Source organism: Bacillus sp. AFS077874, assembly GCF_002566505.1.
Taxonomy (GTDB): Bacteria; Bacillota; Bacilli; order Bacillales; family Bacillaceae_G; genus Gottfriedia.
Window position 1 is genome coordinate 447,851 of sequence record NZ_NUYF01000005.1, and the last position, 57,671, is coordinate 505,521.

Below are 57,671 nucleotides of genomic sequence, written 5' to 3' on the forward strand. Positions count from 1 at the left end.
GCTCGACTCCTATGGGATAAGCGGGAAAGCTGAGACCCCGCAGGCTTGCCGAGGAGGCCAAAGAATCTCGTCCCATGGAAAGCGAGCATCATGTAATGGAAATCAACAGCACTCTACTCCTTTTACGAAAATTTGGTAATTTAATTGACAATGTTGTTTTTCAACAGCATGAAACATTCCATAATTAAAAATGGAATGTTTCTTAAATTCACCACTTGTTGTCCAGTCAATCCTAAATTGATTGCCACTGTTTTACATATTAAATAGACTGTCTTCTATGAAATCACATCGCTAGACTCAACTTTGTTGTCTACTTCAATAATCGACCAATTATTTCCATATATTTTTAATAGTTTTAACAGATTTATTTGTCCCTGCATGTTTTAATCCGTAAATATCCTTTATTGTATGTAAAAGATCAAAATGGTTTAAATTTTCGTTAAATTGTCCTTTTTTTACCATGGGTCCGACAAAAAAGGTGGGAATTTTGTTATTATGTGAAAGGTCATCTTCATCCCATGTTACAATTAACAAACTATTATTCGTTTTTGCCCATTTGACATAAGCACCAATTTGTTTTTTTAACCACTGATCTCCTTGTTTAATTGTTCCATCGTGCATGTCATTTTGGAGATTTGGGATTATAAACGAAACAGTTGGAAGTTTACTAAAATTTGTTGGGAAATTTTCTAATGGCTGATTTGCTTTTTTAGGGACATTTGTAAAATTAGCCCAAGGATTGTGCCTACGTGCATAATTTTTGTAGTATTCTCCATTAAAACCAATTGAAGGCAAATCTTCTGAATAACCGGCAAATGTTAATTTTTTTTCAATAAGCTCACTTGCTAAATTATCTGTTGAGAATTTTGTTTTTGGTAAAGCATCGTCTGTGACACCTTGATTTGATCCAGAGAACAGGTCCAAATAATTTGGTTGGCTAGGATGTTCAATTGCATGATAGTTAATTAAGTTGGCCCCTTGGTTCATTAGTGAATTAATATAAGGTGCAGAATGATTCCCCATAATCTGCTGTTTCGCATGATTCTCCTCAATTACTATTACAATGTGATCAATTTTTGGAATTCCCGATTCTGTTTGCGAATTGAAATTAAATAATTTAAACGTATTCAGATTTTTTTTATTAATCTGTATACAAGCAATTAAACCAAAACAGATTAAAAAAAGTACTATAACCCATTTTCTCAATATAACACTACCTTTAATTAATTATTTTCTTATTTCAGTGAAATTAAAGATTTAACATAATCTAGTTATTTCTTCTGTAGTTTACCTTAAAACATTAATTCTCTTTGTATATGTAATTACCCTTCTTTGATTTATTTCTTTCATTTAATAAATAATGATGATTTTCTTTTTGTTGTTAAGTTTTTCGGGCGCACAATAAAAAAACATCCCATTTGATAAATGGAATGTTTTTCAACAAAATTATTCTTTTAAACCCATTGCTTGTTTAATAGCCTCATAGATATAAGTGTTTTCATATGTTCCTGATAATAGCTCTGCTCCAGCACCAATTGCTGTTAATGGAACAGATACGCCACCGTGTCCACTTGTTGTCCAGTCAATCATGAATTGATTGCTACTGTTTGCCACATTAAATGGTCCGTCTTCTTTAGAAATTCCATCGCCTGACTCATCTTTGCTGTCCACATCTTCAATTGATAAGCCACCACATTCATGGTCTGCTACTACTAGAACAAGAGTGTCAGGGTGGTTCTTGGCATATTCCTTAGCTACAGATACTGATTTATCTAGTTCTTGACCAGCCTTGATCATTTTTTCAGCATTGTTCTCATGAGACATTTCGTCTGTGCCCTCTTCTTCTACCATTAAGAAGAAACCTTTTTTATTATCTGATAAAGTATCGATTGCTTTTTTAGTCATGTCAGGAAGAGATACTACCGGATCATAAAGATCACCTTTTCCCTCTTCTCTTTGTTCGAACATTTCTTCATTTGCAAAAAGACCTAACAACTTACCATTTTTCGCTTTTTGTAGCTCATTAGCATTCGTTACGTAATTGTAGCCAAGCTTTTTCGCTTCATCTACAAGATTTCCTTGTGTACCTTTACTTTGTTCAGAAGGGTCCTTTACTGGGTGGTCTTCGTAGCTTCCAGCATTTCCTGCAGGATACCAAAAGTCCTCTCCTCCACCTAGTAGAACATCGACTTTGCTGTTTTCAAGATACTGCTTAGCAATGTCACTTTGTTTAGAACGATCTGTCACATGGGCACCAAATGCTGCTGGAGTTGCATCCGTAATCTGGCTAGTTGTAACTAAACCAGTTGATTTTCCAGCTTCTTTTGCCATTTCCAAGACTGTTTTTACCGAATTCTTGTTTGCATCAACACCAATTGCCCCATTATACGTTTTGACCCCTGACGCCATAGCAGTAGCCGCAGCAGCCGAATCTGTTATAGCAGTAGTAGAGCTAGTATGTACTAATCCAGCATAAGGCATATCATCCATTGCTAGTTTACCAGTTTGTCCAACAGTAGCCAGTCGGATCGCCTCACGGTGTGCAGCCCCCATTCCGTCTCCAACAAAAACAATCACATTTTTAGCCTTTCCTTGTTTGTGACTATTATCGGATTCTTTTGCATCTACGAAATGATTAAATCCCAATGTTGTTGCAGTTGCAATTGTTAAAGCAGCACTAATAATCGTTTTCTTGTTCCCCATGAAAAACACTCCCTACCTGAATATTTTCTTACTTTCAATATAAAGGAAGAGTATTTAGGAACTGTATAGATACTGTAAATATGATATAAATTTGTATGAATATTTTGTAACTTTTGTCAATGTGGTCCATTTAAATTTCGTTTTTATTTACTGTTATGTTAAATGACCTATTTATTTTAAAAAAACTAGCTCTTGATAGGAATTAATTATCAAATATTTATATATTTTGAGTTAGGAAGGTGAACTATATGAAGATTATTTTTTTAGATATCGACGGAGTTTTAAATACTGATCGGCAAATTAGAATAAATAATTTAAGCCAAATTGATTGTATAAAGTTTGACCAAGAGGCAATGGAAAATTTGAAAAAGATTACCGAAAAGACGCAAGCTGCAATTGTAATCACCTCGACTTGGCGAATCCATCAAAGTAAAAATGGTTACCTTTGGAGAGAACTTATTAGAAATTTTCAGGATTATGATATAAACCCCGGTTTAATAATTGATATTACACCTATAATTGATCTGAAAATGAAACCTGAAATAAGAGAATTGGAAATATCAAAATGGTTAAGGACAAAAGACGTTGAAAAGTTTGTAATCTTAGATGACCAATGGAATATGTGGAAATTAAATGATCACTTTATTCGCTGTCTTCCCTTTAACGGAATAACGAATAAAATTGTTGAAGAAGTTATTAAAAAGCTGAGTTAGCCAAATAAAAAAAGAATCAAATTGTAGATTCTTTTCCCTCTCAATCTATGATCATTTAGATTTCTTAACGATTCTATTTAATAGTACAAATAATGCAATTAAAATAATTAAGACTAAACCAGGAAAAACGAAATTAAGCATTTTTGACCAGCCTTTCAGGTAGTATTTTTAATTGTTTCGCTTTCGTTCTACTATTTACCTTTATTTCTATTTTCAATATTTGTTCACATATGATATTAATTTTCTTTTATATTTATCCGATTTAATTATTGAAGGACTTTGTCATTACTAAATTTAAGGGGATAAAATGAAATGTATAGGTTAAAAATGAAAATATCTTGGAAATACTAACATGATCGGCTTTTCTGTAACATTAGATCCTGTTGAATTTTTATTTGTATTTTTGTTAGGATTAATTGCATATTTTGTGAAGATAAACTGGATTAGTAAAACATTTTCAAGGCAAAGTTTCTATCAATTTACAATATGTTTTTTTTACTTCTTATCTTTAGTAAAAGTTGTTTTCTTTCCAATTACGTATTTTTATACAAAAAATCCCGAATTAACTAGTAAACTCTTTTATCAATTTTCACCTTTTAAGACAATTCTCAATTCGATTGAACATGATCTATGGATACAAGTAATAGGTAACATTCTTTTATTGTGTCCAATACCAGTTCTCTATGTAGTACTAAAAAGAAAAATTCTGCGGTTTCATAGAATTTTTTTAATTGGGCTTTTTCTGTCTGTGTCAATTGAAATAATTCAGCTTGGAATCAATTATATAACAGGATATCCAAATAAGGTGATGGATATCGATGATGTAGTCTTAAACGTTATTGGTATATTATTAGGTTGGATTATTTCTAGAGTATACTTGTGTTGGCATTTAAGTTGAATTTTATAATTAGGGGAATTCAGCGTTTTTTAGGATGTTTTTATAATTTTTTTGTATGAATTATTACGAAGTAAATTAAATTTTTGTGCTTTGAAATAGAGATTAATCATATATTTATTATCGTGGTAATTTCATTTATTATCACTAAACATTTATTGAAACTAAGCAAATAATTACAAAGCGACTAAAGAGATTCCTCTTAGTCGTTTTTTTAATAAATATAGACAATCCAACGGACTTTCCTACACCCCACCCTATCCCATTCTTTCCTACAAAAAAAATGCATTTTTTCTTAAAGTCAACATTAGAATAATTTTAGCTATTAAAAAGGGAGTGAGACAATTTGGCTTACTGTACTAAATGCGGTGGAAACTTAGAGCAAAACGCAAAATTTTGTACAAATTGTGGAGAAAAATCTAGTAATCCAGAAGTGACTAATCAGGTCGAAACTCGTTCGGAAAATCGAAATTTGCAGGAAAGTAATTATAAAAATAAGTATAATAGAATGAAAGATATATTGATTTCAATTGCCGTATTAATTATATTGACTGTCGCAATTTATTTAATTTATCCAAAACTTACAAATAAAAATCAGCACTCACAACATGTATCGAATCAGGTAGAAAATAATGATAATGAGCAAGATGAAGTTAGTGACTCTGCAAATAATCCACCTAATACTCAAACGATCCCTTTTTATAAAGCTCAATTAGAACAATTAAAAATTTACGATGGTAGTAGAAGTCTATCTGTCGGAAGTTGGGACATAACACAAAGTGATGGTGTCATTAATTTAACAGCTAATAATATTTCTCCTCAAAATCTTCAATTAATATTTAATTTATACGACAGTGGAGATATTTCTCCAATAAGGGATTGGGCTATTAAAGTAGCAAATATTGCAGATGAAATAGCAATGTCTAAAAATACATCATGGTATATTTATGTAGGTGATCAATGTGTTGCACAGTATCCACATACGTTATCTAACGATGATTTAGCGTATTATTCAGGTTCTTGCGGTGTTTCAATACCTGTATTGGAAGGAAATTCGAAAGATGACTTAGCTATCGTAATCCATACAATGGTATATGGTGACGTGTCTACTGCAAATCATTTTATATTGCCAATGAGTAATATAAGAAAACTAACTCAAGATGATATAGATTATTTGACGAAAGATGAGTTAAGCAAAGCAAGAAACGAAATTTATGCACGTCATGGATACATTTTTAAAACGGTTAAAATGCGCAACTATTTTTTAGCTCAATCATGGTATAGTCCAAATGTGAATTATAATGGTACTTTAAGTGAGATTGAAACTTATAATGTAAACCTAATCAAAGCTAGGGAGGAGTTCCTTAATTGAAGTTGGTAGTTAATAAAAAGAGCATTATTTTTTTTATAATCTTTACAATCTGTATTTTAAGTTATTTATTTTATCCAAAAGATCATTCTGGTATTAAACCACACAAAACATCACTAAGTCAGCAGCCTAAAATAGAAACCGTTAAAGAAAAACCTAATAAAGTCATTCAAACATATGAAAAAAAGAAATCCACAAAACCACTTGTAATCTGTATTGATCCAGGTCACCAAAGCAAAGCAAATACAGCGCTTGAACCATTAGGTCCGGGCTCAAGTGAAATGAAGATAAAGGTGGCTGGTGGTACAACTGGAATAGTGACAAAGAAGCCCGAGTATGTTTTAAGCTTAGAGGCATCACTTAAATTAGGTGAAATCCTTAAAAAAAGGGGTTACAATGTCATATTCACTCGTACAACAAATAATGTAAACTTAAGCAATAAAGAAAGAGCAGAAATAGCAAACAAAAACAATGCTGATTTATTTATAAGAATCCATGCCGACGGGTCGAATGATCATTCAACAAAAGGATTTTCTGTTTTAACTCCGTCTAAAGAAAATCCATATATTCCATCACTTTATAAGGATAGTTTACTAATCTCACAGAACATTGTTGAAGAAGTAAAAAAAGAGCAATCTACAATAGTAAAAGGAATTTCCTATCGTGACGATCTCTCAGGATTTAATTGGTCAAAGGTTCCTGTTACTTTAATTGAACTTGGATTTATGACAAATCCCGAAGAAGATCAAAAACTATCAGATCCACAATATTTAACAAATTTGATGATGAAGATTGCAGATGGCATAGATCAATATAGTTCCGATGTTAATGATGATGGGTCAAATGTACAGGTAGGTAAATAACATATTTTAAAATCTATTAAACCGAACTTCTTTTTTTTTCTAAACGTGTATGGATATCCTTGGATTCCTTACACGTTTTTTTATTGATAGGTCCATTTCTTTACATTATATCGTTAGATCTTTATAGGGTTAAATACGAATTAATAATCTTTAGTATGTTTATTTCAACTTCTCACCCCATTTTTATACATGGCTAAACTAACAGAATATAAAGTTCCATATCTCGCAATAACTTCTTTTAATTGAAGATTTGATTTTTTACCTTTTAAAAAAATGTAAGATGTTATGACAGTTACCAAATGAACAATTAATATCAAAACAAATGGGCTAATAACCAAGGCACTAAAGCTTAATTGGCTACTGAAGTTAGTGTAATCTCCTAGAACACTCTCTGTTGATTTAATACCAATTTTTAGTACATTATAGAAAGTTACTGGAATTAAAAGCGAAAATAAAATTAAAATAATAATCCCTTTTAAAAAATATTTTTCAGTAACTCCCTGTGCAACACCATAAGGGTTTTTAATAGCTAATTTAAAGAAACTCCAAAAGTCTAACATTGATGATTTAAATTGATTAAGTTGCTCTGAATTCATATGATTCATAACTTGGCTATTTACACTTGGTTCACTTACTGCTTGTGATAATAGCCCGTTATGTACGATTGTAGCAGATTCTTGTTTCGATCGTTCAGCCCTGGATGTAATTACTTTTGAAACCGATTCACCTAAGGAAATATCCTCATTAATCTGCTCTTGAATAATTGAGTTTACCTCTTCCTTTTTCAAAGAAATAACCTTTGTTCCGCAATTTCCACAAAAACGGTCATTTTCTACTAATGAATTACCACATACTTTACAAAACATAAACATTCCTCCTTTTTTAATCCATCTAAAGAATAGAGAAGGTATCAATTTATTAGACGAATTTAAGATACTTTTAATTTATATTTTGATAGTGCGGAAAAATTCTGAAAATAATTAATAAAATTATAAATAAACCGTTAATGACCTTATACTCCTTGCCTTGTCATTGGAATAAAATCTACTATCTCTCAATTAAAATAGTTTCTTATGAAGTTACTATCGGATTCTAACTCACACATTTCATTTCATATGTTGGATTATTATATCGCTCTTCAATATCCTCAAACATTCTTAGTCATAAGTAGTATGGATTAATACTTGTTTTAGAGGGTTGAAGTACTCCTGCGTTTAATTTCGCGTATTCGATTGCTTCATTTGAATCAAGATTTAGTTAACGCATAATTCTTATATGCCAAAAACTTGCCCAGCCTTCATTCATAGAATGATGACCTATAATAGAAAAACCCTTACGCATAAAACGTCAAGGGTAGATTTATTAAATATACTGACATAGTTTCCTCACGATACCAAGGATGAACTTGAGCACAAAAAATCTATTAAAAACATAATTAGCTACGGTAAGTGATACGATTTAATATGATTCAGCCTCAATAAAGTGACTTCCCCACTTGCAACTTTTAATTCAATGACACCATCTTCCACCCTCTTGAGTACTCCAATTTTCATTGGGTCAATTCCCCCATCAAATACGACAAATTTTCCTTCTTCTTTCTTTAATTGTGTATCAAACAGGCGTGAAAATGACTTATTTGCATTTTCAGGTAATAGATTGATTTCAGAGTTATAGGGGTTGGCATTATGATTGTATGGTGTTAACCATTTTAAATGTGATAAAGGGATATACAACATTTTAAATACTGGTGAATAAAACACGATATAGTCACTTAATACGTTTATAATATTTCCATGAAATGTGATATTACCTGTAACATATATCTCTGCAAAGATTCCTTTTGCATTTGATAATATTTTACGATAAGAGATTGTTCCAATATCTTCTGCTATTGAAGGTCCAGTAGGTTGATCTATTTTGTCTTTATAGTTGCTACTTAGACTAACCCTGTGAACGTGAAGCCATGGAATATAATAGTATTTTTGTCCGTTGTACAATACTAGGACATCTCTACCATAATCTGTTAGTATTCCTTCAAAATAATTACCACCTGATAATTGTACATAAATTTTTTCTCCAACTAATGATTGTACATCACTCATTTGCATCTCCTCTTTCTAGTAGATTGTAATTTGTTTATTAGGCGAAAACTAATTGTACCCAATAATATAGTAGAAACAGCGTTACGATTGTTGTTAATGGAATGACAATTAATGATACATTTAGATAATCCTTCCATTTCACCTTAATCTTATTTTGTTTTAATATGTGCATCCAAATTAGGGATGCTAAAGTACCTACTGGAAGTAATAACGATCCAATGTCACTACCGATAATATTAGCTAGATATATTGTCTTTAATGTAATTGGATCAAGCCCCATTTCCGTTAGTGTAATGGTTCCAACCATTAAAGCTGGATGATTATTAAACAGATTTGATAGGATTGAAACTAATCCTCCCATGATAAAGCTTGCTTGAAATAAGCCTTGATTTACGATTGGCTCACAGAATTTTACTAAAGCTGCCGTTAAACCAGCATTATGGAGACCATAAATAATCACATACATCGAAAATGCAAAGACTAAAATATGCCAAGGTGTCTTTTTTAAGATATCAACAGGGCTTGTCCGTAAGTGATACCATCTCCAAGTTAATAAGACGAGTGAACCTAAAACTGCAACATATTGAATCGGTATTCCTAGGAATGAAGCGACAAATAATAAGCAGCGCATTAGGAATACAAATCCCAATACCTTTAACATAAATTTTGTTCTTTTTTGTTTTGTTTCTACTGACATTTTCCCTTTTAAAGGATGAAAATTTTTCATAAAAAATGACTCTTCTATGTCATCCGTAGACACCGGCAATTGTTTTGGTAATTTGTTTCTTAATACCATGTACATTAGCCATGACATAAATAGCAATCCTGTACTTGCAGGGACAAACATCATAGCTGTGTGCATATAAAGTGTCATATGAACAATTTTTAATGCGATTAAGTTTACGATATTACTTACACCGATCGGTGCACTTGAAGCTGTGGCAATCAATGCTCCGCTAAGAAGATATGGAATTTTTTGATGTGGTTTTAAACGTAAATTTTTTAGTAGGAGAATTAAAATCGGAGTTGTAATTAAAATACTGCCATCATTATTAAAGAGTAATGTCATTAAAAAGCATAAAAGCTGGATATACCAGTATAATCTACGCCCTGACCCTTTTGCTAAACTTGCAAGTCTAGCAGCAGACCAATGGAAAAATCCAAAACTTTCTAAAATAATCGCCATGACAATCGTTGCGATAATTGTAATAGAAGCCTCACCTATTTTGTGTACAATATCGATTAAATTACTTTTTGTTACGATCCCGGTCACTAAAATGATTACTGCACCAAATGCAGCAGGCCATGCTTCATTTATACCTTTTGGTCTCCAAAAAATGACCGCCATCGTTAATAGAAATACTGAAGCACTCATTAGAATTTCGAAATTCATAAAACTCACCTTCTTATAAAATATTTTCCAATGAAACTTGTCCATTTGTTATATTATTATTCAAATATAATAATGATGATTTAGATGATTTCATTATTTTATAGAAGATGGTTGTTTTACCTATATAATGCAAATGCCCCCTAAAGATAAATAACTATGGTAACATTTGCCCAATAACCCCTATAGAAAAATCACAATAAATAACACGCTAAGTGGGTATTCAACTTATATTTGAAATGAACTACTCCAATTTATATTTTTTCAAATTATATAGACTAGAAATTATCTTTCATTCAGATTAATTATCTTAAAATATTTTTCGATATAAGAAACCGATAAAAAGGGAAGCTCTAGAATAAGAGCTTCCCAATCGTTTAATGTTTCATAAAAAACATAAATTCATTTAAGGCAAATGAACAGACTTAATATGATTAAGTCTTAAATAAACTACTTCCCCACTTGCGACTGATAATTCAATTACACTACTTTCAATCGTTTTCAGTAAACCAATTTTCATCGGATCATTTCCACCATCAAAAATAACCAGTTTTCCTTCTTCTTTTTTTAATTGTGATTCAAACGAGCGCACAGGGGAGATATTCGATGGATTAATTGGAAAGTTTGCATTATCAATTGAATAAGGTGTTACATTTTGATGGTAAGGAGAAAGCCACTTTAGATGAGATAATGAGATATACATCATTTTAAAAACGGGTGAATAAAAAACGATATAGTCACTTAAAACACTTGTTATATAGCCATGAAACGTCAAATTTCCCGTAACATATATTTCCGAGAAGATCCCTCTTGCATTTGTTAAAACTTTTCTGTAGGAAATTGATTCAATTTCATTTGCAATTGAAGGCTCGTTAGGAGTATCTATCTTATCTTTAATATGCTGGCATAAATGTACTCGATGAACATGAATCCAAGGGATATAATAATATTTTTGACCATTATATAATACAAGTATGTCTTGTCCTGCATCTGTTAGAATACCTTCAAAAGCTATGTCTCCAGATAAAAGTACAAATACTTGTCGATTTAGTAATGAATCGATATAACTCACCTTTTCTCCCCCCCTTTATAATCTAAAACCGTTCTCTTCTTATACAAAATAAATATTGTTCTACCTAAATCGTACATTTATTTATTTCTACAGTTTTACTTTTATTCTTTTATTAATTAAGATATGCATCTTAAAAATGTCTATAGTTGATTGAAAATGTGAAAAGACATTTAATTTTTATTTTGGATGGAATCGCTCCATCTTATTTTATTTTTTTAGCTGAGTAAATGTGGATTGTTGATTTTCTTATTCAATTATTTGTAGGATAGTTTAATAAGAATGCAAGTTCTTCATTTGGAGAAAATACCTACCAAATAGTAGAAGTAGGTATTAAATTTGAGAAAAATCATTTTTATTAGCTGTCTGATTACTTTTATTACTATATCTCCTGTTCAAGCTGAAACTGTTAATTCACGTTATGATAAGATGCTTGAAGATATAATTTATACATTCTTATCCCCACTGGAATCAAAAGCAATTAAAGTTTATTTTGGAGAGATGTACCTATCTCATTTTTGTAAATTTGTAGAGGTTAAGTCTAAGCCTGAACAGGCATACAGTTATAAAATAACCTATCAATTTGTCACATATGAAAGAGCAATAATGCCTCCATACCACCTGTTTACTTTAAAGGTTGAAAACAACTCTCGAACAGAATGGATTATTAAAGATGTAAAAGTAAGAAAAATAGCCGAGAATGAAGATTACACAAAGATATGTAGAAAACCTATGATTATACAGTAATCAAACAACAAGGTAAGTTGCGGTAAAATCCTTGTTGATTTGTTCAAATGAAGCATGCTTTATTTGAACAACACGAGCTGCTTATATGCAGCTTTTTTTTCACAGAAAAATTCCAGTTTAGTCTCAGAGGATAAAGGTGATTTTGAGGTGAAGAACGAAATGTATTAGTTAAAATGAAATCATTTTATAGGAGTGTATACATGAATTTATTTGGTTTAATTGTTATCTGCACAATTGGCGGCTTTTTCTTAACTTTGTTTACATTAGCAAATCCAGTTTTAGGCGGAGGGATTTGTTTTGGTATCATTTTAGGTTGTCTCTTAAAGGGGTTATTTTTACTTAGAGAAATAAGAGATAATATAGCAGCATCACAATCAGAGTCCAATGCTTTGAAAAAGGATAAAGTAAAGGTAGCATACGAGAGATATTTAAAAGAAAAAAATACAAACAAAATTGAAGAAAAATATACTATAAAAAATAGCCGATAAATTTTGATGGTTATATGAATTTGAAATAGAATCATACCTCCTTCAATAAAAGCTTGAACCAAGATATAATAATGATAGCTGTAGGCAGTATGAATGTTACCAATGATAAGGGTTTAACATTAGAAAGACATAACCCCGAGGAGGAGTTACTAATGAAATTTATGATGGTTGTAAAAGCATCAAAGGATTCTGAAGCAGGGACAATGCCAAAAGAGCAGATGGATCAGATGTTTGCTGAGATGAAGAAATATAATGAAGAATTGAGGAAAGCTGGAGTTCTGGTGTCAGTCGGTGGACTCCATCCAAGTTCCAATGGTATTCGTATTACTTACCCTGTTCCCGGAGAACCGCCAGCCATTACAGAGGGGCCTTTCGCTGAAGTCAATGAGTTGATAGCAGGATACTGGTTCATAGATGTGAAATCTCGAGAGGAAGCCATCGAGTGGGCGATGCGCGCGCCAGACCCACATGGTCTTGGAGAAGGACAGATTGAGCTACGCCAAGTATTTGAATAGAACAGTAGGCTAAACATTGGATTAACAATGATTAAAAGAAGTGATTCTATATAAGGCATCAGAGCAAAAAATTGACCTTAAAAACAATAAAAGAAGTAACCCTTTATACCAACTGGAACGAAGGGTTACTTCTTTTTACAAAATACCTATCTAATTATTACCTTTTAATCTTAATACACATCACGTTGATAACGCCCTTGCTTCTGCATATCTTTAAGATGTGCTTCAGCTGCTTCGCGTTCCATCGCACCTTCTTTTTCAAGAATAGTAATTAGCGCTTCGTTGACGTCTTTCGCCATATATTCCTTATCTCCACAAACATAGAAATAAGCTCCTTTTTCAATCCACTCATATAATTCTTTGCTATTTTCAAGCATTTTATGCTGCACATAAACTTTTTGATCTGTATCACGGGAGAATGCAGTATCAATTTTTGTTAATACTCCATCTTGTTGATATTTTTCTAACTCGCCTTTATAAAGGTAATCTGACGCTTCATGCTGGTCTCCAAAAAATAACCATGAACGGCCAGAGACTTTATTAACTGCTCTTTCCTGGATAAACGAACGGAATGGTGCAATACCCGTCCCAGGTCCAACCATAATAATATCTTTGTCCCCAGACTCTGGCAAATAGAAGTGTTTATTTACTTGAACAAAGACTGGAAGAGTATCTCCTTCTTTAATACGTTCTGAACATAAAACAGAACAAACACCTTTACGCTCGCGTCCGTGTGCAGTGTAGCGTACAGCACCGATTGTTAGATGAACTTCATCTGGATTTGCAGCAATACTGCTTGCGATTGAATATAGTCTTGGAGTCATTTTTCTTAATAATGAAACGATCTCTTGAGCAGATGCACTCCATGGACCAAAATCACGTAACATATCAAGTAAATCTCGTCCATAGCAATATTCCTTTAATTGAGTTGCATTTTCAACCAACACAAGGTTTTTCAGCTCTTCGTTTTCGGTAAATGCAGTTGCCTGTTGTAAGATCTTCTTCGTCAACAGTGTAATTTCACAGTAGGATGTAAGCGCTTCTTTTAGAGATAGTGTTTCACCTTGCTTACCAACTGTTACATTTGCTTCTTCATCCCATTTCATTTCATTTATAAGAGCAGCAACTAACTCTGGATCATTTGAAGGAATCACGCCAAGTGCAGCACCTGGTACATAAGTAAGTTCTGACCCTTTCAATGATAATTCAATATGCCTTGTTTCCTTGTTTGAGTCTGTTCCATTTAAATTAATATTTTTGAGAACCTTCGCTTGAAATGGATTGGTCCTTGAATATGGTAGTTTGTCATTTGTAGTATCGTTTAAAGTAGATTTCATTACTCGTAACCTCCAAGAATTGTGTATATAACTAAGATAACATAGAAGTGGTAATTTATGTATTAACATCTACTACTTTTTTACCTTTTTCGTGTTTTTCTTTAGCCCGGTGTCCAAAAATCTTAAGGATTCTCCTCTTGTCCACTACTTATACAGGGAATTTTTAGATAATATACTGAAAGCTGTAGAGGATAAATAAAATATTAGTAGTATCTAATCTATAAATAGCAGTTACTAATCATTAGGAGGAAAAAACTCATGAAGAGTTTTACGAAGCAAGAAAATAGTTGGATTTTCTACGATTGGGCCAATTCAGCTTATTCTATTATTATTAGCACTGCCGTATTCCCTCTTTTTTATAAAGCTTCTGCTACAAAAGCCGGAATAAGTGCCTCTGATTCTACTGCTTATTTGGGTTATACAATCGCAATTTCTACATTCACATTAGCTATGTTAAGTCCAATCCTTGGAACAATTGCCGACTATAAAGGATTTAAAAAGAAGCTATTTTCTTTCTTCTTTACTCTCGGTGTTTCTTTTACTGCACTACTTGCATTTATTCCTAATGATAACTGGCTTTTACTATTGATTTGTTACACGATTACAGCTATTGGCTTTGCTGGTGCGAATGTATTTTATGACGCTTTTTTAGTAGATGTAACGTCAGAAGAACGAATGAATAAGGTATCCGCTCGAGGCTTTGGTTTTGGATATATAGGTAGTACAATTCCATTTATCATTAGTATTGCAATAATCGTATTAGCTCAAAAGGAGATAATTTCAATTTCAACAACTCTTGCAAGTCAAATTGCCTTTCTTATAACTGCTGTCTGGTGGGGCATTTTTACTATTCCTTTGTTACGAAACGTTCGTCAAAATTATTTTATTGAACCTGTACAAAATCCTGTATTAAGTAGCTTTAAACGGCTAGGAAAAACCTTTAAAAATATCCGACAATATCGTGCTTTATTTATATTTTTACTGGCATATTTCTTTTATATTGATGGCGTTGGAACGATCATTACAATGTCAACAGCTTATGGAACTGACCTTGGAATCAGTTCAACAAATCTATTAATTATTTTGTTTGTCACACAGGTCGTTGCTGCTCCATTTGCAATTATTTACGGAAAACTTGCTGATAAATTTTCAGGTAAAATTATGCTTTATGTTGGAATCATTATTTATATGATTGTTTGTATATATGCTTACTTTTTAAATTCTACTTTAGACTTTTGGATTTTGGCTATGCTTGTTGCCACATCTCAAGGCGGAATCCAAGCATTAAGTCGGTCATATTACGCAAAACTTGTACCTAAAGAAAAATCAAATGAGTTTTTTGGCTTCTATAATATTTTCGGTAAATTTGCATCGATCATGGGACCATTAATAGTCGGTTTGACAGCTCAAATTACAGGCCGTTCTAATATGGGTGTATTTAGTCTAATTATTCTATTTGTTATTGGTATTTTCTTTTTAACTCGTGTATCTGAACCTAATAATACAGAAGTAGCGAAAACTACTAATTACTAAAAAGAAGATATGAGGGTGTCACAAAATGCTTTCATCTTTATTAACCTAAAAAATTTGGCCAGTAAAAATGCTGATAAATATAAGATTGAAAAAGAGAGTGTTTAAAAATTAACACTCTCTTTTTTCAATCTAACTTCGATGTTCAACTAAGTCAATGGCACCTAATACAATATGGGCTAAACCAAAACCAAAAACTGTATTGGCGATCATTTTATTCGTTCCTCGTTTTTGTTTTAATGCATAACCAGTAGCTGTTACAGCAGAACCTAAAACTGTTGGAATTAAACCTTCACGAATATTCATATAAGTTTACCCCCACATCGAAGTTTATGATGTAAATTACACCATAATTTTAGTATCGGCTATAATAATTCTATGTATGTAAGAATTCAAAAAGCAACATGAATCTAAATCCTACTAGGTAATGACTTAAGATGAAATTCAAGTCCACTAATGTTCTACTCTTACTAAGTTATTTTTTGAGAAGAAAAAAACCTATCTTACCACAAGGATTAAGATAGGTTTCATTTATTATATGAACTAATTCTTTACAGGCTCTTATAGATTAATTTTTAAACGTTTCAAATATGTTTTTTTCGCCTGGTATATTTTCTAAACACTATTCCATTTTTGATAAATTACTTTATTTTATTTGCTTCAAAAAGATTTATTTGAATTGGCGCTGAAAGGTAATCTGAAGCTTTTTCAGCAAACGCTGTAAAATGAGCGCTTGTATTATGTGCATTTACAGCATTTAAATCTTGCCAAATTTCGACCATCATGTATTCATTTTCGCTATCCGTTTGTTTTGTCAAATCGTATGAAATATTACCTTCTTCTGCTCTTGATAATTCTAATAACGAAGTCATTTCCTCTAAAAATTTCGTTTCTTTTGCTGAATCAATTGTCATTTTCGCATGAATAATAATCATAATATTTACCTTCTTTTCACTGTTTTTTTTATATTTTTATTTCCACTCTGCTACACGTTCAACTGGTAAACGCACAGATTGATATCCTGCATCAACAGCTTTACCTATTGATATCAACATAACAGGAACATATCGGTCTTTATCCATACCGAATGCTTCTGCAATTTTGTCTTTTTCGAAGCCACCAATTGGACAAGTGTCATAACCATACGCACGAGCAGTTAGCATAAATTGCATTGCTACCAATCCACCATCAATTAAAACAGTATCTTTCATTTGCTCTGTGGTACTGTTTGCAAAGAAACCACTAAGTGTTTCTAGTTGCTTCTCTTTAACGTCTGCTGGCATATAACCTAATTCAACTGCACGACCATATATTTCTTCAGCATTATCAAAATTATTTAAGTCCCCAAATAGTGCAATCATCGCAGAAGAAGTTTCAACTTGTGATTGATTGAATCTAGCTAATGGAGCTAATGTAGCTTTTGCTTCATCACTTTCAATTACTAAAAATCTCCACGGTTGCATGTTTACTGAAGAAGGAGCTAATGTAGCTGTTTCTATAATTTCATGCATTTCTTCCATTGGGATTTTAACATTTGGATCATATTTGCGGATTGAGCGTCTTCCTTTTAAAATTTCGTTAAAATTATTAGTTAATGTTGTCGTAGTCATTGTTGCATTCTCCTCTTTACTAATTTTTAAGTATTATTTAGTTATCGCGGCTAGAATTAATTTGGTTCATATTTATTTGTATACGGTTTAAATATTCAAGCGTTAAGTCAATTTCTTCTTCGGAAAAGCCAATAAGCATGTTCTCTACAAACTCTACTTTTTCCTTCCATAAACTAGACATTTGATCTTGTCCCATTTGCGTTAATCTAACTAAGGTTATTCTGTTATCAGTCTCACACTTTCTTCTAGTGATCTTTCCATTTAACTCAAGTTGTTTTAAATGTCTAGTAATAGCAGCACTATCAATCTTTAATGTTTTTTGAAGCTGGGATTGACTAACTTCACCGTACTCAAACAATTGATTCAAAATTTCTAATCGCGATTGACTAATACCCATACACTTTTCAAATGTTGTTTCAATTTGAACTTTTAATTCTTTTAATAGTGATAGTACTTTTGTTTCTTTTGTATTAGGCACGCGCTACCTCCAAAAAAATATGATGAAATTTTATTACAAGTTACTAATTATTGACTATCAATAGTTGAGGGGTCAATCATTGATATGTCAATTAATATACACCGTAGTCCTACATGAATCAAGTATAAAATCTAAATTTAATATTGTTATAAATTTCAGATGATTCAATTTTATTTTCTTTTTTGATATTACAAACTTTGCATCTTTCCTTTAGCAGCGGTTTCTGGTCAAAAAAGGACAGGACTTTACCGATATTTAATGTATATATTTTCCAACAATGGATGATTTCATCTGGTTACTGACTATTTTGTTCAATATATTAAAAATATGGTTAATCAGCCTCTTTTCTATTTTGGGCAGTAAAATATAAGCTGTACTTTGACTTAATTTTTTAGGTAAATTAGATTACATTTTTTAAGCGAAAAATTAGGAATGATAACTTGGATATAAACTTTAAAAATATCTTCTTTTCAAATTACAAAAAAAGACAAAAACTCCCTTATTTAACAAGTTGATCCATCAAATAAGGGAGTTTTTAAATTTAATATTAATATTTATCTTTTTATGGGTAAAATTTCTAGTTTCGTTGTTACTCTCCATAACCATTCTAACAGTCCTATTCTAAAATATTTTAACCAAAGTTTACTTAAGTAAATCTGAATCGTATAAATGACAAACGTAATAGCAATTGCTTGCCAAGTACTTATTTTCCCATATAAACCTAAACCGTAACCATAGAATAAAATAGAATATATTATAGATTGGAAAATATAATTTGAAAGAGCTAATCGTCCTGTATACTCAAAGTTTTTTAATAATTTATTAAAACGCTTATTTTTAAATAATAGGATAAAACATGTTGCAAAACTTAATGATAATATTGGACCTGTCAAGTATTGGTTGAAAAACAAAACAATTACACTTGATAACGGAGGAAGCATTTCAAACATAAAAATAATAATGGAATTTAAAGATAAACCAATGATTAAACCCCATTTTGCAATTTTGGAAAAAAGTTGTGTATTGTTTTCTATATTATAAATGTATCCTTTCTTCCCTACAAAATAACCTAATAAAAACATAGATAATACCGAGGGGATTCTTGAAAATAGTAGAGGGAAAATTTCAATATAACCTACTATTCGTTCTTTAGCTGTTTGAAAAAAAGAACTAGTTGTTAAAGGGTTATTGGACGCAATTTGTCCTTTCCTAAATTCATTCAGAAAGGAAACATCAATATGATGTATTTGAATTCCATATTCTGGTATATTTCTCAGCACTGTAATTCCAATCATTACTACTGTAAGTAAACAAATAGGAATGATTAATAGCCCACCTACCCATTTAATAAGTTTTTTTTCACTAGAATTCCTAAATAAAAGTAAGATCCCCCCTACAAGTGCATAAAGTAATAAAATATCACCATCCCATAAAAAATAAATATGTGCTAATCCAAATAAAAATAATCCAAATAATCTACGAGTAAATTGTGGGATGAATAATTTATTTTTTTTATTCGCATTTATTAGTTGGATTGAAAACCCCACTCCAAATAAGAAAGAAAAAAGAGTAAAAAATTTTGATTCAACTAGTAATAGTAAAATTGTGGTCATCCAATTATCAATTTCATTGCTACTTTTAACAAATCCAGGTGGACCACCAATTGTAAATGAAGCGATGTTTATAGTAAAAATTCCATATAAAGCAAATCCACGAATTGCATCTAATATGTCAATCCTATTTTCAGACGAAACCATTCGTTTTTCCATCTACTATACTCCTCTTTATAAAATTCTAATAATAAACAGATCTACAAGCTATTTAGCAAAGAAGAGCACTCAAATATCACTTTACATTTTAATTTCTATAAAAAGAGCGGTCTTCATTTAGTTTTCTGTAAAGTACTATCAAGAAACAGTGATTTATCAAGATACTGAAATACCAAATTAATTGAGTATGTGTAAAAAAAGTAATGCCCCGAAAATGTTAGGCCAAGTAACATGTTTCGGGGTGTTTTTTTATCGCTAAATTTATTTCTTTTTTGAGGAACAAATGGGAGATCTTTGGGACAAATTTTCAAAATCTCTCTACTATGTAATTTAAAATTTGATAAACGTATTATTTATTTAAATAATACAGATTAAAGGATAGATAGGTTGCAAAGATAGTCCATACAGCATATGGAATTAATAATACAGCGGCTAACATCGAATAGGGTATCGTTAAAATGATTAATAAAACCGCTGTAACTGCTACAATTAAACAATCTAATGCTGCTAAATCAAGTCTCATTAATTTAAATTGAAAATAACTAAATGCCTGGTTACTTATATAATTTATGATCCAAATAAGCAAATAAGTAACTGAGGTATTTTTTAGACCAACTTTGTACTGTACTATAGAGAGTGACAGTGCAATTAATACATAGAGCACTCCCCATACGATTCCAAATAATTTACTAGGTGGAGTCCATACAGGTTTTTTCAACTTGCTATACCATTTAAGATCTATTGGAAATAAGATCCCAGACAATGAAAATAGCATTAATGCGAAAATAAATGTAAGAATTGAGCTCACATTCGTACCTCCCTATACTTGTACTCTACCAATATATATGTTTAATTTTATTCTTTAGTATGAAAAAAAGAGTACTTTATTAAATACTCTTTTTTAGGCAATACAATATTCAGTAAGTCCTATCGTATGACTACATTTATCGGTTTAATATCTAACGAAACATTTACCACACTATAATCATCTTTTTGACCATCCTTGTAAGTCCAGTAACCATTCGTTTCAGCTGTTTTTCTAAATGATAGTTCAAATCCTTTATCATCATTAAAACTATAGCTATGTACTTCTTTTGTTTGAGCATTATCAACTAAATTATATGCTAAAAAATTTTTTAGCAATCCATGCGGAGAAAATACTCCTGTGTAAGGGGCTACTTTTGAGTCATAATATTCAAATCCTTTTGTTGATGACTTTAAGTTACTTACGCTTACCTCATTCGTTAATAAATTAACATGATCTCCAGGCGAAATAACTGAAACTATAACATTTTTATACTTGTTTGGCATATTTTTACTTGTTTTTACTTTCGATAAATCAATAACAGTTAATCCTCCACGTCCAACTACATCGACTTGATGTTTTTTATTATTTACAACCATAGCCGTGTCTTCATCAACCCCATATGCTAATTGATTTTTCTTTCCTTTTTCATTTGCTGTAACAATTAAACGTCCTAATCTAGCTTTCTTATCAAAATGTTGATCGACAATTCCATCTTGAAAGAAATTCAATCCTTTTTCTAGGTAAACTGGTCCACCTTCCTGTTGTTCCATATCATCATAAAACTTTGTAAATCCATATCTTAAAGCACAATAACTGTCACCTCCAGCTATCATCGTATTGCTCATAATAGCTGCACCTGCACTTGTTCCACCTATAACAGCACCATTTTTATAAATCTTCCAGATGGCATCTAAAACTTTTGAATTTGAACCATTTTCATTTAATAAAGATGAAGTAATTAAAGTCTGGTCCCCACCAACAAACCAAATACAATTTAATTTACTAATCTTTTTAACCAACTGGTCATCATTCATATTGTTAATCCATTGCTTTTCGTCTACTGGAGTACCTTTAAAATCATGATTAGAAATTGGTAAAATCTCAATAGAATCTTTTTTAACTCCGTATTTAATTAAATCTTTTGTAAAATCATTCGAAGAAGTCAGTTTTGTACTAGCCGCAGGGATGATTCCTACTTTTGCATTTTCAGGTCCTCCTGCAAGTTCAATCAATTTATTATAAACTGCACTATTACTACTTCCCAACGCTCCACCGACAATGACTAAATTCCCTTTTATCGGTTCTTCGCTAGCCTGATTGGATACTTTAAAATCTGACTTCTTATAGTCAATGTCAATTTCCGAATCTTGTTCACTAAAGACTAATTTTCTAGGATGAATATCCATTGTTACATTTTGAATCGAATAATCATCTTTTTGTCCATCAGTATAATTCCAGTAACCATTTGTATCCTTTGATTTTCGGAAAACGATTTCGTACCCTCTGCCTTCTTTATCATATAAATATGATTTTACTTCCTGTGACGATTCGTTATCAACAAGCGAGTAAGCTAAATAATCTTTTAACTTTCCATAAGGTGTTAGTAACCCTGTATTTGGTAATGCTTTAAAAGAGTAATACTCATATCCTTTTGTTTCATATTTATTTTTAGAAAAATCAATCGTATTAGTATCAAAATGGATCTTGTCACCTTGAGCTAAGTAGTTAATTTTAATATTTTCTAAATTTCCGTTTCTTTTTGCTTCATTTACATCAATAACAGATACACCACTGCGTCCTATTACTTCTATGGCTTTTTCTTTGTTGCTAACAACCATTGCAGTGTCTTCGTCAATTCCATAAGCAAGATTCCCATTATTTTCATACTGGATTGCTGTAATTGCTAATCTAGCGAAACGAGCTCTTTCATCCATATGCTGATCAACTAAACCATTTTGAAAGAAACCTAGTCCTTTTTCAACTGACAGAGGTTCATACTCTTTACCTTCTCCTTGGTTATGATTTTTTTCATAATATCCCTTTAATGCACCAAGGCTATCTCCGCCTGTTATCATCGTGTTGCTCATTATTGCAGCTCCAGCGCTCGTCCCACCAATAACTGCACCATTTCGATAGATACCCCAGATTTCTTGCAAGACTATTGAATCTTTACCTTCTGATCGTAATGTATCAACTATACGTTGTTGGTCTCCACCAACGAACCAAATAGCAGTCAGCCCTCTTATTTCCTTTGCAATTTCTGAACTATTAGCATGATCCTTCCAATTAGACTCATTTTCATCTGTATCAGAAAAATCATGATTTGATAAAGGTAAAATCTCTACTGATTCTGGACTTACACCATAATTTATTAAATCCTGTCTAAAATCTATAGAAGATTTTAATTTACCGCTAGCAGCAGGAATAATGCCAATTTTAGCCTTTTTAGATCCGGCTAATTCAATAAATTTTTCATACACTACTTTATTCGAAGAACCTAACCCACCGCCAACAATAACAAGGTTTCCTTGAATATCTTCTTGTGAACTTTGAGCTCTTACATAAGATAACCCTGAAACTGAAAACGTTAAAATAAAACTAACCAATAATGCAATAAATTTTTTTCTCATTTCTTAACCCCTTTACTTATTTTTTAGCTTACTTCTGAATATAAGCAAGTTTTATACCAAAAATAAGTAGTTTGACTAGACAAGGTTTCAAGACTATTTATTCCATTTAAAAACTAGTTTTGGGTGAATAAATACAACCAATTCTAACCAAATAGATATGTATTATTTACAGATCTTAAAGATGTTTATTTTGTATGTTAGCTTTTAGAAAATGCAAGTATTCCATTCCATTAGTAGTAATCTTCGTACCTGCTCTTCCTCTCCCTTTCGTTATCAAGCCCTTATTCCCCATAATTTCTAATCGAAGTCTAATTTGCTGTGGAGATAGGTATCTTCCTTTTTCCTCACTCGAGCTGGATATAAGATCCCTACTTGCTGCTTTACCTAAATCATTACAGTTTTTTATCGTTTCAAGAATTGTAATAGATTCTTCAATTTCAAGAACACTTGTAGGAAGTTCAAATTGATTTTGATCTCTTTTTGGGTGTTCGCTGTTCTCTGTATAGTTATAATGAGGAAAGTCGTTTTGAGAAATCGTATTTCCCTCACAAACAGTAAGCATATAATCAATAACTGATTTCAATTCCCTAATATTACCTAACCAATTTAAACCCATTAATTCATTTAAAGCTTCTTCCTCAATCGAAACGCCTTTTCCACTTATAGAGATAAAGTGTTGAACAAGCAATGGTATGTCTGTTCTTCTTAAGCGTAACGGTGGAATAAAAAGATTTAAGACATTTAATCTGTAATACAAATCGGATCGGAATGAGTTGTCTGAGATTTTATAATGGATGTCTTTGTTAGTTGCAGCAATGATGCGAACATTAATAGGAATGATTTTTCTACCACCTATTCTACGAATTTCTTGTTCTTGAAGAACACGAAGTAAATGTGATTGAACATTTAAACTGATGTCACCTATCTCATCTAAGAAAATCGTTCCCCCATCAGCAATTTCAAAAAGACCTTGTTTCCCACCTTTTTTTGCCCCAGTAAACGTACCATCTTCATAACCAAACAATTCACTTTCTAGTAAACTTTCAGTAAAAGCACTACAATTAATGGCTAAAAAAGGGCCGTTTTTCCTGTTTGATTGTTTATGGATTGCATGTGCAAAAAGTTCTTTACCTGTACCTGTTTCACCTTGAATTAAAATAGGATGCTCAGCTTTTGCAAGTTTTGTTGCTATTCGTTTACATTCTAAAATTGTGTCATCCTCTCCAATAATATCCGCAAAGTCATATCTTGCATAAAAGCCCTGCTTTCTAAACTCTCTCTGCGCTGTTTTTTCTATTTCAAATGCTTGATTAACACTCTTAAAAGTAGCAACGATCCTGTCATCTTCATGACTATACGTCCGATAGATAACATTATCTATATTGTCAATTGAAAAAAATTTAGATTCATCTGTACCATTTAAAATAAAGTCTCTTATATTTTGTTCCTTAATAATCTCTTCTATATGCTTACCTTCATAGTTACTTTTAGTTAATTTAAACAACTTAATAATCCGATCATTTAGCACAGTTATTCTTTTATATCCATCAATTGCTAAAATTCCATCATCAACCGTATTTACAACACTTTGGATATGTCTATTTACTTTCTTTACACTTTGCTCTGCATTGAAAAGTTCTCTATGTAAGTCAATAATATTGCGTAAATACTTTTCTGAAATTAATGTTGCTATATTATCGTTAAATTGAAAATATTCTACAATGTGTAAAATTGTAGAGATATCAAAAAGTCTTACGCCGATATCCAATACATGTTTTATATATGACGGACTTAAGTGAGTTTCACCTGGTGAAACAGAAAGATTTATATCTGGATAATATAGTTGATCACTTTTAAATGGTACATACTCCAAATGATGAATCCCCAATTGGTACAAAGACTGAATAAGTTCAACTGTTGAATGAAAATCATCATTAACTACAAGAACTTTTGTCCCCTCCTCAATTCTCAATAATTTGTCTACATTTTCATGATTAAGTGTTCTTTTCCCAACTATGATTTGTTTAGCACTTAATTGTGCAAATTTTTCCGTTTCAATTTTTACTGCCTCCGACGAAAAAAGTATTATTTCATCTTGAAATACTTTATGTTCTCCCTCATCAATTGCATAAGAGTTAATCGTTATGTATTCTTCTAGCAATTGCGTTAGTTGATTAGACAAAGCTTGTCTTGTTTTTGAACTGCCTGTTATCAATGTTAATGAATTTTTCATCTCTAATTTCTCTCCATATTTGATAAAATTGGTTTTATTATAGCACCAAATAAACCAAAAAGAACCAATTAATCTGAAGAATCTATCAAATTTTCTTAAAAATAAGACATTTAAAATTGGCACGCTACTTGCTTATAGAATGTTATAGCCATTTTAATAGATTTTGAGAATTTAAATTTGGGGAGGGAATATATGGAAGCGTTTTAATGATCAATTTCTATTAGTATTAATTAGCTACTTATCATTAAAAGGAGATGAACCTATGTCACAAATTCACGCAAATAAAATGACACCTAAGACAAAAGTTATGAAAGAACGTAAAATTAATGTTTTTGCATTACTTTTAGTAATTCTATTAATCGCGACAGCTCTTACTTACGTATTACCTACTGGGGAATACGCCCATATCGACGTTGACGGACATTCATCAGTCGATCCGAATTCATTTAAATCAATCGCTGCTACACCAGTTGGTCTCTTCGATATGGTAAAAGCCATTCATTCGGGTATGGTAGAAGCAGGCAATATCATTTTCTTCGTTTTAATTATTGGAGGATTTTTTGGTGTATTAAGTGCTACTGGCACAATTGAAGTGTTAATCTCAACAATGGCTAGAAAACTTGCAACTAGAGAAAAGTTATTAATTCCTATTATGATGCTGTTCTTTGCAGTTGGAGGTTCCTTAATGGGAATGGCTGAAGAAACTTTAGCTTATATTCCACTTCTGGTTCCATTAGCACTTGCTTTAGGATTTGACACTATGACAGGAACTGCAATCGTATTAGTTGGAGCGTCAGCAGGTTTTACAACAGCGATTATGAATCCGTTTACAGTTGGTATAGCTCAAGGAATAGCAGAACTTCCTACATTTTCTGGTATGGGCTTTAGACTTGTCTTATTTGTAGTTGTTTATTTAATATCAGTTATTTTCATTTATCGATATGCTATGAAAGTAAAGAAAAATCCTAACATAGGATTCTATGGGAAATATTCAATTGAACAAACTAATGATCTATTAACTTCTAAAGCTAAATTATCTTCTAGACATAAATGGATTTTAACTGCGTTTCTTATAAATTATATTATTTTAGCTTTTGGAGTTATTAAATATCAATGGTATATTACTGAGATTGCTTCTTTATTTATTATCTTAACGATTGCAATTGGAATAATTGGAAAATTATCAATTGATGACGTTGTTAAATCATTTACACAAGGATCTGCTTCTTTAATTAGTGGTGCTCTTATTATAGGTGTTTCCCGTGCGATTCTAGTTGTTTTAAATCAAGGACATATCGTTGATTCAATGCTTCACGGAGTATCTGAAGTGATTAAACATATCCCTGCTTCTTTAAGTGTAATTGGGATGTATAATTTCCAAGCAGCTATACACTTTATTTTAGCTTCAGGTAGCGGTCATGCCATGTTAACAATGCCAATTATGGCTCCGCTTGCTGATCTACTAGGAATTACACGACAAACTGCTGTTCTATCTTTCTCTTTTGCTGATGGTATTGGTAATATTATTTTCCCAACAGCAGGAACTTTAATGGCAGGTTTAGCAATCTCAGGTATACCTTGGACAAAATGGGCGAAATGGATTTTCCCATTAGTATTTGTTCAATATATTATTGGTTTAATTGCTGTTGTAATCGCACATTTAATGAACTACGGTCCATTTTAATGAAATAACAAAGGATTTAGGAGGAGAAAAAAGTTGTTAACCTTAATAAAAAACGGTCAAGTATACACACCACACTCTATTGGCAGAAAAGATATACTTTTAGCAGGTGGAAAAATTGAAATGATAGCAAATCAAATTACTATTCCACCTGACTTTCCTTCTTGCGATGTCATAGATGCCTCCAACTCTTTTGTTGTACCAGGTTTTATTGATTCACATGTACATATCATTGGAGGTGGTGGGGAAGGCGGATATAAAACACGCACTCCAGAACTAATGCTTACTAATGTTACTACTGCTGGTGTTACTACAGTAGTTGGTGTATTAGGTACAGACGGTACAACAAGAACAATGGAGAATTTGCTTGCAAAAGCACGTGGTTTAGAAGAAGAAGGGATTACTTGTTATATTCACACTGGTTCTTATCAAATCCCTGTAAAGACACTAACAGAATCAATTCAAAGTGATATTATTCTAATTGATAAAATTATTGGAGTTGGTGAAATTGCTATTGCAGACCACCGTTCCTCAGAACCAACTATTGAAGAACTTGCAAAGATTGCATCTGCTGCACGAAATGGAGGCATTTTATCTGGAAAGGCTGGCATCTTAGAAATTCATGTCGGTGATGGCAAAGATCAACTTTCACTTCTACATCAACTAGTTGAACAGACGAATATTCCAATTCGTCAGTTCCACCCGACTCATATTAATCGAAATGAAGAATTGTTTAAAGCTGGTATTGATTATGCACTTAAAGGTGGTTTTGTAGATTTTACTACTAGCACAATCCCTCAGTTTTTGGAGGAAGGCGAAGTAAAGTGTAGCAAGGGACTACGAGTTATGCTTGAAGAAGGGGTTCAGATCGAGAACATAACTTTTTCATCCGATGGTCAGGCAAGTCTTCCTTTTTTTGATACAAATGGAGACTATTTGGGACTTCAAATAGGAAAAGTTTCATCATTATATCAAGAAGTAAGAGATGGAGTAATTGATGAAGGAATTCCATTAGAAGTAGCATTACAAGTCATTACTTCAAACCCTGCACAAGTACTAAAACTACCAAACAAAGGTAATATAAAACCTGGTAATGATGCTGATATTGTCATATTGAATCAGAATACTTTAGAAATTGAAACAGTAATTGCACTTGGGAAAAAGATGGTTGAAGAAGGTATTCCGGTTGTAAAAGGCACTTTTGAATAACACATTTCAGGAGGTATTAATGATGAAGTTGAATTACAAGTTTAAGTTTTCAATCGTATTATCATTAGTTTTAGTATTTTCGTTAGTTTTTGGAACTTCTTTCTTACGAGCTGAAAAAAGTGTTGAAGCTGCAGCTGCACCAAAAGTATTTTTAATGGGTGGTGCAATTGATGATAGTAATGCCGAAATTTACAATGCACTAAAAGCTGCAACCGGCAAAACTAATCCAGTAGTTGCAATTGTATGTAGTGCAGCTGCTGACTACGCAACAGCATTAGACGCATACACCAATGATATAACAGGTCACTTATCGTATAAAAATTTATTTACTAAATATGGTTTTACACCAGTATTTATTCCTGTAGCAGTTGATAACTATACAACTGAAGCTTATAAGCAAAGTAATATAGATCTAATCAACACCGCAGACGTTATATTCTTTAATGGTGGTGATCAGTCCCGTCATGTAAGAAGTTTACTAAAAGACGATGGAACGCCTACCCCACTTTTTGCAGCAATCCAACAAAGAGCAGCAGCTGGAGCTATTATTTCAGGAACAAGTGCTGGAACTGCTGTACAAAGTCCGAAAACTTATGGGGAAGGTGTTAGTTACGGATACTTATATTACAATCGTTTATTGTCAAAGAAAATCAGTGACATCTCACTAGCTGATTCTCAATACCCGGATAATGGTGGATATACAACAGGTTTCGGTTTTGTAAATGCTGCAATTGATACACATTTCGATGCTAGAGGTCGCATAGGTCGAATTCTTTTAGCTGAAAGAGACTTAGGTCAAAAGGTTGGTTATGGAATTGACGAAAACACAGCACTTTATTTGAACGGTACTACTGGCAAAGTGTATGGTGAACACGGTGTTTTCATAGTAGACTCAACAAATGCAACTTACGGAACTGCTGCATCGTTTACGGCAAATAATGTAAAAGTAAGTTATTTAACAACTGGTGATAGTTATAATACGAGCACGAAATCAATCACATCATCTAAATCATTAATTACAACACCTTACTATTCGACGATTCGAGATTCTTCGGATATATTTTCAGCATATGAAACAACTACGACAATTACAAGATTGGTAGATACAAATGTTTCTTATTTATATGGTGATAGTTATGAATCAGGTCCCAAGTTTACATTAAAGTTTATAAAAGACGCAAATACAAAAGGATACTATAACAATAGTAAATATACTGTTAGTAATGTTGTACTGAATGTAAGCTACTAACTTAAAGTAAAAAAAGAAGATTTACGCTACGTAAATCTTCTTTTGTTTCGAACAAAAAGAACTTATTCTTCTGGTATAAGAATAAGCTCTTCTATTTGCGAGTTTCATCTATATGTCGAAGTGCACTAAACTTTTTTTCTTTAGAACTATTTAAAATAAATCAGGATATGGAAATTTTGTGAGTTACCAACCAACATAACGAAATTTCAATATTAAGTATAAATAGAACCGGTAGATTAAATACTTTGAAATTAACTTCTACCAAATTAAAAAATTAAATTCATTTACTAGTTTAAATACAATTCAATCATTTAAGCGAGTCTAAATTGTCTATAACAAATTGTTCAAACTTAATTGGTTCCCTCCCTAATAAATTCTCTAAATCTGTTGTTATTTTTTTTGCAAGTCCTAATTTTGCGGTTGTGTATATACCGATCATAACTATAATAAAATCGCGAGCTAACCCTTTTTTTCTCATTTTTCTCCAAAAGGTTAAAATACTTGGATTTGTATATATTATGTCTTTTCGTAGGTGCTTCGATAAGATCTCAGCCACTTCAAAATAACTAATAGCTTCATTTCCTGTTAACGAATAAGATTTGAACCTATGACCATTTTCGGTTAATGCTTTTGCAGCCACCACACCGATATCCCTTGTATCGATAAAACTCGTTTTCCCTTTACCCGCTGGTACAAAAATAATATTTTCCTTTACCAGTTCTTCAACATGTTGATTTAATAAATTCTGCATGAAAAAACTAGGTCTTAAAAATGTATAAGGTATCCCCGAGTTGATAATTAATTCCTCTATCTTGGAATGCGGAACTACTTTATTTTTATCAGCACCTAATAAAGACAAAAAACAATCTGTTCAATCCCTACTTCTTTTGCAATTTCAATAACTGGTTCAAAATATTTCTTATCCGCAAGATGTGGAGGACGTATTAAAAAAAGCTTAGTTATTCCTTGAAAAGCAGGTCTAATTGATTTTGGATCTTCAAAGTTTAAATAAACATTACTAGTATTTTTTTTACTTGTGGATATTTTAAAATTAGCATTTACCTTTAGTAGTTCTCTCACAACTTCTTTACCTACAGTACCATTTGCACCTGTGACTAGAATCAAATTGTTCACTTCTTTCTATTACCTTCTTATATCGTAATATTATATAAGTTGCTATAATTGCCCTTTCAATAGTACAACCACATTTATATTTACTTAAACATCTTTTGTTACTACTACTCCAGAGATTCTAATAACATTTTTAACGATCGATATACTTCAATGATTTTTATAATCACAATCACATCTAAAATTGGGTTATATCACACCACTTGATTCGTACTAGTCCGAATATCATATTCTAATTTTCGTAAATACAACGTAATCATAATTTTTATTATTATTTTCTAATAGTTTATCATATTTATATATACTTAAGAGTTAATTATTTAAGAATTAAATGTGAACATTCAATTTATCTTTTAACGTATCAAACATATCCATCCGTGATAACGGATGTGGTTTGCTCTTCGGGTGTAAGCCTTCGTTACCAAGCAAACCCTAAAGGTCTGCTGAACCGCTCGCCTGAATCATCTTGCAGTTAATTTGGGAGATTCATGAGTAATTTAATTAATATGAAACCAACAAACTGCTCATAAATAAAAAAACCCTCAACGCCAATAGCGTCAAGGGTTGATTTGATTAATATACTGACATGTATTGATCTCTTTCCCAAGGGTGAACTTGAGTACGGAAGATATCCCATTCGATTTCTTTTGCTTCTACAAAGTGTTCGAATAAGTGTGATCCAAGAGCACCAACGATTACTTCGTCAGTTTTTAATAGATCTAGTGCAGCTGCTAAAGTTGCTGGTAAATCGATGATTCCAACTTCTTCGCGCTCTTCTTTAGACATAACGTAGATGTTACGGTCTACTGGAGCTGGAGCTTCTAATTTATTTTTGATTCCGTCTAAACCTGCTGCCAATAATACTGATAATGCTAAGTATGGATTTGCAGCTGGGTCAACTGAACGTACTTCTACACGTGTGCTTAAGCCACGAGATGCAGGAATACGAATTAGTGGACTACGGTTTCTTGCAGACCAAGCAACGTAACATGGCGCTTCATAGCCAGGTACTAAACGTTTGTATGAGTTTACAGTTGGGTTTGTAACAGCTGTAAAGTTTGGAGCATGTTTTAAGATCCCTGCGATGAAGTGACGAGCAGTTTCACTTAAACCTAATTCACCAGTCTCATCGTAGAATGCGTTTTTACCATTTGTAAATAATGATAAGTTACAGTGCATACCTGAACCGTTTACACCAAATAATGGTTTTGGCATGAATGTAGCGTGTAAACCGTGTTTACGAGCGATTGTTTTTACAACTAATTTAAATGTTTGAATGTCATCACAAGCTTTAATTGCACCAGCATATTTGAAATCAATTTCATGTTGTCCTGGAGCTACTTCGTGGTGAGATGCTTCGATTTCAAAGCCCATTTCTTCAAGTTCAAGAACGATATCACGACGGCAGTTTTCACCTAAATCAGTTGGTGCTAAGTCGAAGTAACCACCTTTATCATTCAACTCAAGAGTTGGTTCGCCTTTTTCATCTAATTTAAATAAGAAGAATTCTGGCTCAGGCCCTAAGTTGAAATCTGTGAAGCCTAGAGCTTCCATTTCTTTTAACATACGTTTTAAGTTATTACGAGGATCTCCTTCAAATGGAGTGCCATCTGCATTGTAAATATCACAGATTAAACGAGCTACTTTTCCTTTTTCAGCAGTCCATGGGAATACTACCCAAGTGTCTAAATCAGGGAATAAATACATATCTGATTCTTCGATACGAACGAATCCTTCGATTGAAGAACCGTCAAACATCATTTTATTGTCTAAAGCTTTTTCAAGCTGACTTACTGGAATTTCAACGTTTTTGATAATTCCTAGTAAATCCGTAAATTGTAGACGTATGTACTTTACGTTTTGTTCTTTTGAAATACGGAAAATATCTTCTTTTGTAAACTTAGCCATTATAAAAGTTCCCCTTTCGTATGCAACAAACAAAATTAGTCTAACACACTTTAAAATAGAAAAGTAGAGATAACCTACTTCCACTTTTCTATTTTTTTATTTTAAGTTTAGTGATTAGCAGTTTAAATATGTTTCTTTTTCCCATTCTGATACACGTAATCGATATGCATCCCATTCTTCTTTTTTATTTTGAAGGAATGAATAAAATACGTGTTTCCCTAATACTTGCTGCAGGAATTCACTGTTTTCAAGTTCTGTAACTGCTTCAAGTAAACTTCCAGGCAATGTTTCAATACCTTCTGCTTTTCTAGTTACGTCATCCATCAAATACAGGTTTTCACTTCGTTCGACTGGAGGTGTTAATTTTCTTTCAATACCATCCAAGCCTGCAGATAATAAAACAGCTAAAGCTAAATAAGGATTTGCAGATGGGTCTGGATTTCGTACTTCGATTCTTGTACCTGCACCTCTAGCAGCAGGTATACGAATTGTACATGTACGATTACTTTGTGACCAAGCTACATAAACTGGTGCTTCATAGCCTGGAACTAAACGCTTATATGAATTAACTGTTGGATTTGTAACTGAAGCATTTGCACGAGCATGTGTTAGTACACCTGCAATAAATTGTCGTGCTGTTTCAGATAATCCAATTGAATCATGCTGATCATAAAAGGCATTACCATTATCATTTCCTAGACTCATATGACAATGCATACCTGAGCCATTTTCTCCAAAAATTGGTTTTGGCATGAATGTAGCAACTAAACCATTTTTTTCAGCAATTGTTTTAACAGTATATTTAAATAGCTGAATATTATCAGCTGTTTGTAATCCTGGTGCGTACTTCCAATCAATCTCATGTTGACCGATTGCAACTTCGTGATGTAAAGCCTCAACTTCTAACCCTAAAGCCTGAAGTGCTTTCGTAATTTCACGTCGTATTGTAACTGTTTTATCTAGGGGGGCTACGTCAAAATATCCACCATTGTCATTTGGAACTAACTGATTTCCCTCCTTATTAAATAGGAAGAATTCAGGTTCAGGTCCTACATTAAAAGAAGTAAATCCCTTGTCAGTCGCTTTTTCAATTGCTCGTTTAAGCACATTTCTTGGATCACCTTCAAAAGGTGTACCATTTGGATAATAAACATCGCAAATGAAGAGTCCAACTTTTTCGTTAGTGTCGACTTTCCAAGTATTCAAATCTGGGAAAAGCATCATATCACTTGCTTCAATTTTTGTGAATCCATTAATACTAGAGCCATCAAACATAGTTTCATTATTAAGTATTTTTTCAATTTGCGTGATTGGTAGTTCTAAATGTTTGAATACCCCTTCTACATCTGTGAAAAACAACTGTACAAATTCAAGACTGTGTTCTTTGGCACTATTTAAAATCGTTTCCTTTTTCATTTATATTTCCCCCCATATAAATATAAAAGCTAGAATAATCCGGACTTAATCAATAACTTAATGAAAGAATCGAGACATATCTCCTTGTCGTAAAGAAGTTCTACCTAATTTACCATTTTGATATAACTCTTGACGAAGCATTTTTCGAAGCTGTTCATCTGATATTGATTTTTCAACAATGACTTGTTGAACCACTGTTTCTTTGGATTTTTCTGACGATTTTAAATTGAGTACTTCTTTAATTCCTGCTAAATTCAAGCCTTGTTCTATAAAAGTTTTAATCTCTAATAATCGATCGACATCATTGAAAGAAAATAATCTACGATTACCTTCAGTACGAGCTGGACGAATTAAATCATGCTCTTCATAATATCGAATTTGTCTTGCAGATAATTCAGTTAACGAAATGACTATTCCGATTGGGAAAAGTGGCGTTGAGCGTCTTACTTGATCATTCATAGCAATGCTCCTTTCGTTCATCTATAAGTATTTTATTTCATGTTAGATAATCTGTCAATACGATGTTAGAAAATCTAACATGAAAATATTTGTTTTTTATTCTATGCAAGTTTAGTTAAAATTCTACTATTTTGTTTAAAAAAAATAATCTCCATTAGTTTGGAGATTATAACGGTTTGTATTCAAATATTATGTTATTTGACTAGTCCTTCGATTTGACAATTTATCATTCACCGCTAATCCGAATTCGGTCAGTCTGAAAGCTAATTCTTAATTTTTTTGGCTAACAAAATTGCAATTAATAATAAAATACCTTTAATAATATCTTGCGCATAGTATGGTACGTTTAGCATCGTGAATCCGTTTAAAAGGATCCCCATTAAGCACGCACCTAAAAATGTTCCGATTATATTTGGTTTCCCTTTTCCAAACATAGCGATTCCTATATATGCCGCTGTAATACTATCCATTAATAATGGTGTACCTGCTGAAACTTGCCCTGTACCAACTCGACTAGCAAGTAAAATCCCACCAAGTGATGCAAAAAGCCCACTAATAATATAAGCATAAACTCGATACTTGTTTACGGGTATTGCTGATAAGTGTGCAGCAGTTTTATTTCCTCCAATAAAGAAGAATACTCTTCCCCAAGTTGTCTTTTCTAAAAATAAGTGTGTAATCAAAATACAAATTATCATTATTATGACTGCAACTGGGATATTAAAAAATGACCCTTGCCCAAGATATAAAAACGAAGGAATAAAATGACCTGTAGTTGCTTTATTATTAATTGTCATTCCTTCATAGATCGATGAACCTTTTGTTAAGGTTAAATGTAAACCATTTACAACAAACATCATAGCAAGAGTAACTAATAAGTCCGGTAATTTCCCTTTCGTTATAAACAGACCGTTTAATAATCCAACTATTAAACCAAAAACAATTGGAATTAAAAGTGTAATTAATAGCTCTTGTCTAAAAACAATTAAACAATAAGCTGCTGTAACCGTACTTAAACTCGCGGTTGATCCAACTGATAAATCTAAACCATCAATGATTAAACTAAACGTAACTCCAATCGCCAGTAATGTTACGATTGAAATCGATCTTAAAATATCAGTAATATTACTATAAGATAAGAAGGAATTCGATGTCATTGAAAAAAATGCAATAACGACTAGAAGTAGGAATACCGCTCCAAAATCCAAAAATAATCTTCTACCTTGTGTTTGTGCCCATTGCGTCATTGTATACCCTCCAATAACTCACCTTGTATAATTGTATATATTTTGTCTCCTATCACATTAGCTTCTTCAATATCATTCGTGAAATAAATAACACAACCACCGTTAGCACAAAATTCATCAATGTATTGAAAAATATGTTGTTTAGCATAAATATCAACACCTTTTAGTGGTTCATCTAATATAAGACACTTCAAATTCGGTGAGATCCATTTTGCTATACTTACTTTTTGCTGATTTCCTCCACTAAGATGTAAAATTCCTTTTTCAGTGTCCTTTGGAAAAATACTTAAAGTATTGATTAAGAATTGAGAACTCTCAATTTCGAGATTTTTGTTTATCCAACCTCTTTTGTTGAACGAGATATTCTCTCTAATCGAGTGATTTAGAAATAACCCTTCTTTTCTTCGATCCTCTGGTACAAATGCAATTCCTTTTTTATATGCATGCTGAGGAGACTTGATCAAAAATGAGTTTCTTCCTATTATTAATTCATATTGGCTTCGATTGCCCCATATTGTTTTTGCTAAACTCGTTTTCTTATTTCCATTTGCACCATAAATGGCAATTACTTCATTTTTATTTATTTCTATATTAATAGAAGGTTTCGTTTCACTTATTCGGATATTACGAAACTGAAAAGCTGGTTCATTGCGCTCTTTTATTGTTTTTTTAAATGTAAATTTACCAGAAGACATTTGTCCAATTATTTCTTCAACAGATAATGTCGATGAGATACCTTGATACACGATTTCTCCACTTCTTAATACTGTTAATTCATCAGTAAATTTAATAAGTTCATCAATTGAGTGTAAAATGACGACAATACCTTTCCCCATTTTTTTTAAATTATGTAAGAATGAGAAAAATTGCTCTTTTTCAGTATTTCCTAGGGAAGAAGTGGGCTCATCAAATAGGAAATAGGATGCATCATTTAGTAGTGCTTTTGCAATTAAAATAAATTGTTTTTCATAAATTGAACAATCACTTACTTGTTTGTAATATGGTAGATTCAAATTCCATTTTGAAAGTCGATTTTGAACAAATTCAACACTTTTCTTTTTTGAGAAGAAGAATTTCTTAATTTCTCTATTCAAAGCAATTATTAAATTTTCAATTACAGTTAATCCTTGCACAAGTCCCTCATCAACTTCTTGAGGGACATATGCTATTGTTGAATTTTCACTTACTTTACACTTACCATTTGTTGGTTGAATTCTATTAGCTAGAATCTTCATTAACGTACTTTTACCTGCACCATTTAAACCAGCCATACCGTCTATTTTTCCAGGTTTGACTGTAAAATTAATATCTTTTAGTACCTCTGATTCTCCATAACTAAAAAATACAGATTCTAGTTTAATAGTCATCTTTAGTTCCCCTTATCTAATTTCTCCATCCATGGTGAAGTTGCAGCTTGTGAAGGTATCCAGTTATTACTATATTTTCTTAGATCACTAACTTTAATTGGAGTATTTGGAAGCTCCTCTTTCTCTATTAATTTAGGTTCTAAAGAATAAATATCTGGCGTTTCTTCTCCAGCTATTTTTTGATATAGGAATCTAGATTGAACTTCTCCAATCTCTCCCGGATCACTTGCAGCTGAAGTAACCCACGGTGAATTTTTTTCCTGAATTAATTGAAGATCTTCATCACTTAAATCAATTCCGTAAACTTTTACTTCATTACGTCCAGCTTGTTGAATTGCTTTTGTAGCTCCTTTTGCAAACTCATCCCAAGTTGCAAAAATAGCATCAAGCTGACCTTTAGGATATTTCTTTAATAAAGCTTCTACCTGAGCTTGTGTATCAAGCATCGTATTACTACTTGCTTTTCCGAATCTAGCAACCTCTTTTATATTCGGATAACGTTTATAAAATGCATCAAGAATAACTTTTCTGCGCTCCATCGGTGTAAAACCACCTACCCAAATTGTTGCGATATTCCCTTTTCCGTTTAATCCTTCTGCTAAACTCTTTAAACTTTTCCATGCTAAACTGTAGTCATCTTGGTCAATTACTGTAACACCAGGAATATTTAAATCACTATCAAAAGAAACAACTGGAATGCCTGCAGCTAACGCTTTTTTCACACCTTTTTCTAATGTTTCTTTTCGCCCATGATCGATTAAAATTCCATTAACCTTAGAATTGACGGCTGTATCTAAATTGGAGGCCATCTTTGCTAAGTCATTATCAGCATTATATACTTGTACTTCTCCACCAAATTTCCCAACTTGTTTTTTTACGCCATCGATATATTGTGAAGAAAAAGTTCCAATTGAAAACTCCATAATTAAAGCAATTTTTGTTTTCTTTTTTATTGCTTCAGGAATTTCAGCATTGCTACTTGCGGATACTTTCTTTACTTCAGTACTAGCATTTTCAGATTTTTTGGTTGAAACAACATTTTGTTCATTTGCACAAGCTGTTAATAATACTGATGCAATTGATAGTGTTGCAATAATTTTTTTCATTACTCTTCCTCCCAACTTTTAAACGTTTCTTTATAATCGCTAGAAACAATGCCTTTTTCCGTAATAATCGCTGTTATTAATTCATTCGGCGTCACGTCAAACGCTGGGTTTAGTACATCGATTCCTTCAGGGGCAATTTGAACATTTCCGATATGCGTTACTTCAGTACGATCACGTTGTTCAATTACAATTTCATTCCCTGATTCGATTGATAAATCGATTGTTGATAAAGGAGCAGCTACATAAAATGGAATTTGGTAAAAGTTAGCTAAAATCGCTAATTGTAATGTTCCAATTTTATTTGCAGTGTCTCCATTCGCAGTAATGCGATCAGCACCAACAATAACAGCATCTACTTTTTTATTTTGTAATAAGTAGCCGACCATATTATCAGTTAATAATGTAACCGGGATACCACTTTGCTTCAATTCCCAAGAGGTTAGTCTTGCACCTTGAAATACTGGTCTAGTTTCTGTTGCATAAGCCGAAATTTCCCAGCCTTTTTCTTTTGCTAAATGAAGTGGAGCTAAAGCTGTTCCGTATCGACTTGTCGCAATACTCCCTGCGTTGCAATGAGTTAATACTGCAGCCCCGTCATGTAATAATGTTAAAGCGTTTTCACCGATTTCTTTGCAAGTTGCCTCATCTGCTACATGTAATTTAATCGCTTCTTCCATGATGATTAATTTAGCTTCGGATACAGTCACTACTTCTTTACTAGAGCTAATTAGTTTTTCAACGGCCCATGCTAAATTTACTGCAGTTGGTCTAGCACTAATTAGTTCATCCGCTAATAATCTAGCTTGTTGATGAAATTCATCAATTTGTTCAGTTTGAAGTTCTCGAACACCTAAATACAGTCCATATGCAGCTGCTAAACCAATCGCAGGTGCTCCTCTTACTTGTAATTTTACGATTGCTTCACGTACATCTAATAATGTCGTTGCATCAAAATAGTGTATTTCAGTTGGTAGTTTAGTTTGGTCTAAAATTTTTAAACTTTCACCGTTCCATTGTAATGATTCAGGTATTTGCTGTAATGTAGTCATCGATTATTACTCCAATCCAATAAGTAAATTTCCAATATTTCTAATAGTAAATCTATTTTTTATACAATAAACTCCGAATTTTAAGACTTTTTTCTTTGCTTCAATTTTTTGATTATGTTCCAGTGAATCAATATCTTCAACGTGAGCAAGACCGATACTTCTTCGGATTAATTCACATCCAATAACCCCAATAGCATCCACCCAATATCCTTCTAATTTTTCTTTAATTAGTGCTTTTTGGTTAAATGGTCTAACACTATGTTCTTCCCATAGTCGAATAAATGTTTCATTAAACACTTTTTCAATGTTTAAAATGTGTTCAATAATTTCGTCTTTTAGTTCAGTACGACTGAAAAGTTGAAAAAGTAAATTTGCTTGAATTTGCCCTAAATCAAATCCGATTGGTCCGACAAATGCAAATTCCGGGTCAATTACTTTTGTTTCTGTTTCAGATACGAAAATGCTTCCCGTATGTAAATCACCATGTAATAAAGCTTCTTTTTTCGATAAGAAATCTAATTTTAGTTTCGCAACCTCAATTTGTAGATCTGCATCATTCCATAGTTCTTTAATTTCTTCTGTTAATTCTTCTTCAAAACTATTTGTTTCACTGTTAAAAAATGGATCTGTATACACAAGATTTTCTGTTATATCACATAAGTCAGGATTATTAAAAAGATACTCTAGCTCTTTTTTCTTAGCTGGTGAAGTTCCAAAGTCTGAAGTGAAAAATAATGACTTTGCTAAAAATTCACCGATATGTTCAGCTAAAAACGGATAGCTTTTTTTCTCAATGAAACCTTTTCGTAGAATTTGTAAGTGTGAAAGATCCTCCATTACAGTTACGGCTTGCTCTTCGTCATGCTCTAAAATTTTTGGTGCATGTAATGGGATTAACTCATTGTATATTTTTGTCGCATTACTCTCGATCGTAGCTCGCTTTAATGTAAGTGGCCAGCTTTCACCAACAACTTTTGCATATGGTAGAGCCTGTTTTATAATTAACCCTTTCTCGCTTCCTACTGGATTAACTTTAAATACTAAATTTAAATTCCCATCCCCAATTTCTATACATTCACATAGTTCATTTTTAAAATAGCCAAGTTTTTGTAAATAAGTAATTGCAGTTGCTTCTGTTAAAGGTCTATATTTTTTTCGTTCAATGACAGTCACTAAATTCATCCCCCTTGAATTTTGCAAAATAAAAAGCCTCTTTTCCGAGACGAAAAGAGGCAATACTAATTGGCTTTCGTCTCTTATCTACCAGAAAATTTCTTTTCTGTTGGAATTAGCACCGTGCCTTACTGAGCATTTAAGCTCAGGCGTAAACAATACGCCCCATTTCACAATGGTATTATGGTCGGTTGCTGGGCATCGTCGGGCCAAATCCCTCCGCCTACTCGAAATAAGAGTTCGCATATTTGATTTTATATTCGTATTTTAGTTTATTGATTTTTAATTTGTCAATTACTTTTTTAAAACTTTTTGTAAATTTCTTCTTTTCTGTCTTCAAAAATAGGGATTGTACCGCGTACTTCATCGACTTTTTTTGGATCAATTTCGCCATAAACGATTTCTTCATTCGTGCTACCTTTGGTTACTACCTCTCCCCAAGGGTCAATGATCATTGATCCTCCACCAAATGTATTTGCTAAATCTTTTCCTACTCGATTACATGCAACAACATAACACTGATTTTCGATTGCTCTTGCTTTTAATAAAATTTCCCAATGATTCATTCTTTGAATTGGCCATTCGGCAACAAAAAATAAAACTTTTGCACCCTTTTGCGAATGAGCTCCAATCCATTCAGGAAAACGCAAATCATAGCAAACAAATCCTGCAGCTGTTAATCCATCGATTTCAAAAAGTCCATCTGTTTCCCCTGATTGAAGATAGTGATGCTCGTTCATTAACTGGAACAAATGAACTTTATCATAAGTTTTTACTAATTCACCAGCACTGCTAATAACAATTAATGTATTCGTAACACCATTTTCTTTTGCAATTGGGAACGAACCAGCAATCAATATTACATTATTTGATTTTGCGATGGACTGAAGTTCAGAAATAATCACTTCTTGTTCACCTGTGTGCAAACCAATTTCTTCCAGACAATAGCCTGTTGTCCATAGCTCAGGTAGTACGATTACACGAATATTTTCTTTAACAGCTTCGTTTATTTGAGTTTTCATTTTCTCTAAATTAGTCTTTGATTCACCTAAAATAACGTCAGATTGAATACACGCAATTTTAATCACAATTTATTCACCCTATTCTAAATTTTATAGACATTTTTAAATCGAGCATATATGATGGTGAAAGTTATTGCAACAGTCGTTCATGAAAATCATTCGATTAAGAAACGATCTATTCAAATTAATTTTATTATATTTTTGGAGTGATTAACTTGAATCATAGTAAACTATTAAACAATTTACCAAAACAATTTTTTGCTTCACTAGTCCAAAAAGTGAATCAGTCAATTAATAATGGTCATGATGTCATTAATCTTGGTCAAGGAAATCCTGATCAACCTACACCCGACCATATTATAAAAGCATTACAAAAGTCTGTTGAAAACCCTTTAACTCATCGTTATTCTCCGTTTAGAGGAATGAGCTCTTTAAAAAATGCTGTTGTAGAATTTTATAAACGAGAGTATGATGTTGATTTAGACCCAGAGGAAGAAGTAGCCATATTATTCGGTGGAAAAGCTGGATTAGTAGAGCTACCACTTTGTTTATGTGACGAAGGAGATACAATTTTAGTTCCAGACCCAGGCTATCCAGACTATTTATCTGGTATATCTCTTTCAAAAACAGTTCCATACATGCTTCCATTACTTGAAGAAAATCAATTTTTACCAGATTATAAATTAATTCCTCAAGATGTTTTGGATGCTAGTAAAATATTATTTATCAATTATCCAAATAATCCCACAGGTGCTATAGCAACTGAAGAATTTTTTAAAGAAACAGTTGCGCTTGCAAAAAATAATCAGATTACCGTTTGTCATGATTTTGCTTACGGCGCATTTGGTTTTGACGGCAAAAAACCTATAAGTTATCTTCAAACTCCAGGAGCAAAGGAATGCGGGATTGAAATTTATACCCTTTCTAAAACTTATAATATGGCTGGTTGGAGAATTGGTTTTGCAGTTGGAAATAAAGAGGTTATTTCAGCAATTAATCTATTACAGGATCATCTTTATGTTAGCATCTTCCCTGCTGTTCAAGAAGCTGCCGCTGCTGCGCTAACTGAATCTCAAGAAAGTGTAAAACAACTATTAGCACTTTATGAAGAGCGTAGAAATGTATTTATTAGCGGCTGTCACGAAATTGGATGGGAAGTAACTGCACCTGCAGGTTCGTTTTTTGCATGGTTAAAAATTCCATCAGGTTTTACATCACAGGAATTTGCTGATCTTTTACTTGAAAAGGCTCATATTGCAGTCGCTCCCGGAAATGGATTTGGAGAATATGGAGAAGGATATGTAAGAGTCGGCCTACTATCAGATATTGATCGATTGAAAGAAGCAGTTGCTAGATTAAAAGAGATTGAAATATTTTCAAAATTTAATGTTTGACAATTGTGATTGTTCATGAAATAATTCGATTAGATTAAGAATTCAAAATTAAATATTACTTTATTCAGAGTAGGTGGAGGGACCGAGCCCGATGAAACCCGGCAACCGGCTAGTTAACTAGTACGGTGCTAATTCTCGCAGCATTTGCTGGCAGATAAGGTGTAGGTAAACCTCTCCTTAGTGGAGAGGTTTTTTGTTTGACTAAAACTTTTTGGAGGTTTTGAAATGAGTGGAGTAATAGCAACTTACCAAGTTTATGATAAAAATCATCATTTAGAAAAAAAGGCAGAGTCAATCGCGCTAGGTTTAACGGTTGGTTCATGGACGAATTTACCTCAAAATGATCAAATTCAATTACAAAAGCATAAAGGCAAAGTTCTTTCAGTACGTGAAATAGAATGCGAAGAAAATGTCGTTAACTTTCTAGGCTATAAACCGACAAAAGGGATTATTGAAATCTATTATCCTAGCTTAAATTTTTCAGCTGATCTACCAGCAATTTTAACAACCGTTTTCGGTAAGCTATCCCTTGATGGTGAAATTAAACTAATTGATTTAAATTTTACGGATGACATTTTAGCTCTTTTTCCGGGTCCAAAATTTGGTATTAAAGGTATTCGAGAGAAATTGGATGTATATGATCGACCTTTATTAATGAGCATTTTTAAATCAATTATCGGCAGAGATATTCAATACATTTCAGAGGAATTAAAAAAGCAAGCTTTAGGTGGCGTAGATTTAATAAAAGATGACGAGATCCTTTTTGACACAATTACATCTATTACGGATCGCGTCACACACGGAAAAAATATTTTGAACCAAGTTTATGAAAAAACAGGACACAAAACATTATACGCGGTGAATTTAACTGGCCGAACATACGAGTTAAAAGAGAAAGCATTACGTGCTGCTGAAGCTGGTGCTGATGTATTTTTATTAAATGTGTTCTCGTATGGAATTGATGTACTGCAAGGATTGGCAGACGATCCATCAATTAATATTCCAATTATGGCTCATCCTGCTGTATCGGGTGCATTTAGTTCATCTCCAATTTATGGTATTGACGCAGGATTATTACTTGGTAAACTTTTACGAATTGCTGGTGCAGATTTTAGTCTTTTCCCTTCACCATATGGATCAGTTGCGTTAGAAAAAGAGACAGCTTTAAAAATCGCTGAAAATTTAACAGTTTCAAATGGATTAAAAGAGACATTCCCAGTACCTTCTGCTGGAATTCACCCAGGACTTGTTCCTCAATTAATTCAAGATTTTGGAATTGAGCAAGTCATCAACGCTGGCGGCGGTGTTCATGGTCATCCGGATGGACCAATTGGTGGAGGTAATGCATTTAGAGAAGCAATTTCAGCAACATTATCTGGAGTTGAGCTAAAAGACTACGCACTTCCAAATACATCACTACAAAAAGCATTACAACTTTGGGGGTAACAACAATGGCAATAAAGATTTTTTGTGATTTTGATGGAACAATTACAGAGGGAGACAATATCGTTAATTTAATTAAAGAATTTGCTCCACCTTCAGTAAGTGAATTAACAAGTGAAGTTTTAAATGGCAATATATCGATTCGAGAAGGCGTAGAGAAAATGTTTGCTACGATTCCTTCAACGAAAAAACAAGAAATGACCGATTATGTAATCAATCGTACTGTCATTCGAGATGGTTTTAGCGATTTTATACAATTTGTAAGCATACAACAATATGAGTTAAAAGTTGTAAGTGGCGGATTAGATTTTTTCGTTCATCCAATATTAGCTGATTACCTTCCATCTTCGGATATTTTATGTAATCGTACTGACTTTACAGGCCAAACTGTAAAAATTCATTGGGATCATTCTTGTGATGAAAACTGTACGAATGATTGTGGAATGTGTAAACCATCTGTTAAAAGAAAATTTAGTGAAGCAAATGATTTTATCATTGTCATTGGTGATTCAATTACTGACTTACAAATTGCAAAAGAAGCTAATTTAATTTTTGCTCGAGATTTCTTAAAAGATAAATGTGAAGAATTATCTTTACCTTTCATTCCTTTTGAAAATTTCTATGATATTCGAGCTTCATTAGAGAAGGAGGTGCTAGTATGAAGGACTTTTTCAAACATTATGATGAAATTCGCGAAGTAAAAAAAGTACTTGCTGATCGAGATTGGTTTTTAGGAACTAGCGGAAATTTATCAATTAAAGTAAATGAGGAGCCTTTGAACTTTTTAGTTACAACTAGTGGTAAAGATAAAACTAAACATACTTATGACGATTTTTTACTCGTTAATGAATTTGACCAATCTGTTTGGGATGAATCAAAAAAACCATCAGCTGAAGCCATTTTGCATCGTCTAATTTATCAGCACACAAATGCAAAATGCGTTCTTCATGTACACACTTTAGCAAATAACTTTATAACAAAGGATTTCCCATATCAAGATGAGTTATCTTTTTCTGGTATTGAAATTATTAAAGCATTGGGACTTTGGGAAGAAGATGCAGAAATTACAATTCCAATTATAAAAAATCATGCGCATATTCCTACTCTTGCAAATGAATTTCTACCACATATTAAGAATGATCATGGAGTTGTATTAATTCACAATCATGGTATAACAGTATGGGCAAAATCAGCATTTGAAGCAAAAAAACATTTAGAAGCTTATGAGTTTCTATTCCAATACGCTTTACAAGGTATACAAAAAAATACATTTATAAAGAACTAATTTGGAGGAATGAAGTATGGCAACAATTTGGGTAGAAAAAAAAGATTATCATATTACAAGTGATGTTGAGGTAAAAGCATATTTAGAAGAGCAAGGTGTAATTTACGAAAATTGGAATATCGAACAATTACATAGTTCGCTACAAGAAAAATTTATTTTATCAGATGATGAAAAAGCAGCAATTCTTGAAACTTTTAAAGCTGAAATCGACAGTATTTCATCAAGACGTGGCTATTTAGCAAGTGATATTATTACTCTTTCAGAAGCAACTCCAAATCTTGATGATTTACTTAAAAACTTCAACCGCGAGCATCATCATACAGATGACGAAGTTCGCTTCATAGTTAGCGGTCACGGTACGTTTATTATCGATGGAAATGAAGGATTTTTCCATGTTAATTTGAATCCTGGAGATTTAATTTCTGTACCACCAAATGTACGCCACTACTTCACATTAGCAGAGGATCGTAAAGTAGTTGCTGTTCGATTGTTTGTTACTACTGAAGGCTGGGTGCCGATTTACGAATAATTTGATAAAAACTAAATTGACTCATATCCACTTTAGGATGTGAGTCAATTAATTTTCCTCTACATTGAAATGATCTTCTCGGTAGTCGATATATAACGACCCATCGGTCTGTACTTCAACAAAAAACACATCTGAAACTGATTTTATACCTACCCTTTCAAGTTGACCCATTAACCATTTTTTATCCAAGTTTAAATTTGATAATGCATCTTCATTTACTTCCCCGTCAGTTACCACTGCTGTTGAAGTCGGAAATAATAAAGTTTTTTTCCATGTTTTATTTTTTTTCGTTTTAACATCTTTTGTTTTCATAATCGATAAACTGCCATCGATTTCAAATATAGCGTACTCTACATCTTTCAACGAATAAATATTCTCATTACGAAGCATTCCTTGAAATTGCTCTGTATCTAATCTAGCTTTTTTTAATGCACTTTCCATTATTTTTCCTTGTCTAATTAAAATAATTGGTTCCCCAAGAATCACCCGACGTACAGTTTTAGATTTTAAACTTAAATACCCCATGATGATCGTCAAAACTGCCCAGCCAACTAATCCAATAATCCCATCTTCAATAGTTAATGTTTTAGATGTCGTAATTGATGCTGCTATATTTCCTATTGTAATAGCTGTTATAAATGTAAAAACATCTAATTGACTAATCTCCTTCTTCCCCATTAATCTCGTTAAAATAAATAAAACAAAAAATGAGCATATAACTCTTAATACTACTTCATTAAAGCTCATTTAGTTCATCCTTTCTCTTTCAAACCATCTATTTTAAGAATTTATCAATCAACTTAGCGTTTGAAAAATAGAACGAAACTATTCTTTATTATTTCTAAAAAATTAGTAAACCTGATTGGCTGTTATGTCCTCATAAATTACCGATTATTGAAGAAAATAATACTATTCATTTATAATCGACTAATTAACTGAGGTGAGATCTTGAGTAAAAAACTTTCACTCGTTGGCTTAATATTAATGGTATTTACAACTGTATATGGTTTTGGAAATATACCTACAGCTTTCTATTTAATGGGATATAGTGCAATTCCATGGTATTTACTCTCAGCTATTACTTTTTTTATTCCTTTTGCTTTTATGATGGCTGAGTTCGGAGCTGCATATAAGCATTCAGAAGGTGGAATTTATACATGGATGGCCGATTCAGTTGGGCCTAGATTCGCTTTTATTGGAACCTTTATGTGGTTCTCTTCCTATGTAATATATATGGTTAGTGTCTCTTCAAAGGTTTGGATTCCCCTATCAACCTTTATTTTTGGTAGAGACAAAACGCAATCCCTTTCATTATTTGGACTTTCTTCTACTCAATCAATTGGCTTATTAGCATTACTTTGGATGTTAGTTGTGACCTATTTTGCTTCAAAAGGGATTGAAAGTATTAGTAAGGTAACAACGATTGGTGGAGTTACAGTTTTCTCATTAAATATAGTATTGCTAATCACAAGTATCCTTATTTTTCTATTCAATGGAGGAAAATTTGCTCAACCAATTAAAAGCTTTTCATCAGCATTTGCTCACTCGCCTAATCCAAATTATCTATCTACCCTGGCAATCTTATCATTTGTTGTATTTGCAATCTTTGCATATGGCGGTTTAGAAGCAATCGGCGGATTAGTTGATCAAACGGAAAACGCTGAACGTAATTTTCCAAAAGGGATTACAATTTCAGCAATTATTATCTCAGTAGGATATTCGTTAGGTATTTTTTTAGTAGGTATTTTTATTAACTGGTCAAATGATTTAAGTGCTAGTACAACGAACTTAGGGAACATAACATATGTACTTATGTATAATTTAGGATTAGAACTTGGAAAAGCTTTTAATTTATCAGCACATACTGCCGATTTAATTGGCATTTGGTTTGCAAGAATAACTGGTTTATCAATGTTCCTTGCATATACCGGAGCATTTTTCACATTAATTTATGCACCATTAAAAACAATCATCAAAGGCACACCAAAATACTTATGGCCGACAAAATTTTCAGACACAAATGAAAAAGGTATGCCTGTCAATGCAATGTGGGTACAATTTGCAATTGTATCAATCATTATTGTCCTAACTTCCTTTGGCGGTCAAGGAGCATCTGCATTTTTTAATAAAATAACTTTAATGACAAATGTTTCAATGACTTTACCTTATATATTTTTAGGAATTACGTATCCCATGTTTAAAAGGAATGATCAAATCGATAAACCATTCCAAATATTAAAATCAAATTCATCTGCTTTATTTGCAAGCATTCTCGTTATATTAGTAGTTGGATTTGCAAACTTTTTTACAATCATTCAACCGGCTATTGAAGGTGATTACAACTCAACAATCTGGATGATTGTAGGTCCTATCTTCTTTTCAATATTAGCTTTACTCATTCTTAATCGTTCAAGAAAACATACCCAAAAAGAGAAGAAAATTGCCTAGCGATCTTCCCACTTATTGTTAATAACAATTCCGAAAGTAAGTCGGAAATATAGCACATACTAAATTTGGAGGTGATATTCATGGGTCACAATCAAAATCCACATGTAAAAAAGAAGAACAAAAATAAAGGGCAACCTACACCAGCTGCAGTTAATTCAGAAGGTTATTTTGCTCCAAGTAAATCAAATACTGAAGCTCTTAATGAAGTTAAAAATTCATAAAGAAAACTCACCGATTGGCGAGCCGTTAGGAGAAGTCAGAGGCGTAGATGCTTTTATATTTATACTTATACCTAAAAATGGCTTCTACGTCGATTTTTCTTCCCCGTTTGCCAATTTACTTTAAAGTATAAAAAAATGACCGTCATTTTTTTGGCGGTCTCTTTTCATTATTTACTCATCGAATTCGCAGTTTTTATTAAATCTCGAATAGTGTATTGTTTTCCAGTTTCTTCTGAAAAAAGAAGTGAAATTGAATGATAAAGCCCGTCTTTCTTCCATCGAATTGTTTTTGTATTATCATCATCAGCAACAATCAAAACTTTTGTACCATCTTTTAATTTGGTTGTTTTTAATGGTTGTTGTTCATCAGGGAAGGAAACTTTTTTATTATGATAAGTGATGACAAACATTGTAACCTCTACTTCTTCATTTGAGTAATTAAACGAGGTAGCATTAATAGCTCCATTTTTTTGATTTTTTTGTACATCCATTGTGACATCCTTTGCTCTAAACGGGATCTTTTCTGGTACAACTAATTCTTTTTGTACATCTTTTGGTAATTGATCTACCACTTGTTTTATCGTTTTAGGATATTCTTTTTTTAATGATTCAACTGCACCATTACCATGTGAACAAGCAGTTAACAAAAGAATTGAGAATAAAAGAATAATCTTTTTCAATCCACATGCCCCCTATTTTTCCAAATCTACTGTTTCACTTAATATCTCTAAATGGCATCAAATTAGTCCTAAAACAAACAAAAACTGCCTGTATATACAGGACAGTCTTAAATCCTTTAAGGTTCAACAATTACGATTTTTCCTTTTTGCACATATAGCAATATTTCCACATTTTCCGTATCATTTCGATAAGTGTAGCATGTAAGATCATCAAATCCACCGTGTGAAACATCATGAACTGTATCAACTAATTTGTATTTATTTCCTCTAAATTCTATTTTTCTTTCAATTGATGGCTGCTCCGTCAAAATTTGTTCCTTTGATCGAAAATTCATCTAATCACTCCTTTGGTCACGATTAGTATAGCCATATTCTTAGTTTTCAATTTTATGTACTATATCGAATTCAATTATATAACTGTCCAAGTCTCGTACAGAGATTTCCTTCCAAGCTCCCACAGTCTATTTCGCTTTATTCAGTCTCGGAAACGATTATCGTACTATTTTTTGATCGCATTCCTGAAATGCTACCATTTTCAACATGATAAAAATTTAGTACTCATAATCTAATATTAGTGATAATTGGAAACATTTTTACTAAAATCCTTAAAAATTTATATAAGGAGGTTGTTTCATGCCAAGTTGGACAAATAAATTCATCCCAATTAATCAATTTACACGATCTGGTCAAAAATTAAATGGAGTTAAAAAAATCGTTATTCATTGGACTGCAAATCCTGGTGCGACAGCAAACGGACATTATAAATATTTTGGCGAGGTTTTACCTGGGCAAAATGCGGAGGCAATTAGTCAAGGAAGAAAACCAGCTTATGCTTCGGCACATATTTTTGTCGATCCTAAAGAGGCAATTTGTATTATCCCTTTAAATGAGGTGACATTCCATGCAAATGAAAAATATACTTATGTGAATGGTGTACCCTTTCGAGGTGTAGATGCATTAAAGCCAAATGCCAATTTATTATCGATATCAGTTGAAATGTGTGTTGAAAAGGATAATCGTATATCAAATACAACCATCAATCGAACAATGATGGTTGTATTTGATTTATGTTCAATGTTTAATTTAACTCAAAAAGATATCGTCCGTCATTTTGATGTTACTAGAAAACCGTGTCCATACCCGTTTGTAAAATATAGCGAGATTTTTAATCATTTCAAAATAAATGCAGGACATTTATTGAATCGCTCATTAATATACCCCGGTCATGTTATGAAAATAGGAGATTCAAATATTTACGTCATTACCATTCAACAGCTTTTAGGCATTACACCAGACGGTCATTTTGGTACTCATACTGCAAATGCCGTAAAGCTTTTTCAACAACAGATCGGACTAACACCGGATGGGATAGTTGGAGAAAAGACTTGGAAAATGTTAAATCACTAATATTATTCAGGATGTTAATTTAATAACAATCCCGCATTTTCATTTTACTTCAAGAGCAAATTTTAAAAATTGTACGAACAAAATCGATTGTTCTTCCATCATTATTTCTTCCGCTGAGAGTATTGCATAGTCGAGTGCAAGTCCATCAATAAATGAAACAATCATTCTTGCTAAAATTTCACTATCATACTTTTTACTAAACTCATTGTTTTTTTGGCCTTCTTTTATGACATCGGAAAATATTTTAATTCCATAAAAATATCGTTCTTTCCCATACTTTTTTCTTCTTTCATCATTTCTACCAGTTATGAAAAACTCTAAAGTAATTGGTGCCAAAGGATCCATTCGATCATTTGGCACTCTGCTTTCACCGAACATTCTTAATAAAAGTAATTCCCAATATGAATCAACATGTTGATTCAATAATTTCCTTGTTTCTTCAGACACTCTTAGTAGAGACTCATATAAAAGTGATTCAAACAATTCTTCTTTATTAGCAAAATATTGATATAATCCACCTCTACTTACATTTGATGCGTCCATCACATGCTTCATAGTGGTTCTTTCATACCCATTTTCGATAAACACTTGTTTTGCTGCTTCTAAAATTTTAGTTCGACGTTGCTGTTGGTGCTCCTTGCTGACTTTCGGAGACATCGTTCTTCCCCCGCTCTACTCTATTTTTCGTTAAGAATCCTACTAGTGAGATAGATACTAAAAGTGATGCAGAAATAATAAATGTTGGAATGACACCAATTACAGTGGATAGCCATCCACCTAATAAAGGTCCAATAATTGTTGCTGTTGTGGTAACACTTCCTATTACGCCAAATACTCTACCTGTTAACTCAACTGGGGTATCGACTTGAACAGATGCCTGGAATGGAACAAATACTAAGCCAGCTGCAAATCCGGCAAACAACCCTAATAATGGTGCCCAAACAATTGAAAAATCGAGATTAAAATGTGTGAATAAAGCCATCATACCAAAACCAAATCCGATTCCACAAACTCCTATTAACATTAAATTATAGGCACGATAATTTGTTTTTTTCGCTAATATTAAACTAGAAAAAAACATTCCTACTCCAGAACCAGTTACTAAATAGCCAAATAAACCTGGTGATGCATGTTTAAGTTCCCTTATTAAAACTATAATTTGCGAATCTGATAACTGCAAGATTAAGAGACTAAAACCTAAAAATAACATACCGACTAAAATTTGAGTATTAGATTTAATAAACGAAACACCTTCCATAAATTCAGTTTTATAGGAAGATTTAGCTTTATCTTTCACTTTTCCCTCTTTACTCTGCTGGGCAACTTTTGGAAGTAAGAAAATTAAGATTGCAGAAATAATAAATGATACTGAATTAATATAAAATACTGGCGTTGTTCCAGCTGCCGAAACTAGAATTCCACTCAAAATCGGTCCGAAAATTTTTGTAGCTGAGTCAATCATAGCTGTAATTGACATCGCGCTTTTTATTTCTTCATTCGGAACTAGTTCTTTTAATTTACCATTTTTGGCAGGATTAAAAACAGCAGAAAACAATCCAATCGTAAACAAACAAATATAGACCATCCACAACGTATTTGCTAATGCAAGTAAAACAAATAAACCAGCACGGACAATATCCGATAAAACCATCAATTGCTTTCTACTAAAGCGATCTGCTATCGTTCCAGCAACAGGTCCTAATAATGCCATCGGAACAGCGAGACATAAAATAATAAATGAAACCTCAATTGGCGAAGCATTCCATTTTAACCCTACAAGCGTAATGATCGCGACAATACTTAACCAATCACCAATATTTGAAATCGCTTGAGCAACCATTAATGTTAAGAAACCTTTATTATTCCTTAGACCTTTCATCTTGTTTATCCCCCTTAAAACCGACACTTGTGTCGTNNACGACACAAGTGTCGGTTTTCAATCGTTTTTTCTGAAAATTAGTTATATTCCTCGCTTAACTTTATTCAAAAATGGAATTAAAAGTATTATTTTTTAGATTGCTAATTTTTCTTTAATCCATTTTCCGTATGCCCAATGGGCCTGTTCAATAAATTACTTTACTTACGAAAACGCATATTAGTTTAATAACATTCTAAATGATTCGTAAATCTAGGGACCTAAAATTCTGGTACATTTAGAAAATTAAAATGATAAAACTAATTAAAATTACTTTATTTTCCTATACATGTTCAAAATATTCTTTAATAATATAAAGATAGATGTAGAAAAGGAGAATGAATAGAAAAGTGAAAGTATACAAACCAAAGATTTTAACAATATTCCTTTTTGTCATATTTGGTATACTATTTCTTTTAATACTTTTGATGGCAATAATAAGTACCAAACATTTCTCAATTTCAACTATATTTGTATTCATTGGCTCCTTGTTATTTATCTTTTTACTTTTTAGGGATTCAATAAAATTATGGAATTATCGTAAAAAAGGGATCGGGATTTACTGGGACGAGGAAGGTGTAGTTGTAGACTTTGTTGGTAATAAAATATTTTGGGATGAAATTGAAAATATTGAATTTATTAAAACAAAATCTTCCAGAACTACCTTTATTCGTGTTCATTATTCGAAAGAAGAGCAAGTTCGTGTAAGACATAAACTTCCCTTAAAAAATATTTTTTGGAGATATAGTGGGAGTATTGAATGAAGTGAAATTGAAAAACCAAGGGAAATGCATACTAATCTAGTAAATTATTGGGAAAAGAAAAAGTTTTATTTTAAATAAAGTCTATGTTAAATTTTAAATTTGATTTTTGAGCGATAGAAAAAGACCACAAATTCGCTTAAATTCAATGTAAATGTTACCTTTTGAACTAACTGCTTTTTTACTCATCTCAAATTTCCACGATTCCGGTTTTTCTAATAATAAACAAAAGTACCATATAGAGTAGACTTTTTAAGTGTCTATTCTATATGGTACTTTTTAGTAGAGTGCTAGTCTTTTTTTATTCACTAATGTATGAGTTAGTTGTACAAGGGATTTTTAAATTTTAGTCTAATTTACCTTTGCATAGATGCAGGTATCAGTTAGTTTTTTACCGTCAGCTGTAAGATCTTCATTACGTAATATACCTTCAAGCTCAAAACCTAGTTTTTCAGGGATCGAACGACTTTTAGTGTTATTAGATTCACAGCGTATTTCAATTCTTCTAAATTTAAGTTGCTGAAAGCCAAGCTTTGTTAACTCACTTACTGTTTCTGTCATATATCCATTACCACTATATTGCGTGTTAATCCAGTATCCAATTTCGCCTTTAGAAATCTCCCAATTAATTCTATGAAGGCTAGCAGTTCCAATAAAATCATTAGTATCCTTATGAAAGATCAGATAGCGAAAACTTTCTCTTTTCAAAAAATCTATATGGGCATTTCTAAGGAGAATTTCCGTTTCTTCAATAGTAGGAATTGATTGGAATAAATGCAACCATTGCTTTAATTCACTAAATGAAGCATTAATAGCTTGGTATACTACATTGCCTTCACCAGCTTGAAGTGGTGCTCGAAGAATTAGTCTATCTGTTTCTATTTGTAACGGAACATCTAATAAAATAGGATTCATATCATTTCCCCTCTCGAAAACGTTAAATTATGACCTAATCAAACTTATATAATTAAAAAACTGTCACCCCAAAGAAATAATTCTTGAGGATGAGAGCAAGCATTTTCAGAAGAAAGAAAATGTATAACAAAAAGCTCAATCCTTGTTCACAAAGCTAATACTTACAATTCGCTATTTAATTATTCATCGCTTTTGTAAATCCGTCATCATCTAAGTATCGAATATTAGTTATTTTGCCATCTTTGTTAAAATAAACTCTACCTGAAACTTCAGCGTGCTTTTGTTTACTTCCAGCTTTTCCGTATAATACATAAACTTTAAATTCATAGGCTCCTTCAGTCGTCTCAATTTTTTTAATATCAATGTTATTTACTTTTATTTGATATTCGCTTTTGTGTGCTAAAAATTGATAATTAAAAGCATATGCAGCGATAAAATTGTTTTACATCCTTTCAGTAAAATAAGGTTGGTAGTTTTTTTCATAATATTTTTCTAGCTCTGTGTTTTTTGGGGGTTGCGTAGCTTCCCCATCTTTTCCTATGACTGTTACATTTTCTTCCGACGATAACATCTCAATTAATTTTATATCAGGTCCTGTAAACTGTTTTTCTAGGATAGTTTTTATAGTCTTTTCATTTTGATCCTGAGGTGTGGACTTTACAATATTGGTTGAAGAGCAACCAGTTACTATGATGATTCCTAATAAAAGAAGCGACATAATTGTCAATGTATAGAATCGGCACATAAGATTATTTTTCATTTATTCCTCCAAATTTTAATGACAAAGCATAATTTTCACTATTAAATATATTCCATTTTTTTCCTCAAAATCCCTTTTTCTTATGCAACTAATCTAGTATTTTGTTGAAGAAGAAATTCAACCACCTACTTTAACAAAGCCAAAAAGAAAAAAGATAGAAGCCCTTGCATCTATCTTTTGAGAGTTAACTTACACGAAACTATTACATATACAATAAAATCATTTATTCAAAAGAAAATCCCACAGTTTGATTCTTTTCCCAATTTTGCTTTTTTTGTTTACGTAAAATTGATCTCATTTCGTCGCATAGTCGAATGATATCTACTTTTTGTTCACAGTCCCACTCAATGATGATTGAGATATATAACTCATTTAATTGAGCATAAGAAAAGTCATTTGTTGAATCGATTAGTAGCTGTAATTCTTCATTGTTTAAAATTCGATTTAATTTTTTCTTTTGTAAGTAGTCAGAACGCATTTCTATTGTTGGTTGTTTAATTTCATATGCTCGATCAAATCTACCAGAGCGATTCATTAATGCTGGGTCGATTTTTTCAGGATAATTCGTCGTTCCAATTAAAAATAAACCTTCTTTAGAAGTTGCACCATCAATCGTGTTTAAGAATACTGAGCGAACCGAAGGAGGCATACTGTCAATATCCTCGATAACTAGTACCATTGGCGTTAATTTTAACACTGAACTAAAGACCTCTTTAATTGTGTAACTTGATGTGTATTCAGTAATTTGCCAATATGCAACCGGTGCGTTAATACTACTTGCAATTGATTTTACTAATGTTGTTTTTCCATTTCCTGGATTTCCATATAATAAAAATCCTCGTTTATATGGGATATCATATGTTTTAAAGAAATCTCGACCTTCATTAAAGAAATGATCTATTGATCGATATATTTCTCTTTTTAATGATTCCTCTAAAAATACCTCTTCTCTACTAACCATTTTGGTAATATTTTCAATCGATGTTTCGACACCATCATCTGTATCTGTATAGACTGTTACATAATTTTTAATATAATCTCGTTTTCTTTTTAGTACGTATTGAAAAAAGGATGAAAGACATGAATCACTTTTAGCAAAAATCAGGTCTCTATTATATTGATTATCCGCTTCAAAGATCATCGCTTTCGATAAAGCTACTCCGTAATTCGGATAATAATATAATCCATTTTCAACCCTAGGCTTAATGATGAGTTCCAATTTTTTATCAGTGTGATTCGAAGAAATAGTTTTTGTTTCAAGCTCATTATAAATATGGCTGATTAATTGAACTTCACTCGATTCTTCTTTAAGATCTTCTTCTAGAATTTCCCAGATTTCATTTGTAGTATCCTCATCTGAATACATTTGAAAATCTACTCCAAATGTATCAATTAGCTGACTTTGAATAGTTGAAATGATCTTTCCGTAATCGTAGTAATAAGGTAGTGTATTTCGTTCCATATCCTTCGAATCAAATAATACATTTATTTTTGTCATGCAATTCTCCTTCGTTTTCAAATCTTTCTTATAATTCTAAATCCTTAGTTTCTATAAGTCTAGTGTTGAAAGGATTAGACTTTCATTAATTTTTATTCAAAATGATCCTTATTCATGAAAAACACAAAAACCCCACAAGATCTTTAATTTACCTTGTGGGGTTTACTTAGTATGTATTAATCTTTAATCCCCTACCGACTTATGCGGTGGTACTATTTTTCCTTTTCTAGAAGGATTTGAAGAATGTTTGTCTTCTTCTGTATTTATTTCTTCAGGTAAACGAGTTGGAGCTATAGGAACACTTCTTACTTCATAATTGATTACATCAGAAGAATGAAGTGTAACAATCATACTTCCGCCATATTGTTTTGCTCGAATTAGAATTGGCTGATTATATTTATTTTGAAAACGGAAGTCTGGTCCATACCAACTAACAGTAGCATCACGTCCTGCTGGTACATATGGTACTCGTCTACTATGGGTATATCTTTCAATAATTTTTAGACCAGCGCGATCTACTGCATTAAATAGAGTAGAGGACACTTGACATATTCCTCCTCCTACTCCTTCGGACAATTCTCCCCTTACAATGACCGGTGCACGTTTATATCCCTTTGCTCCGCTTCTCTCTCCTACTACCTTATTAAAGGAAAAAACTTCATTTGGGAAAACTACGTAATTATCAATTGCTTTTGCTGCAAGAGAAATATTATGTACTCGACTTTTATTATTCGAATTAAAGTAAGTTACATATTGTCCAATTTGTTGAATCCTAATATGAGCTAATAATTCACTATCGACTTTAGGATAAATATCTAACTCTGGTACTTCAATTTTAGAGGGTCCTTTACTATAAAAATAAGTAGTAAATTTATCTTTAAACTCTTTTTTATAAAGCCTGTAACCTACCTGTCCTGGTACAATCCTACCTTGTTCATTGATTGTCGCATTTATTGGGTTTCGGTAAATTTGTTGATCAAGTTTTTCAATAAATTCATTAAACTTTTTATCGTTTATCAATGGTGTACCCGGAAGTGACATTATAAAATCTTCACGATTAACAACAGCAATCGGATGGCCCTGTTGAATAACAGTTAAGCTGTCAGGAAGTTCAACTGATTGCGTCATTATTAATAAACTAGCAAGTAA

The 57,671-nt window shown here is 32.3% G+C and carries 55 protein-coding genes, 1 pseudogene and 2 riboswitches (1 of these 58 cut by a window edge); of the genes and pseudogenes, 20 read left to right on the plus strand and 36 right to left on the minus strand.

Annotated elements, in window-relative coordinates; genetic code table 11:
- Positions 1–330: 330 nt before the first annotated feature.
- Both COJ46_RS03925 and COJ46_RS03930 read right to left on the minus strand, forming a co-directional pair.
- Positions 331–1,206, minus strand: coding sequence for an alkaline phosphatase family protein (locus tag COJ46_RS03925; RefSeq protein WP_286133664.1), 876 nt, complete (start codon positions 1,204–1,206; stop codon positions 331–333).
- Between the two features lie 240 nt (positions 1,207–1,446).
- Positions 1,447–2,703, minus strand: coding sequence for an alkaline phosphatase (locus COJ46_RS03930; protein ID WP_097978805.1), 1,257 nt, complete (start codon positions 2,701–2,703; stop codon positions 1,447–1,449).
- 248 nt (positions 2,704–2,951) lie between these two features.
- On the opposite strand from COJ46_RS03930, the gene COJ46_RS03935 reads away from it, so the two are divergent.
- The 4 genes from COJ46_RS03935 to COJ46_RS03950 all read left to right on the plus strand — a co-directional run bounded on the left by COJ46_RS03935 (position 2,952) and on the right by COJ46_RS03950 (position 6,543).
- Positions 2,952–3,416, plus strand: coding sequence for an HAD domain-containing protein (locus tag COJ46_RS03935; protein ID WP_097978804.1), 465 nt, complete (start codon positions 2,952–2,954; stop codon positions 3,414–3,416).
- A 352-nt stretch (positions 3,417–3,768) separates the two neighbouring features.
- Positions 3,769–4,314 carry a VanZ family protein gene (locus COJ46_RS03940; protein ID WP_098565712.1) on the plus strand — a complete coding sequence of 182 codons (546 nt, stop codon included), beginning with the start codon at positions 3,769–3,771 and terminating at the stop codon, positions 4,312–4,314.
- A 343-nt stretch (positions 4,315–4,657) separates the two neighbouring features.
- Positions 4,658–5,683, plus strand: a complete 1,026-nt coding sequence (locus COJ46_RS03945) for a YARHG domain-containing protein (RefSeq protein WP_286145485.1) — start codon at positions 4,658–4,660, stop codon at positions 5,681–5,683.
- A complete protein-coding gene (locus COJ46_RS03950; protein WP_098565713.1) occupies positions 5,680–6,543 on the plus strand; it encodes an N-acetylmuramoyl-L-alanine amidase in 864 nt (287 codons plus the stop codon). Before COJ46_RS03945 ends, COJ46_RS03950 begins: the two co-directional genes overlap by 4 nt.
- A 164-nt stretch (positions 6,544–6,707) precedes the next feature.
- Here COJ46_RS03950 and COJ46_RS03955 read toward each other — a convergent pair whose 3' ends face one another.
- From COJ46_RS03955 to COJ46_RS03975, 5 genes and pseudogenes are all read right to left on the minus strand, one after another.
- Entirely contained in the window at positions 6,708–7,409 is a 702-nt protein-coding gene (locus COJ46_RS03955) for a zinc ribbon domain-containing protein (RefSeq protein WP_176527920.1), read from the minus strand.
- A 298-nt stretch (positions 7,410–7,707) separates the two neighbouring features.
- A pseudogene (locus tag COJ46_RS25330) lies at positions 7,708–7,848 on the minus strand (SpoVR family protein); the annotation flags it as partial.
- Between the two features lie 134 nt (positions 7,849–7,982).
- On the minus strand, positions 7,983–8,645 hold the full coding sequence (locus tag COJ46_RS03965; protein ID WP_098565715.1) for a DUF2642 domain-containing protein: 663 nt from the start codon (positions 8,643–8,645) through the stop codon (positions 7,983–7,985).
- 37 nt (positions 8,646–8,682) lie between these two features.
- Positions 8,683–10,038, minus strand: a complete 1,356-nt coding sequence (locus COJ46_RS03970) for an arsenic transporter (RefSeq protein ID WP_098565716.1) — start codon at positions 10,036–10,038, stop codon at positions 8,683–8,685.
- 403 nt (positions 10,039–10,441) lie between these two features.
- Complete coding sequence (locus tag COJ46_RS03975) at positions 10,442–11,107, minus strand: DUF2642 domain-containing protein (protein WP_097978796.1); 666 nt, start codon at positions 11,105–11,107, stop codon at positions 10,442–10,444.
- A gap of 336 nt (positions 11,108–11,443) precedes the next feature.
- On the opposite strand from COJ46_RS03975, the gene COJ46_RS03980 reads away from it, so the two are divergent.
- The 3 genes from COJ46_RS03980 to COJ46_RS03990 all read left to right on the plus strand — a co-directional run bounded on the left by COJ46_RS03980 (position 11,444) and on the right by COJ46_RS03990 (position 12,854).
- Positions 11,444–11,851 carry a DUF3888 domain-containing protein gene (locus tag COJ46_RS03980; protein ID WP_098565717.1) on the plus strand — a complete coding sequence of 136 codons (408 nt, stop codon included), beginning with the start codon at positions 11,444–11,446 and terminating at the stop codon, positions 11,849–11,851.
- Positions 11,852–12,051: 200 nt separating this feature from the next.
- Complete coding sequence (locus COJ46_RS03985; RefSeq protein WP_098565718.1) at positions 12,052–12,339, plus strand: hypothetical protein; 288 nt, start codon at positions 12,052–12,054, stop codon at positions 12,337–12,339.
- A 152-nt stretch (positions 12,340–12,491) separates the two neighbouring features.
- Positions 12,492–12,854: a YciI family protein gene (locus COJ46_RS03990; protein ID WP_097978793.1), complete on the plus strand. Its 363-nt coding sequence runs from the start codon at positions 12,492–12,494 to the stop codon at positions 12,852–12,854.
- A 170-nt stretch (positions 12,855–13,024) separates the two neighbouring features.
- Here COJ46_RS03990 and COJ46_RS03995 read toward each other — a convergent pair whose 3' ends face one another.
- Positions 13,025–14,260, minus strand: a complete 1,236-nt coding sequence (locus COJ46_RS03995) for a sulfite reductase subunit alpha (protein WP_483295506.1) — start codon at positions 14,258–14,260, stop codon at positions 13,025–13,027.
- A 189-nt stretch (positions 14,261–14,449) separates the two neighbouring features.
- Here COJ46_RS03995 and COJ46_RS04000 point away from each other — a divergent pair, with 189 nt between their 5' ends.
- A complete protein-coding gene (locus COJ46_RS04000) occupies positions 14,450–15,724 on the plus strand; it encodes an MFS transporter (RefSeq protein WP_098565720.1) in 1,275 nt (424 codons plus the stop codon).
- A gap of 129 nt (positions 15,725–15,853) precedes the next feature.
- On the opposite strand, the gene COJ46_RS04005 is transcribed toward COJ46_RS04000, so the two are convergent.
- The 8 genes from COJ46_RS04005 to COJ46_RS04040 form a co-directional block, all read right to left on the minus strand.
- Entirely contained in the window at positions 15,854–16,027 is a 174-nt protein-coding gene (locus tag COJ46_RS04005) for a hypothetical protein (RefSeq protein ID WP_025671792.1), read from the minus strand.
- 335 nt (positions 16,028–16,362) lie between these two features.
- Positions 16,363–16,656 carry a putative quinol monooxygenase gene (locus tag COJ46_RS04010; protein ID WP_098565721.1) on the minus strand — a complete coding sequence of 98 codons (294 nt, stop codon included), beginning with the start codon at positions 16,654–16,656 and terminating at the stop codon, positions 16,363–16,365.
- Between the two features lie 36 nt (positions 16,657–16,692).
- The gene (locus tag COJ46_RS04015; protein ID WP_097978789.1) at positions 16,693–17,331 is read right to left on the minus strand and encodes a nitroreductase family protein; all 639 of its coding nucleotides are present in this window, start codon (positions 17,329–17,331) and stop codon (positions 16,693–16,695) included.
- A 37-nt stretch (positions 17,332–17,368) separates the two neighbouring features.
- Positions 17,369–17,809, minus strand: a complete 441-nt coding sequence (locus COJ46_RS04020; protein ID WP_286145486.1) for a MarR family winged helix-turn-helix transcriptional regulator — start codon at positions 17,807–17,809, stop codon at positions 17,369–17,371.
- 554 nt (positions 17,810–18,363) lie between these two features.
- Positions 18,364–19,578 carry a DUF418 domain-containing protein gene (locus COJ46_RS04025; RefSeq protein ID WP_097978788.1) on the minus strand — a complete coding sequence of 405 codons (1,215 nt, stop codon included), beginning with the start codon at positions 19,576–19,578 and terminating at the stop codon, positions 18,364–18,366.
- Positions 19,579–19,927: 349 nt separating this feature from the next.
- Positions 19,928–20,353 carry a TspO/MBR family protein gene (locus tag COJ46_RS04030; RefSeq protein WP_097978819.1) on the minus strand — a complete coding sequence of 142 codons (426 nt, stop codon included), beginning with the start codon at positions 20,351–20,353 and terminating at the stop codon, positions 19,928–19,930.
- Between the two features lie 152 nt (positions 20,354–20,505).
- On the minus strand, positions 20,506–23,016 hold the full coding sequence (locus COJ46_RS04035) for a cyanophycinase (RefSeq protein ID WP_098565722.1): 2,511 nt from the start codon (positions 23,014–23,016) through the stop codon (positions 20,506–20,508).
- Positions 23,017–23,191: 175 nt separating this feature from the next.
- Complete coding sequence (locus COJ46_RS04040; RefSeq protein ID WP_098565723.1) at positions 23,192–25,249, minus strand: sigma-54 interaction domain-containing protein; 2,058 nt, start codon at positions 25,247–25,249, stop codon at positions 23,192–23,194.
- A gap of 262 nt (positions 25,250–25,511) precedes the next feature.
- Between COJ46_RS04040 and COJ46_RS04045 the strand changes: the two genes are divergently transcribed.
- From COJ46_RS04045 to COJ46_RS04055, 3 genes are read left to right on the plus strand one after another with little or no spacing between them, the layout of a single operon-like run.
- Positions 25,512–26,933, plus strand: coding sequence for a YfcC family protein (locus COJ46_RS04045; protein WP_098565724.1), 1,422 nt, complete (start codon positions 25,512–25,514; stop codon positions 26,931–26,933).
- 33 nt (positions 26,934–26,966) lie between these two features.
- Complete coding sequence (iadA, locus tag COJ46_RS04050; protein WP_097978784.1) at positions 26,967–28,139, plus strand: beta-aspartyl-peptidase; 1,173 nt, start codon at positions 26,967–26,969, stop codon at positions 28,137–28,139.
- A 22-nt stretch (positions 28,140–28,161) separates the two neighbouring features.
- On the plus strand, positions 28,162–29,388 hold the full coding sequence (locus tag COJ46_RS04055; RefSeq protein ID WP_218008680.1) for a cyanophycinase: 1,227 nt from the start codon (positions 28,162–28,164) through the stop codon (positions 29,386–29,388).
- 307 nt (positions 29,389–29,695) lie between these two features.
- On the opposite strand, the gene COJ46_RS04060 is transcribed toward COJ46_RS04055, so the two are convergent.
- The 11 genes from COJ46_RS04060 to COJ46_RS04105 form a co-directional block, all read right to left on the minus strand.
- Positions 29,696–30,247 (minus strand): NmrA family NAD(P)-binding protein, encoded by a 552-nt coding sequence (locus COJ46_RS04060; protein ID WP_286145487.1) that lies wholly within the window; start codon positions 30,245–30,247, stop codon positions 29,696–29,698.
- Positions 30,235–30,522: a Rossmann-fold NAD(P)-binding domain-containing protein gene (locus COJ46_RS24915; RefSeq protein WP_286133660.1), complete on the minus strand. Its 288-nt coding sequence runs from the start codon at positions 30,520–30,522 to the stop codon at positions 30,235–30,237. The genes COJ46_RS04060 and COJ46_RS24915 overlap by 13 nt, the downstream gene beginning before the upstream one ends.
- A 570-nt stretch (positions 30,523–31,092) precedes the next feature.
- On the minus strand, positions 31,093–32,427 hold the full coding sequence (gene glnA / locus COJ46_RS04065; RefSeq protein WP_056470085.1) for a type I glutamate--ammonia ligase: 1,335 nt from the start codon (positions 32,425–32,427) through the stop codon (positions 31,093–31,095).
- A 114-nt stretch (positions 32,428–32,541) separates the two neighbouring features.
- Positions 32,542–33,843 carry a glutamine synthetase family protein gene (locus COJ46_RS04070; RefSeq protein ID WP_176522666.1) on the minus strand — a complete coding sequence of 434 codons (1,302 nt, stop codon included), beginning with the start codon at positions 33,841–33,843 and terminating at the stop codon, positions 32,542–32,544.
- 57 nt (positions 33,844–33,900) lie between these two features.
- Positions 33,901–34,302 carry a MerR family transcriptional regulator gene (locus COJ46_RS04075; RefSeq protein ID WP_056470089.1) on the minus strand — a complete coding sequence of 134 codons (402 nt, stop codon included), beginning with the start codon at positions 34,300–34,302 and terminating at the stop codon, positions 33,901–33,903.
- 263 nt (positions 34,303–34,565) lie between these two features.
- Positions 34,566–35,549: an ABC transporter permease gene (locus COJ46_RS04080; RefSeq protein WP_097978782.1), complete on the minus strand. Its 984-nt coding sequence runs from the start codon at positions 35,547–35,549 to the stop codon at positions 34,566–34,568.
- A complete protein-coding gene (locus COJ46_RS04085; RefSeq protein ID WP_097978781.1) occupies positions 35,546–36,916 on the minus strand; it encodes an ATP-binding cassette domain-containing protein in 1,371 nt (456 codons plus the stop codon). The genes COJ46_RS04080 and COJ46_RS04085 overlap by 4 nt, the downstream gene beginning before the upstream one ends.
- 2 nt (positions 36,917–36,918) lie before the next feature.
- Positions 36,919–38,022 (minus strand): sugar ABC transporter substrate-binding protein, encoded by a 1,104-nt coding sequence (locus COJ46_RS04090; protein ID WP_097978780.1) that lies wholly within the window; start codon positions 38,020–38,022, stop codon positions 36,919–36,921.
- Positions 38,022–39,071, minus strand: coding sequence for an S-methyl-5-thioribose-1-phosphate isomerase (gene mtnA / locus COJ46_RS04095; protein WP_097978779.1), 1,050 nt, complete (start codon positions 39,069–39,071; stop codon positions 38,022–38,024). Before mtnA ends, COJ46_RS04090 begins: the two co-directional genes overlap by 1 nt.
- A gap of 6 nt (positions 39,072–39,077) precedes the next feature.
- On the minus strand, positions 39,078–40,253 hold the full coding sequence (gene mtnK, locus COJ46_RS04100; RefSeq protein WP_097978818.1) for an S-methyl-5-thioribose kinase: 1,176 nt from the start codon (positions 40,251–40,253) through the stop codon (positions 39,078–39,080).
- Between the two features lie 71 nt (positions 40,254–40,324).
- Positions 40,325–40,483, minus strand: a riboswitch (SAM riboswitch).
- Positions 40,484–40,546: 63 nt separating this feature from the next.
- A complete protein-coding gene (locus tag COJ46_RS04105; RefSeq protein WP_097978817.1) occupies positions 40,547–41,329 on the minus strand; it encodes a carbon-nitrogen family hydrolase in 783 nt (260 codons plus the stop codon).
- 146 nt (positions 41,330–41,475) lie between these two features.
- Here COJ46_RS04105 and COJ46_RS04110 point away from each other — a divergent pair, with 146 nt between their 5' ends.
- The 5 genes from COJ46_RS04110 to COJ46_RS04130 all read left to right on the plus strand — a co-directional run bounded on the left by COJ46_RS04110 (position 41,476) and on the right by COJ46_RS04130 (position 45,917).
- Positions 41,476–42,660 (plus strand): pyridoxal phosphate-dependent aminotransferase, encoded by a 1,185-nt coding sequence (locus COJ46_RS04110; protein ID WP_420488152.1) that lies wholly within the window; start codon positions 41,476–41,478, stop codon positions 42,658–42,660.
- Between the two features lie 57 nt (positions 42,661–42,717).
- Positions 42,718–42,821: riboswitch (SAM riboswitch) on the plus strand.
- Positions 42,822–42,885: 64 nt separating this feature from the next.
- A complete protein-coding gene (locus tag COJ46_RS04115) occupies positions 42,886–44,106 on the plus strand; it encodes a 2,3-diketo-5-methylthiopentyl-1-phosphate enolase (protein ID WP_097978777.1) in 1,221 nt (406 codons plus the stop codon).
- 5 nt (positions 44,107–44,111) lie between these two features.
- Positions 44,112–44,765 (plus strand): 2-hydroxy-3-keto-5-methylthiopentenyl-1-phosphate phosphatase, encoded by a 654-nt coding sequence (locus COJ46_RS04120; RefSeq protein ID WP_097978776.1) that lies wholly within the window; start codon positions 44,112–44,114, stop codon positions 44,763–44,765.
- Positions 44,762–45,388 carry a methylthioribulose 1-phosphate dehydratase gene (locus COJ46_RS04125; protein ID WP_097978775.1) on the plus strand — a complete coding sequence of 209 codons (627 nt, stop codon included), beginning with the start codon at positions 44,762–44,764 and terminating at the stop codon, positions 45,386–45,388. The genes COJ46_RS04120 and COJ46_RS04125 overlap by 4 nt, the downstream gene beginning before the upstream one ends.
- A gap of 16 nt (positions 45,389–45,404) precedes the next feature.
- A complete protein-coding gene (locus COJ46_RS04130; protein WP_097978774.1) occupies positions 45,405–45,917 on the plus strand; it encodes a cupin domain-containing protein in 513 nt (170 codons plus the stop codon).
- A gap of 48 nt (positions 45,918–45,965) precedes the next feature.
- On the opposite strand, the gene COJ46_RS04135 is transcribed toward COJ46_RS04130, so the two are convergent.
- On the minus strand, positions 45,966–46,664 hold the full coding sequence (locus tag COJ46_RS04135; protein ID WP_097978773.1) for a DUF421 domain-containing protein: 699 nt from the start codon (positions 46,662–46,664) through the stop codon (positions 45,966–45,968).
- Between the two features lie 201 nt (positions 46,665–46,865).
- Here COJ46_RS04135 and yjeM point away from each other — a divergent pair, with 201 nt between their 5' ends.
- Complete coding sequence (yjeM, locus tag COJ46_RS04140; protein ID WP_286133657.1) at positions 46,866–48,365, plus strand: glutamate/gamma-aminobutyrate family transporter YjeM; 1,500 nt, start codon at positions 46,866–46,868, stop codon at positions 48,363–48,365.
- An 80-nt stretch (positions 48,366–48,445) separates the two neighbouring features.
- Positions 48,446–48,586 (plus strand): hypothetical protein, encoded by a 141-nt coding sequence (locus COJ46_RS24365; RefSeq protein ID WP_175403438.1) that lies wholly within the window; start codon positions 48,446–48,448, stop codon positions 48,584–48,586.
- Positions 48,587–48,753: 167 nt separating this feature from the next.
- Here COJ46_RS24365 and COJ46_RS04145 read toward each other — a convergent pair whose 3' ends face one another.
- Both COJ46_RS04145 and COJ46_RS04150 read right to left on the minus strand, forming a co-directional pair.
- Entirely contained in the window at positions 48,754–49,266 is a 513-nt protein-coding gene (locus COJ46_RS04145; RefSeq protein WP_097978772.1) for a hypothetical protein, read from the minus strand.
- A 116-nt stretch (positions 49,267–49,382) separates the two neighbouring features.
- A complete protein-coding gene (locus COJ46_RS04150) occupies positions 49,383–49,601 on the minus strand; it encodes a hypothetical protein (protein WP_097978771.1) in 219 nt (72 codons plus the stop codon).
- A 298-nt stretch (positions 49,602–49,899) separates the two neighbouring features.
- Here COJ46_RS04150 and COJ46_RS04155 point away from each other — a divergent pair, with 298 nt between their 5' ends.
- A complete protein-coding gene (locus tag COJ46_RS04155; protein ID WP_097978770.1) occupies positions 49,900–50,673 on the plus strand; it encodes a peptidoglycan recognition protein family protein in 774 nt (257 codons plus the stop codon).
- A 39-nt stretch (positions 50,674–50,712) separates the two neighbouring features.
- Here the strand turns inward: COJ46_RS04155 and COJ46_RS04160 are convergent, their stop codons facing one another.
- Together COJ46_RS04160 and COJ46_RS04165 are read right to left on the minus strand one after the other, a co-directional pair.
- Positions 50,713–51,330 carry a TetR/AcrR family transcriptional regulator gene (locus COJ46_RS04160; RefSeq protein WP_097978769.1) on the minus strand — a complete coding sequence of 206 codons (618 nt, stop codon included), beginning with the start codon at positions 51,328–51,330 and terminating at the stop codon, positions 50,713–50,715.
- Positions 51,284–52,552 carry an MFS transporter gene (locus COJ46_RS04165; protein ID WP_097978768.1) on the minus strand — a complete coding sequence of 423 codons (1,269 nt, stop codon included), beginning with the start codon at positions 52,550–52,552 and terminating at the stop codon, positions 51,284–51,286. The genes COJ46_RS04160 and COJ46_RS04165 overlap by 47 nt, the downstream gene beginning before the upstream one ends.
- Positions 52,553–52,926: 374 nt before the next feature.
- On the opposite strand from COJ46_RS04165, the gene COJ46_RS04170 reads away from it, so the two are divergent.
- On the plus strand, positions 52,927–53,352 hold the full coding sequence (locus tag COJ46_RS04170) for a hypothetical protein (RefSeq protein WP_141437841.1): 426 nt from the start codon (positions 52,927–52,929) through the stop codon (positions 53,350–53,352).
- Positions 53,353–53,700: 348 nt separating this feature from the next.
- On the opposite strand, the gene COJ46_RS04175 is transcribed toward COJ46_RS04170, so the two are convergent.
- The 4 genes from COJ46_RS04175 to COJ46_RS04190 form a co-directional block, all read right to left on the minus strand.
- Entirely contained in the window at positions 53,701–54,264 is a 564-nt protein-coding gene (locus tag COJ46_RS04175) for a GNAT family N-acetyltransferase (protein ID WP_097978766.1), read from the minus strand.
- A 442-nt stretch (positions 54,265–54,706) separates the two neighbouring features.
- Entirely contained in the window at positions 54,707–55,024 is a 318-nt protein-coding gene (locus COJ46_RS04180) for a hypothetical protein (protein WP_097978765.1), read from the minus strand.
- A gap of 223 nt (positions 55,025–55,247) precedes the next feature.
- Complete coding sequence (locus COJ46_RS04185; RefSeq protein ID WP_286133656.1) at positions 55,248–56,522, minus strand: ATP-binding protein; 1,275 nt, start codon at positions 56,520–56,522, stop codon at positions 55,248–55,250.
- A 183-nt stretch (positions 56,523–56,705) separates the two neighbouring features.
- Positions 56,706–57,671 carry the 3' portion of a VanW family protein gene (locus COJ46_RS04190; protein ID WP_097978764.1) on the minus strand. The gene runs 12 nt beyond the window's last position, so the window shows 966 of its 978 coding nt (coding positions 13–978); its start codon lies off the right edge, out of view; it ends in the stop codon at positions 56,706–56,708.

What these genes read in the sequence shown, in the direction of transcription:
- COJ46_RS03965 (WP_098565715.1), bottom strand. Translation starts at nt 8,645, where the DNA reads ATGAGTGATGTACAATCATTAGTTGGAGAAAAAATTTATGTACAATTA.
- COJ46_RS04000 (WP_098565720.1), top strand. Translation starts at nt 14,450, where the DNA reads ATGAAGAGTTTTACGAAGCAAGAAAATAGTTGGATTTTCTACGATTGG.
- COJ46_RS04115 (WP_097978777.1), top strand. Translation starts at nt 42,886, where the DNA reads ATGAGTGGAGTAATAGCAACTTACCAAGTTTATGATAAAAATCATCAT.
- COJ46_RS04120 (WP_097978776.1), top strand. Translation starts at nt 44,112, where the DNA reads ATGGCAATAAAGATTTTTTGTGATTTTGATGGAACAATTACAGAGGGA.
- COJ46_RS04015 (WP_097978789.1), bottom strand. Translation starts at nt 17,331, where the DNA reads ATGACTACGACAACATTAACTAATAATTTTAACGAAATTTTAAAAGGA.
- COJ46_RS04185 (WP_286133656.1), bottom strand. Translation starts at nt 56,522, where the DNA reads ATGACAAAAATAAATGTATTATTTGATTCGAAGGATATGGAACGAAAT.
- COJ46_RS04090 (WP_097978780.1), bottom strand. Translation starts at nt 38,022, where the DNA reads ATGAAAAAAATTATTGCAACACTATCAATTGCATCAGTATTATTAACA.
- COJ46_RS04040 (WP_098565723.1), bottom strand. Translation starts at nt 25,249, where the DNA reads ATGAAAAATTCATTAACATTGATAACAGGCAGTTCAAAAACAAGACAA.
- COJ46_RS04045 (WP_098565724.1), top strand. Translation starts at nt 25,512, where the DNA reads ATGTCACAAATTCACGCAAATAAAATGACACCTAAGACAAAAGTTATG.
- COJ46_RS04070 (WP_176522666.1), bottom strand. Translation starts at nt 33,843, where the DNA reads ATGAAAAAGGAAACGATTTTAAATAGTGCCAAAGAACACAGTCTTGAA.
- COJ46_RS03955 (WP_176527920.1), bottom strand. Translation starts at nt 7,409, where the DNA reads ATGTTTTGTAAAGTATGTGGTAATTCATTAGTAGAAAATGACCGTTTT.
- COJ46_RS04075 (WP_056470089.1), bottom strand. Translation starts at nt 34,302, where the DNA reads ATGAATGATCAAGTAAGACGCTCAACGCCACTTTTCCCAATCGGAATA.
- COJ46_RS04035 (WP_098565722.1), bottom strand. Translation starts at nt 23,016, where the DNA reads ATGAGAAAAAAATTTATTGCATTATTGGTTAGTTTTATTTTAACGTTT.
- COJ46_RS03930 (WP_097978805.1), bottom strand. Translation starts at nt 2,703, where the DNA reads ATGGGGAACAAGAAAACGATTATTAGTGCTGCTTTAACAATTGCAACT.
- COJ46_RS04135 (WP_097978773.1), bottom strand. Translation starts at nt 46,664, where the DNA reads ATGAGCTTTAATGAAGTAGTATTAAGAGTTATATGCTCATTTTTTGTT.
- COJ46_RS03970 (WP_098565716.1), bottom strand. Translation starts at nt 10,038, where the DNA reads ATGAATTTCGAAATTCTAATGAGTGCTTCAGTATTTCTATTAACGATG.
- COJ46_RS04125 (WP_097978775.1), top strand. Translation starts at nt 44,762, where the DNA reads ATGAAGGACTTTTTCAAACATTATGATGAAATTCGCGAAGTAAAAAAA.
- mtnA (WP_097978779.1), bottom strand. Translation starts at nt 39,071, where the DNA reads ATGACTACATTACAGCAAATACCTGAATCATTACAATGGAACGGTGAA.
- COJ46_RS04180 (WP_097978765.1), bottom strand. Translation starts at nt 55,024, where the DNA reads ATGAAAAATAATCTTATGTGCCGATTCTATACATTGACAATTATGTCG.
- COJ46_RS04055 (WP_218008680.1), top strand. Translation starts at nt 28,162, where the DNA reads ATGAAGTTGAATTACAAGTTTAAGTTTTCAATCGTATTATCATTAGTT.
- COJ46_RS03935 (WP_097978804.1), top strand. Translation starts at nt 2,952, where the DNA reads ATGAAGATTATTTTTTTAGATATCGACGGAGTTTTAAATACTGATCGG.
- COJ46_RS04160 (WP_097978769.1), bottom strand. Translation starts at nt 51,330, where the DNA reads ATGTCTCCGAAAGTCAGCAAGGAGCACCAACAGCAACGTCGAACTAAA.
- COJ46_RS03995 (WP_483295506.1), bottom strand. Translation starts at nt 14,260, where the DNA reads ATGTTAATACATAAATTACCACTTCTATGTTATCTTAGTTATATACAC.
- COJ46_RS24365 (WP_175403438.1), top strand. Translation starts at nt 48,446, where the DNA reads ATGGGTCACAATCAAAATCCACATGTAAAAAAGAAGAACAAAAATAAA.
- COJ46_RS04025 (WP_097978788.1), bottom strand. Translation starts at nt 19,578, where the DNA reads ATGGAAAAACGAATGGTTTCGTCTGAAAATAGGATTGACATATTAGAT.
- COJ46_RS04005 (WP_025671792.1), bottom strand. Translation starts at nt 16,027, where the DNA reads ATGAATATTCGTGAAGGTTTAATTCCAACAGTTTTAGGTTCTGCTGTA.
- COJ46_RS04165 (WP_097978768.1), bottom strand. Translation starts at nt 52,552, where the DNA reads ATGAAAGGTCTAAGGAATAATAAAGGTTTCTTAACATTAATGGTTGCT.
- COJ46_RS04170 (WP_141437841.1), top strand. Translation starts at nt 52,927, where the DNA reads ATGAATAGAAAAGTGAAAGTATACAAACCAAAGATTTTAACAATATTC.
- COJ46_RS04010 (WP_098565721.1), bottom strand. Translation starts at nt 16,656, where the DNA reads ATGATTATTATTCATGCGAAAATGACAATTGATTCAGCAAAAGAAACG.
- COJ46_RS03940 (WP_098565712.1), top strand. Translation starts at nt 3,769, where the DNA reads ATGATCGGCTTTTCTGTAACATTAGATCCTGTTGAATTTTTATTTGTA.
- COJ46_RS04175 (WP_097978766.1), bottom strand. Translation starts at nt 54,264, where the DNA reads ATGAATCCTATTTTATTAGATGTTCCGTTACAAATAGAAACAGATAGA.
- glnA (WP_056470085.1), bottom strand. Translation starts at nt 32,427, where the DNA reads ATGGCTAAGTTTACAAAAGAAGATATTTTCCGTATTTCAAAAGAACAA.
- COJ46_RS03990 (WP_097978793.1), top strand. Translation starts at nt 12,492, where the DNA reads ATGAAATTTATGATGGTTGTAAAAGCATCAAAGGATTCTGAAGCAGGG.
- COJ46_RS04085 (WP_097978781.1), bottom strand. Translation starts at nt 36,916, where the DNA reads ATGACTATTAAACTAGAATCTGTATTTTTTAGTTATGGAGAATCAGAG.
- COJ46_RS04130 (WP_097978774.1), top strand. Translation starts at nt 45,405, where the DNA reads ATGGCAACAATTTGGGTAGAAAAAAAAGATTATCATATTACAAGTGAT.
- COJ46_RS03985 (WP_098565718.1), top strand. Translation starts at nt 12,052, where the DNA reads ATGAATTTATTTGGTTTAATTGTTATCTGCACAATTGGCGGCTTTTTC.
- COJ46_RS04030 (WP_097978819.1), bottom strand. Translation starts at nt 20,353, where the DNA reads ATGCTATTTTCATTGTCTGGGATCTTATTTCCAATAGATCTTAAATGG.
- COJ46_RS04155 (WP_097978770.1), top strand. Translation starts at nt 49,900, where the DNA reads ATGCCAAGTTGGACAAATAAATTCATCCCAATTAATCAATTTACACGA.
- COJ46_RS04150 (WP_097978771.1), bottom strand. Translation starts at nt 49,601, where the DNA reads ATGAATTTTCGATCAAAGGAACAAATTTTGACGGAGCAGCCATCAATT.
- COJ46_RS04080 (WP_097978782.1), bottom strand. Translation starts at nt 35,549, where the DNA reads ATGACGCAATGGGCACAAACACAAGGTAGAAGATTATTTTTGGATTTT.
- mtnK (WP_097978818.1), bottom strand. Translation starts at nt 40,253, where the DNA reads ATGAATTTAGTGACTGTCATTGAACGAAAAAAATATAGACCTTTAACA.